Source organism: Serratia sp. CY44782 (genome assembly GCF_052168715.1).
GTDB classification, from domain to species: domain Bacteria; phylum Pseudomonadota; class Gammaproteobacteria; order Enterobacterales; family Enterobacteriaceae; genus Serratia; species Serratia nevei.
In genome coordinates this window covers 1-57,060 of record NZ_JBJNME010000013.1, presented here as the reverse complement: position 1 = coordinate 57,060, position 57,060 = coordinate 1, and the positions used below count along the sequence as shown (strand labels likewise).

The window sequence follows — 57,060 nt, the reverse complement described above, 5'->3', positions numbered from 1 at the left end:
CCGTGGGTCTTGGCTTCCTTGCGGTTAAAGCAGTAAGGCACGTCGCGCTCATGGTGTTCCGCCAACGCCACCGCCGTAGTGGTGGCAATAGGAATACCTTTATAGGCCGGGCCAAACAGCAGGTCGAAATCGATGCCGGAGTCCATCAGGGCTTCGGCGTAGAAGCGCCCCAACAGCGCAAGATCGCGCCCGGTATTAAACAGGCCGGCATTGAAGAAATACGGGCTGGTGCGGCCGGACTTCAGGGTGAACTCGCCGAATTTCAATACCTGCTTGTTAAGCGCGAACTCGATAAACTGGCGCTGATAGGCTTTCATTACTGCTTCTCCTCGTCTGAATCTGCTTGGGTCTTGTCATTACTGCCGCCCGATCGTCGGGCATAAAAAAGGCGACTTCTCAGTCGCCTTAAAAAATCAGTCCGCCAGCGCCGCTTTCTGCGCCTGGAAGATGGTTTCGATGCCCCCTCGGGCCAGCGCCAATAGCGCCAACAGCTCATCGTGGCTGAACGGCTCGCCTTCGGCGGTACCCTGCACTTCAATCATGCGGCCATCTTCCATCATCACTACGTTCATGTCGGTTTCCGCCGCGGAATCCTCCACATACTCCAGATCGCACAGCGCTTCGCCATTGACGATGCCGACGGAAACCGCCGCCACCATGCCCTTCATCGGGTTGGCTTTCAGCTTGCCGTTGGCCACCAGCGTGTTCAGCGCATCGGCCAGCGCCACGCAGGCGCCGGAGATGGAGGCGGTGCGGGTACCGCCGTCGGCCTGCAGTACGTCGCAGTCGAGGGTGATGGTGAATTCACCGAGCTTTTTCAGATCCACCGCGGCGCGCAGCGAGCGCGCGATCAGGCGCTGGATCTCCAGCGTGCGGCCACCCTGCTTGCCTTTGGCGGCTTCACGGGCATTGCGGCTGTGGGTGGAGCGCGGCAGCATACCGTACTCGGCGGTGATCCAACCTTGCCCCTGGCCTTTCAGGAAGCGCGGAACGCCCTCTTCTACCGTGGCGGTGCACAAGACTTTGGTATCGCCAAACTCAACCAGCACTGAACCTTCAGCGTGTTTGGTATAGTGACGGGTCAGTGTCAGGGGGCGAACTTGCTGTGGTGCTCTGCCTGCAGGACGCATGGGCTCTCTCCGGCTTCAAATCAACTATTGGCTGCGCATTATACGGGCTTCGTGACGTAATGCCTATCCTGCCCGCAGCCGCGACGCTATAATCGCCCCATCTTTTCCTATTACGGGTACGCATCAATGATCCGCAGCATGACCGCCTACGCCCGGCGTGAAATCAAGGGTGAATGGGGCAGCGCAGCCTGGGAGCTGCGTTCCGTTAACCAGCGCTACTTAGAAACCTACATCCGCCTGCCGGAACAATTCCGCAGCCTGGAGCCGGTGATCCGTGAACGTATCCGTGGCCGCCTGACCCGCGGCAAAGTCGAATGCAACCTGCGTTTCGAACTGGATCCAAGCGCGCAAAGCTCGCTGATCCTGAACGAAAAACTGGCCAAACAGCTGGTTGAAGCCGCCAACTGGGTGAAAATGCAGAGCGACGAAGGGGAAATCAACCCGATCGACGTGCTGCGCTGGCCGGGCGTGATGTCCGCACAGGAGCAGGATCTGGACGCCATCAGCGCCGAGCTGATGCAGGCGCTGGACGGCGCGCTGGATGACTTCATCGTCGCACGCGAAAGCGAAGGCGCCGCGCTGAAAACGCTGATCGAACAACGCCTCGACGGCGTCAGCGCCGAAGTGGTCAAAGTGCGCGCCCAGATGCCGAACATCCTGCAATGGCAGCGCGAACGCCTGGTCAGCAAGCTGGAAGAGGCACAGGTACAGCTGGAAAACACCCGCCTGGAGCAGGAGCTGGTGCTGATGGCGCAGCGCATCGACGTCGCCGAAGAGCTGGACCGTCTGGAAGCGCACGTGAAAGAGACGCACAACATCCTGAAGAAGAAAGAAGCCGTCGGCCGCCGCCTCGACTTCATGATGCAGGAGTTCAACCGCGAATCGAACACCCTGGCCTCCAAGTCGATCAATGCCGACGTCACCGCTTCCGCCATCGAGCTGAAAGTGCTGATCGAGCAAATGCGCGAGCAGATCCAAAATATCGAGTAAATTCTTTCAAAGTCTACTCACATCCATAAGCCCATGTTAAATGGGCTTTTTTATTTAAATGATAGTCTATTAAAGACCACTAAAATCCATTAAAAACCACCACCAGGTGGGGAGTAAATGGGGGAGTGTTTTTGCTTTACTAGTCTCTTCTGGCAGTTTATAACCATATACCCCCCACAACGATTTTCATCAGGATAGGTATATGACCTCACTCACGGTCAGGACGGTTCAGGCTCTCATCAAAGCAGGAGAACCGGGGAAGTTTGGAGATGGGCGAGGCTTGTACCTGAAAGTCCCACAAAAAGGTGAGGCGTATTGGATGCTTCGATACACAATCGGCTCTAAGAGACGAGAACTCACACTTGGCAAGGTATCCCATCTATCTCTGTCTGAGGTACGTAGCCTCGCTGAGGATACTCGAAGAAAAGTTGCCACCGGAGATGATCCTATTGCTGAACGGAAACTCAATCGCCCTAAGCAACTCACGACTGTAGATGGATTGTTTGAAGACTGGCACAAAGACCTGGTTAAGCGGTTGAAGCATCCACAAATCCCAGAAAGGGTATACAGGAAAGATATCGCCCCTACTATTGGTCAACTTTCATTGACGAAGATAACCCCCATTGATGTCAGGTCAATTCTGCAAAAAATTACAGATAGCGGAAGACCAACTATTTCAAATGATGCCCTACTCTACATGAAGCAACTCTTCGACCATGCAATCAAGCTTGGATTATTGTTAAACAATCCAGCTTCTGCGTTTAAGGTCAATGATGCAGGTGGAATCGAAAAAAGCAGAGAAAGAGCATTGAGTCTGGAAGAAATTGGTCAGGTGTTTAAAGTTTTCAGAGAACACTCTGACAGCTTCTCTCGTGATAACTACCTTGCATGTGCCCTACTTCTACTGCTGGCAGTTCGAAAAAGTGAACTTACGGAAGCGCCTTGGTCAGAATTTGATCTTGATGAGAAAAAGTGGTCTTTACCAAAAGAAAGGAGTAAGTCAGGAGTGGGCATTGTGATTCCGCTACCACCACTGGCAATTGAAATGTTAAAAGAGCTAAAGGTCAGAGCTTTTGGTTCTGATTATGTCTTTCCTAACCGCAGATCCAGTAAGAATCTACATATGGGAAAAGACACGCTCAACAGAGCCATAGCGAAGCTATTCGGGGTAGAAACAGGTAAGAAGAAACAACCACCTAATGTAATGGGAAATATTGAATACTTCACTGTCCATGACTTACGAAGGACTTGCAGAAGTTTACTTGCATCACTGTCTGTCCCCCCACATGTCGCAGAAAGATGTCTGAACCACAAGTTGAAGGGTGTAGAAGGTATTTATGACAGATATGATTATTTTGATGAAAGAAAAGAAGCCTTGCAAAGACTTTCAGAAAGTTTATCAAAAAACCATTTGAACACTTCATTATTCCAACTTTAGAAGTGATTTTTTAATACTCTGATTCATTTGTTCTATCGATTTTTTAATATCACCTTTGAGACTAAACTTACAATGGTAAAATTTAATACCACTATTTATTGTACCAATAAATTCGAGGTCAGTATTTTCATCCATTGAAGGAGATATCCATAATGCCACGGATGTTTTGAGTGCTGTCGCATGACTAATTAATTGATAACGGTCAGACTCATCAATTTTAGGCTTATATTTTACCTCACCAAGCATGATAGGAACCTTCTCTTTTTTAAAAATCAAATCAGGTTTAACTGGAAACCTTTTATTATCAGAAAAGAGAATGCCTTGATGTTTTTTTTGGTTTCCATCAAAAACACGAACTCCAAACTTCATAAAATAACTCGAAATGCAATTCCTTATAAAGTTTTCAAAAACAACATCCATATTAAAGAGAAAAGAAGGCATTCTAGTTCCGTCTGGATTGAAAGAGAAACCTATTTTTTTATAACCTAAAAGAATTGCATAAGTAGTAAGAAGACCATCATAATGTTTTTTATTAACAGAGTCAGCCTGATTCAGCAACGTATGATAGTCTGGATTCATTTGACGCGGCTCAAGCACTTCCAATATACTCAGCGCTTCTAGAAGAATATTTTTCTCCTCTTCAACGTTATTAAGCAATCGTGATTTTTGAAGAAACGCCAAACAACTTTTCTTAATTGTTTGGTTTAAAACAATATCTCTTGAGAAAATGAATACATCTGAGGCTACAGTATAATGATTGCCTTTTAAAATATGTTTTTTTAAAGTTCGCCCGAAGTTTAAACTAGGCCTATAAACACCATCTTCTTCTTCTAATTTATATTTTCTTGTAAAAGAGCTATCTAAGATAGGTCTTAAGAAAAAACAAAAACTCTTTAAAAGCACTTTTAAAGGAACATCACTATCATTAACTTCATAGCTTCGCAGAAATGGTAATAATGAATCGCAAGATACATCTGAAATTCTGACCATTTCCCAAAGATTGACAATAGGGAACTTTGGTTTGATATTTATGATTATTTCGCTTGTTAAAGGCAATAGCCCTACAATGCCAAGAACCCGTAATTCAATGCCATTAATTGTATCTCTTAAATCTATTACGGATAACTTCCTGGCACTTTCAAAAATAAGTGAATTACCGAATTGATCGTAAAGCATTTCTTTAGGGAAACGTCTAGTCTCCCTTTCAAACAAATCTATTACCAATGTTTTAGAGTAATTCATATTATATCTCTAATTATTTTCACTCGAAATTGTCATCAGTTAATAGTTCAATTATTTTCTGTTTAGTCTCTTCATACTTGCTTCGATCATGCAATAATGCTCTTTTTAAGGGAAGAGATATTTTAGCTTTCCATATAGACATTAAATCTTCTTGAGACTTAACTTTCATAAATCCAGCATGACCAAAACCATTTGGGAAAGCATTATTTATCAAATTAAATACAAAAATAATTTTTCTTATTAACGAATCTTCTATCCCTTCATCTTGTAATTTTTTTTCAAGAGTGAGTTGATCCGGTTCAAAATTTATAACCCAAAACCGTCTCAAAAGAGCATCATCAAGCTCAGTAATGGAACGGTCATAGGGATTAGCTGTAGCTAATATAATTATATTTTCAGGTATAAAAACTTCTTTGCCAGAGAATGGCAAGGTGAAAATTTTATTCCTATAATCTCTTTCTATATACGTTAAAGCCTCACCAAATATTCTTTGGACATCACCTCGATTTAATTCATCTATAACGATGACATGAGGTTTATCATCACTCAACTTAGCCTTCTCACAAAACTCTAAAAAAAGTCTTGGTGCCAGTTCATAGGTAATATTCTGATTCACTTCAGAATATTTTGGTCTAAACCCTTCAACGAAGTCGTCATAACTTATAGCTGGGTGAAATTGAAGATATATTACATTTTCCTCACTGGCGATTTTATTGGCTATTTTTCGAGCATAGTGAGTTTTGCCAGTACCAGGGGGCCCTACAAATAAAAAATTCAAACTCTCCTGATTACGGATGGATGCCATAATTTCAGAGTATATACTGTCATCATCACCTATCTCAGGTTCTACTATTTCATCTTCAGCGATAGAATCACTTACTAAAGTCTCTTTGAATTTCGGAGCTAAATTTTCTAATAATATATTCGATGATTGTTTTTCATTATCTAATTCAGGCCAAGGTATATCACCAAAAACTCTAAATCTTTCATGGAAAGCCGGAGGAAAATTATCTATACCAAGCTCTTGATTTAAAAGAAGATTGAATAACAACTCCCACGAATCTATATTGTCTGGGAATCCTTTAAATGCAAATAACCATATGAGGAAATATTCAAACCTGAAACTATCTGGGACTTCATTCTCAAACCTTGGTTGGAACTGATCCGTTAGTTTAACAAGAGATTTTTCTCCTTCAATTAACCCCTGCAATCTCATCTCTCTATATCCACGAGATGAAAAAAGATTACCCCACATCTTAGTATCTTGCCGAATAACAAAATCCCCACTATAGGGGCCAGTTTTCCAACCAACAACGTCTTTAAAACGGGGGCGAAGGAGATTATTACCTCTTTTAGTTGGCGGAATATCCAATAAATTACCATTAAAATACCTGTCCAAAAAGTGATCCGTACCTAACTTCTTAGACATATCAACAACTTCTGTTGTATTCACTTCATTAGAAGCAAATACGAAAGCAGGCAAAAGCCAATTTCCATTGAACTGTTGGAGATGCTCTATCGCCTCGATAATTGATGAAATTTTGAAGTATTTCATGGTAATCCCTTATTTTTTATTTCCAGGCTTTCTAAAATTGGCTTTATTACCAGTCCAAGAATTCCATAAAGGTGATGGCTGTGAGACTCTTTGAATAATTTTATTAAACTCAATCCTTTGATGACCATCTGCCTCAAGGGATGTGTCAATAAAATCAATGTAGTCGGGACTCATATCGATACCAACAACATTGCGATCATTAGCTAAAGAAGTAAAAATGGTAGTACCACTACCTACGAATGGATCTAGCACATGCCCACCCACAGGACTACCGATCTCAATACATCTTCTTACTAATTCAGAGGGAAATGAGGCGTTGTGATTAGCTCGACGACTTCTTTCGATAGGGATATTCCATACATCTTCTTCAACAAGCATAGAACGATCGAAGCTATAAAAACGGCTTTTGGAAAACATGAAAACGAACTCATATTGTCTGTAAGGACGATCTCTTGCCGTAGGCTCGACAAATGCATTACAACGGTTCCAAATGATAGAACTTCGCAAAGTCCATCCACGGTTCTGCATAGCAAACGCAACTTTCCACGGGATACCGATTAAACTTTTTTTAGGTATATCCCAACCACTTTGGTCTACAGGTCTAACCTTCTGCCGTAAAAAATCTCTGGAGGCACACTTAGGATCGCGACCATGCGGCTGCCCATTGCCAGAATAATATGTATCACCAATATTAAGGAAAAATACGCCTTCTGGATGTAAAGTTCGCTTTACTTCATCGAATACCGTCATCAATTGTTCAATGTAAGCTTCAACGGATGCTTCGTGCCCTAATTGTCCTTCATAACCATAATCTCTTACCCAGAAATAAGGTGGAGAAGTAACGGCAACGTTGAATACGTTGTCTGGAAGTTTTTTCAGGCAAGAAGCGGAGTCGCCCTTTAGCAAGCCCGCCATGTGCATAGCGCCAGACTTAAAGCACATTTTATCTTCAGTCTGCTTATTGACAGCTTGGAAACTTGTGGCAAGATCCAGTTCTAAGTTTTTCTTCATGATATTCCTAAATTATATCTTCTAAAGATGCACCCTTTATAATACCACAAAAACAACCGAATTGGAACTTGTTATTTTATAACAGTTTCTTTGCTAATGCGTATTGAACTGGCTCAGGAGTCGATAAAACCATCTCTATTTTGTCTACTTGTTGTAAAGTAGTATCTACAACGTAAATATATCTCTTTTGCAATCCAAAAGAGTTCCAAGGAGCATTAGGGCTATTATTTAAAGAAGGTATTGGCTCTAATACAAAAAACATGTCGGATTTTCGGCTAGGACCATTTTTAGTAGTTTTGTAAGATTGAAATAGTGAACAACATACAAGTAGCACATAAGATATGTAGTCAAATTGCATTCCCTTATACGACCAAATATCTAATTGGTTAGCATTCTTTAAACAATTTTGCATATCATACCAATTAAAATTGAGTTGGGGAAATTCTTTTCTAATCTTAAAATAAATATTCCATAAGTTTTCTTTAGTCCAGTTCTTTGCGGCAACCCTCAAGGATGGATCTTTTGGAATATTTATCAAATTTGAGAATGGAATATTATTTTTATTTATCGATGGACAACTAGAACCAGGCTTATGGGCAAAATGCGCCCTTTTCTGAGCAGCTTTAGATTTCGTAGTTAAACGCTGATCGCAAATAATACAACATGGTATACTAAGATTGTGATCAAGCAGCCAAACCTCTATAGGAATCAGATTTTTTTGACTATCTCCTGATTTGTATGCTTTATTTGTCATAGTCCCTCCTTTGTAAGTTAAAAGAGTATGGACTATTGTTCAGGATATTTCAATACGTTCAAATAAGTAGTAGAGAATTTGATATATACAATTGAAAAGCACCACGGTTATTGTATTTTTCCCATATTAATGAAATGACTTTCATTGATGCATCATATTCAAGACCCAATATATACTGATGGAAGCTTTCCTCTCCATACGTAACTATAAACTCAGATATTTTATCAACATTCTTTTCAAAATAATCATCTAAGTTATCAATATTAAATTTCATATCATATATAGCTGATATAACTTGCCACTTTAATTGCTCTTTTTCTATCATAAGGATCATCTCATATTAAATTTAATCATTTAATACTTGTAATATCTATTTATGTCAAGTCTCCCACAGTTTAATCCATAAGCAAGGGCTAACTCATCGAAGCTACGCTTCTTTGAGTTCCCTTGTTTTTCGCCCTACGGTTGAAAAAGAAGATCCGGGTCAAATTCAAAATATTGACATATCACATTTTTGAAATATAAATGTACAGAGTGCCGCAACGGAATTGCTCACAATAAAAGTAATACAAAACCTAATATACGAAAAGGAGCTTCTATGAAAGAAACTATAGCATTACCATTCTGTAAGAAGAACAACAAAGTCCCAGCAAAATCATTGCGAATCCATTGTGTCAGCGCCCGATTCAACCATGAAGAACTACAGCTTCTCAACACGAAACGTGGTGATAAAAGCAAGGGTGAATGGCTCAGATTAGCTTCTCTTGATAAGCTTCCCGTAATGGTTCCACCAATAAATATAGAAGCCTGGAAATCATTAGCCGAAATATCTCAGAAGCTGAATAACCTAATATGCCATCTTGATACTAAAAGTAGCGGAGGTGAGCTTACCAAAACAGAAATCTTCGCTATAAAGCGTCAGATATCAGAGCTTCGCTCATGCCTCACAGCTTCTGATTTGCCAGGTGGTAAATAGTTTTCATGAAGGGAATGCAAAAAATCAAAAGAGGAAAAACCTTTAATGGGCTAATTTCTTATTTATTAAAACCTGCTTCGCACCACAAATCAGATCCGAGTGTGGTTGGTGGCAATGTGATAGAAAGCTTCGCAGAATCACTAAGTGCAGAGTTCAACGCTACGAAGCTCCTGCGCTCCGATGTCAGTAAACCTGTATGGCACAATTCTCTGCGTCTGCCTGCTTGTGAGAGTCTACCAATACAACGATGGAAGCTGTTAGCCGACGACTATATGAAGCGTATGGGCTTCTCTGAAACGCATCTACGAGCTTATGTCCTGCATGATGATAAAGATGGCCAACATATCCATATAGTTGCAAGTCGCATAGATGCAACATCTGGGAAGCTATACCTTGGTAAAAATGAGAACCTTATCAGCACCAGTATCATACAGCAGCTTGAACTCGACTATTCACTGACCAGAACAAAAGGGCCTGAGGCTAAAGCATGTCCATCTTCCGCTAAATCGAAACGTAAAAAATCACGTAATGAGACCATGCTGGAAGACAGAACAGGCGAGAAATGCCCAAAGACGATCATACAAGAAGCTATAGATACGCTCATTACTAACCAGATTTACGAAGAGGATTTTGTGCAGCAGCTTGCAGCTCAGAAGATAAAAGCAATCCCCCACAGGGCTTCAACCGGGAAAATGAACGGTTTCTCGTTTGAATACGCCAACATTTCATTCAAGGCTTCGCAGCTTGGAAAAAAGTATTCATGGAAAAACTTAGAGCCGTTCATCATCATTGATCCCCTTGCCGTAGATGACAGAAAAGCTTCCATTGCCTTCAATGCAACCAACCCAGAAGAAATTATCAGGATAGTGAAAGCTGATTCCGTAAGTTTTTTTGGTGGTATAGATGCAGAAAACACCCTGCTTCCTTTATCTGTCTTGCCTGTAGTAGATGATATCTACCAAGAGAAAGTTAAAACCACAGGTAAAAGCTATGTGGACGTAGCGATGCGATGGATAGAAACCATTCCTTTTATAGACACAATAGTCATCACCCTCAAAAAACTACGTAATCCATTGTTAAGGGCGTTTAAACAGCCTCCGAAGATTTTTTCTGCTTCACTACTTCATATAGAGCTGCCATGCCTTCCATCTGTTGAAAAATCCGTGAAAACGAACATTTTTAGACTGAAAATTTAGCATAAATCAACTTAAAAACCCCTATGCTGCTGATTTCATGACAAAATAATTGATCGTTAAAATCGATCGATAAATCTATCATGATAGTCATAGGCTATCAAAATGCAAAATATCGATCGGTACAAATGATTTGATAACTTTACAGCTTTGTACAAAATGTACGTTGAAGGAACTATCAGCTAATAGACTGATTTTACTAGCCTATTTTTATTATCGTTCTATCATACAGGAAAAACCGTATGAAATTCTTCATGATGAAGCGTGTAATGCTGGCGATTGCACTCCCTGTTATTGTTGCTTTTTTTGGGGGCGCTAAGGTCATGTCAGTTTATTGGGTTCCCCTGTTTTTTATCAGTGCGATGCTATGTGCAACAGCTTATGGCAAATATGTCGTCAGGAAAAACAATGATGCTACATTCAATTATCTGAATGAAAATAACGATGGGATCTATATTCATAAATTCAATGACAGCGAGATTAGGTTAGACAAAAATAAACAAGAAGTATTTCTTAAAAATAGCGCAGGAGCAAAAACCTATTCTTTTAATGATATCAAAGAATGGCGCTACAACATTACATACGGTGGTGAAGTTGCAGGTGCTGGTTTAAGTAGTATCAGAGAGAACGGTAAAACATTAGGTCAAAACATCGCTGATACAGGCCTCTTTATCCGTGTAAAAGACGCGCGTAAACCAGAATGGCATATCCGGTTCTATCCTCGTAATGATGCTTTCAATTCGAGTAATGGGTTAAATGATTTGAAGACGCAGCTCAACCAATGGATGGAGATCTTTGATCAGAATTTAAATGCTGCATAGAACACTTTTAATAAATGACTAAGCCTGTAAGCTGAATACAGGCTTTTCTCATTTTATAGTAATTAAATTTGACAACAGAAAAATGGTACGTCATAAGTTGAATAATATGGCTACCAGTGCTAGCTGGTAGCCATATACCAGCAACCCCTTAGTAAACCGGTTGGCTATACAAAAGGATGCTGATAAAAATCGCTATCCTTAGCAGGTTTGTGAGATTATTATTCATAATCCACCTCCTTCTTTATAATTGTTATTTTAAGGACCTGTGGTCCAAGTGTATAGTAGCAGCAAAAGCACCCTCATGGGTGCTTTTTTTGTTCATCTTAGGGTATGTAATTGAGAAGTGTGAAGAAATCCTGCTTTGCAGAGAACTTCTTGTTCATCTATCGATGATAGTCAAGCCACGTTTTTCGGTGGGGGATATACGACATAGCTTTCAGGTTGAAAATTCAAAAGTTAAAGATACTATTTATGCCCATGACTTTTATTATACTCAATGTCCCTTTTCCTCAAACTCATAGCCAACAGAGATCTATCATATTTTCTTTTTTCTGTGATAAAAACAGTTTCTGAATTAATTTTGTTCTTCATGATGAAGTGAATGAGTAATCCACACATTCTTCTTATTTTATCCGCATCGATTACTCTTTTTTCAACATTATTAATAAAGCAGTAATAAGAGGTAAGCATAAAAGATAAAACAACATCTCTATTAGCCAATTCTATATTATCAATGTCATTTTTAAACTTGATATAGAAACCTACACAGAAAAGGTAAGATTTGTCTATTATGTCTGATTCTGACAGTCCAGACTCTTCGAGCTTTTTAATGAAGCGTTCAAAGAGTATTAGAAAACGCTCCATGCTATTTAATTTCTCCATAATATGCATCCTTGCAATTTATTTGTGGTCATCCTGACAATTAAAGAAATATCATAATTATTAATCATGTCAATAGTTAAAACCTATCAGATTATATTTAAATATCTTTTACAGGTAAGGGTCTATTAAGCTCTTCAACCGTTATTTGCTTCAAATGAGAATTATAAAGCCATATCTTGAACTGCTCTAAATATCTGTTATTTAATGCTATCAAAGCTTCGTTTTCAGTTTCGAGTCTTTTTATTCTCTGACAAGCGATTTCTAAATTAGCAGGCTTAATAGAGCATTTTTCTTTAATACCAAACTTGAGAGTCTTCTTTTTTGAATTAAAACAATCCGAAATCTTGACATGACTACTTAAAGATTGTCTTGAAGGTCTCTTACCAATGATCTTTACTAACTTGTCGCATAAAGCATCCCAGGTTAGCTTCTCATCTTTATTCCAGTTATTTATAACATTTGTTATGTTTTTTTCATCATAACCAGTAATATGTTTAGCCATTTATTCTCCTTTTATAATTTTAGTTTGAAACTCATACCATTTTTCAGCATTGACATTCCCATCATTTTTATCATGATATGTTTTTTCAATAATTTTATTATGAATTACCAATAGTCGGTCATCATCCTTTCCAGAGTCTTGTATTGGATAATAACCACATAGGTCAAAAGCATATGAGTGCTTGCAGTAACCATGCTTAGTAACGAGCACAGCTCCATCATTCAAAGAATCGAAATCAGTTATGTCCATTATAGCTATTTCTTTTTTCCTATGGCTGTTACTTGCCTCGATTGTCTTTTTTTCTCTTATGAGCTTAGTCATTTGTAAGTGCGATCGGTGATCATAAGAAACATTTTGAGAAATAAGCTTACGCCCGGACCATCGAGCGATGCTAAACTCATCCATGCCATTAATTTGAGAAAAAGTATTCAACAGATGCCTTAATTGATGAGTTTTAATAGAATAGGGAATACCATCCTCATTGACATAGCCGTGTCTTTTGAACAGGTTTGTTGTGCCTTTAATACTTGCAATAGCATTAATATCCATTCTCAAAAACCCAGGCGTGGGTCTGAAAAAAGATGTAAAATCTTTTCTTGTCTTCTGACACAGTTGCCTGTCAAATAAAAGACATAAAGCATTTGAATATTTAATTCTTTTTTCCTCATCATACCAAGGAAAATTCTGAGGCTTTGTGGTAACGAGTGCATATTTGGATGACTCAGTGCCTTGGCCTTCCATTTTTCTTGAGGCAGACCTTGCATGGTTGGACAGTTTTTTTAATCGGGCTATCGCCTTTTGAGCTATAGGGATCATTACTGTAGGAATCCATTTGATATCCCCAGCATAACCCTTTGCTGAAAAAAATCTTAAACCATATCGTTCAATGCCTTTGTCATCTTTTTCAGTAATCTCACAATCCGCTGGAAGACTTAAAATTTCTGAAATTCTTCCTGGAGCACACATGAGTAGTGCAAGAACAGAAGTAGTGAAAATGTCCCTTGTAGACAATTGGCTTTCATCTTTTGAGAAAATCTCAGCAATAGCTATTACGGATTTTATGTCTGGTAGTTTTGAGTGTCCTTCGAGTGAAGGTTCATAACCTTTCCAGCTCTGAGTTATTTTATGTCTTAACGGATTTACCCAGAAAAAGTATGATGAGGTCGTCATTCTGTTTCCTGTTAAGAATGAACATAGTTTCTCAAGTTCTTTACCAATTCCAACTGCTTGTATTTTTGAATATTTGGCAGATGCTAACCTTGCACATTCATCAAATATGATATTATTGCACTTAATAATATTAGCTTCTCCGTATAATTTCAATAAAACAAACTCAATGATTTTCAACATTGACAAAGTATTATGGTTTGACTTTGACCTGTTAAACGAGTGAATATGAAACATATAAGCTTTAGCGAAATCAATGAAACTACCATCTAATCTATCTTTGCTATTTCGATTATTGTTCATGTCAAATTTATTGAATCTATAATATCTCTTCCATACATTGCTTTTCCATGAAATCGCTAACTTCGAGTTGAAAATATTACTCTTACAAAATTCAATAAACTCATCAACATTTGAACTAGGATTATTAGCATTGGCTGGCTCGAATAGTATGATATTGGTCATTGGGAACTCCAGGCTCTAAAGTTTTTACAAGTGAAACATTCAATTTGGTCATTTTTATCATTAAAAAATCCGAACGAATTTAAAATATATTCAGTAAAGAGCTTCTTGTTTTTTGACTGTTCTTCTCCAAGAAATATCTTTGATAGCGGTTCAAAAAAAGGATTAAGCATCTTGTCTATATCATGAACATTGTCTGGACAATTTTTTACGTATATCCCTGATGAGTTTATAGATTTATGGTCTAATGCTTTAGCTATTACTTCAACTGATGCACCTTCCTTTGCTAAACGAGTTCCCAGGGTATACCTAAATCGTCTTGCATTAATCCGTATAGGGCCGTTATTACTTGATGACCCCATGTTGAATTTAGTAGTCAAATTATTTAGTTTGTTTGAGATAGAAGAATTCTTCATATGTAAAAAATCAGTTGTCATGATGGTATCTAAACTTTGTCCAGTATCAATTAATACATATTGTTTAATGTCCATGAGTATAGGTAATTCATTTTTTAAATGACTAATATTCCTCTTGACCCTATCTTCGATATGTTTCTGGTTCAGATCAATCAAGGTTATAAGTTCCTCATACAGGCTATCGTCGATTCTCATTATGCTGAACTCACTTCTGAAGTTCTTCCTTTGTTTTACTTTCGGTATATTTAGAAAACAACCCTCTTCCGTTCTGATGAGATCTTTCGCTTTCAACGAAGTTAGCTGTGATGGCCTCCTTCCCGTTGTTGCTAATAGAATAACGTAGCAATACATAAACAGAGGGATTTTATCTTCTTTCAACAATTTTCTGATACTTTCAAGTATGATTTTCAGCTCTTCTTCCGTTAGTGGTCCACTATTCGGATCTCTTCGTTTAACGGCTTCCCCTGTTAAATTAGGTTTAATGGTTATTTTTTCCAGCATTCTCAGAGCTGAGTTATCTACTCCTTCATAACCGAGTTTTTTCCATTTATTAAGAAAGTTCTTTATTGAATTTAGCTTATAGTTTTTCTCAGGGCCTAAGCTAACATTAAATTGATAAACCGCTTTGGAATTAATCATTTCAAGATCCATTAATCTTAGCCATTGGCTAAAGATGTGATTTATATTCTTTATGTAGCCTGCACTATATTCAGACGAAAAATATGCCAAGGTATTAAGATAACCAACACGCATCGACTCTGGCATTTTATCGGCAACCTTATGTGGGCAAACACAATTATTTATATCTAATTGCCATTTATTATCTGAAATCCTGAACCTATACCCCTTCATCATTGCAAAAACTACATTCTCTTTTTTTAAAGTGCTTGTTTTCATTTCATTCCCCTTTAGTTATTTTCCTCAAAGAGTCATAAACTCTTCCAATAACTTCCTTTTCTTTCATTGATATGTGTTTGAAGTTATAATTTTCAGACATCTTTGAATCTTTTGACCACCCCATGAGATAGCACCTCAAGCCTGATTTTCGGCTGATATCTAAATTCGAATCATCAATTTCACTTGAATAGAAATAGTTCCAGGAGTGTCTCAATTTATGACCTGATAAATTCTTTAATTCCGGGCTTGATTTTTTAATAGTCGAAATTATCTTTTCATATGCTGAAACAGATAAAGGTTCTCCAACTGTTTTACATGAACTGTGTGTAACAAACAGGAAGTCATGCTTCTTCTTTTTGGTGTATTTATTTCTATAGTTATTTATGTAATCCAAAATCTCCAATGCTAACTCGTCCGACAATGGAATTTCCCTTTCACCAGTTTTGACTAAAGGTTGATTCAGCCTTCGATCTTCAATGCAATCATGTCTTCTGAAAATACTTAGTGTGTAATCCCTAGGATTTAAATCATTAACTTTTAGATTTAATAGCTCTCCTGCTCTTAAACCACAATTCAATAGTAAGGTAAAAATGAGTCTGTTTCTCATTTGAACATCCTTCTGAAAAGGATTTTGGCTTCCTTCAATTTCTAATAACTCAAACAGTTTTTTTATCTCTTCTTTGCTCAGTGATTTATCTTTTCTGTCATTCATGCTAAGAGATTTATTTAGCGGGAGATGTGCTCTAATACTTTCTATGAAACTCTCGACTTCATATCTAGCATGAATTCCCTTAATAGAATGAAGTAAACCGCACAGCCAATTAAGATAGCTCGAAAAAACATGAATTCTATAACCGAAAGTTCTTCTTGCAATCTGATACCCTTTTATTAATCTTACATTTGTAATCTTTTGCTTATCAAATCTCTGCCTTGCATAACGGATCAGGTCATCCACTTCTGCTACACTTAGGAACTCCTTAATTTCAATCCTATCAATTATATTTATTTTCCTGCTTTTGAGGAAATTGCTTAGTATTAGTAAGTTTGTTGCAACTATCTCCATCGTTGATGCGGTCGCACTTCTATTCCTGACATTGGTTGTAAGATAGAGATTTTGATAATAAACAGGCAACTGTGTTTCTTTATCGAGAACCAAACATCCTCGTTCGCCATTGCTCATCACAAATTTTTTTATTTGATATGACATTATAATAACCCTCCAAAAACTTTACATTTAGTAATCACTACGGCTTATCTTTATTTTATCAATTTAAATTTTGCAAATTTTTTTGTTATATATGGCTTTATTTATAATGAATTTAAATATTTAAAAAAATTTCTTTCACGTGAAAGAAACAGGTACGGCTAGTAGATAGTATCCATACCCAATATTAAGAAACCACCTTTAAATACCTATGACACAAGCCTCGCCTAAAAAAACGTAAAGAATTACGTTAAATATAGTTTTTTTTAAGATTTAAACTTTACAAGTCTGAGAATTAATCCTCATAAATAAGAAGGCTGTAATTTTATTTCAGGCAACATGCTTTCTTGAATTTTCGATAGTTAATTGAATCCATTCGTCTACTTCACTTTCAATGAAAGCAACTGCACGAGATCCAATTTTGACTGGTGATGGGAAACATCCTTTGCTGATTAGATGATAGATCCAGGCTTTACCATAGCCGGTTCGATTTAGAACCTCTGGTAAACGAATAAGGCGTGTATTGTGCTGATTCATAGTCGTTTCCTCTTCTTTCGTTTTGATGGAAACGACTATACGAATGAATATGGAAAAAAAGCAGTGAGGTTCAGAACATCAGGGCTATGGAAGCTAGGTTCAGTCAGAATCAGAGATTTTCATCACCTCTGAAACTCTGATCTTTTTCAAATGGCTGTTCTTGTTGATAAACAGATGAAACTGTCGGATGAACGGTATACTCGCAGCTTTCAAAGCAAGTGGTCTGTCCGTGTCCCTGATTTGGTGGTTCATCCGGGTATCACTTTCGTCATCATCATCGGTATACAGCAGACGCGAGAGGCGGTTTTCTGATATACGTACCTTATGCAGGTTTGACCATACTAGGATATCAATTAGTGGTATCAGTCTGTAGTTGATGATTTTCTTAATCGTTCCATAACCGAAGCGGATCGAGTCAGTAGTGTCAGCCTCGATACCTCTGACCTTACGCCACTGAGGTAGTGCGGCTTTCAGGGATTCAGCTATTTCCTCGTCAGTTCCATTCGCCAAGTCGATTTCGACCATGACAGTATCTCTGAACAGGCGAGGTAGGGACTCTGATACAGGGCTTTCGAGGAATTCACGGTTAACCGAGTACTCATCACCGCCATCCCAAAAGAAAAGTGAATTTCGCAGCCCCACAATACTGAGTTGCGCCAATCTTTCAGTTGTTGTCAGAAAGAAGTGTGGTGGCTGGTAAAGGGTATCCTCTCTTGTGAGATAGCCGAGATGCTTTTCTGTGATGAGAAAGGGGTTGCCACTGAAGATCCTGTCGATGTAGAGTCTTACGGCTTCTGCTTCAAATTCTTCATGATATGGTTTGAAGAACAATGTCCTTGCAAGCAGTTCATGATAAAGCTGTATGAGAGTCAGATCTTCAAATCTGCGATAAGTATCGATATCTAACCACTTCTTGATTTCCTTGGTATGCGCGGCTGACCAATTTTGCATATATCACCTAATTTATGTTTTTGGTAGCTAGAAAAAACTATACTATAACCTCATGGTAGATAACTGTATAACTAATTATCAATGCACCCCTTGCTTAATTAGTAAAATAAAAGGAGTTTAAAATGAAAAAATATATTTATATTGACACTAATATTATAAGTGATTTCAAATCCTTCACACCTGACAAATGGCAATCATTCAATAAAGTACAGAAGAAATATCACTTCCCTTTTTCACACGCTCATTTATTCGACCTAAAAAATAGCCCAGAAAAATACTTAGTTGAAGACTTGGATCTACTTGAACGCATATCTGATAGGTATGGAATAAATGAAATAGACGAAAACGGTAAATTTGTAATTAAAAAACTAAACTCAAAACTATATCCATTTTTTAATTCTGTTATAGAAACTGAAATAAAAGATGAAGAATTAGCTAAAAAGAACAGGATTTTTTTCTTACCTGGTTATGATAAGCATAAAATCGAATTATCGAAAATGCACAAGGATTCATTCCTAACCCAAATGATTGATAAAAATAACGGGATTTTAGATGGAAACTTTCCCAACTTACTAATGACTTATTTAACTGAAAATATGGATTCTCCAAATATTTATAAAAGCTTAAGAAAACAAGTCCAAGACTTGATTTCTCATGCAAAAAAATACAATACATTTAAAAATCTTCCGAAAGAATTCGTCGGATTTCTTGAGATATTTTCAGGTTCAATTAAAGAAGACCAGATTTTTGAAAAGTTAGTTGACTATAGAAAATGGGCATTGAAATTTACAGGTAAAGATTTCAGTAAACTTTCACAACCAGAACAGATAGTTGATATATATATGTCTTTAGATATAGTGAAGGGTTTTAGTGAAGATATATCTAAAAAAAACCGTTGGGTAAATATGTATAGAGATGCACAACATTGCGGCAATGCAAGTCAATCAAAATATTATATTACCAAAGAGCAAAATAATAAAAATAAATTTAACTTCATAATGAGAGAGTTTAATTTAAAATGCAGAGAAATTACTCTTGAAAATCTCTTGAACCGAATCTCGTAGAGATTTTACATAAACTCTCAAAACTTGAGCGGGGGTTACAACGGGGGTTGAACACATAAAACCCGTATAATTATAGTTTTAATTTATTGAAAAACATCAATTTTAATAATCCAATCAATATTCAGATCCGAACATCGAGTGATCCTGCCCCGCACGCCATCAAGCCCGCGCCAAGCGGGCTTTTTTATGGCTGCAGCTCAGCGATAAGCGGCCACCTGTTCTTCGCCCATCAGCCCCATTTTCTGCAGCTGCACCGCAATGCTCCAGGTTGAGCGTTCAAACTCATCGCTCAGCGCTTCCAGCGTCGCCCCGGCCGCATGGCTCTCGCGCAACCTCAGCTTTTCCTCTTCCGGCCAAGGGAAGTAGGCATTGGCCGGCCGCCCCTCGGCCAGATTCTTCTGCCGCTTCTCCTCCGGCGTCAGCCGGGCTTTTTTCTGCAGTTCGGCTTCACCGTCGAACTCGTTGGCCAACGCGAACAGCAGGCGGATAGCCTCCGGCGCGCAGGCCGCCGAAGCCGGTCTCAACAGCTCACCGGTGTCGGGATTAACCCCGTTGGCCAGCGCCCTGAGCAACGTGCCGGTATTCATTGTTCGCCGCCTTATCCGAGAAGATGCGCCGGTCGTGGCGCCTTGTTCAGGCATTTTTCTTTGCCTCCCTCGAGAAAACCACGCTTTACGCCATGAAAAAGCACCAGTTGCGAGCCAGATTCCAGGCGTTTGCACGCGAGTGACAGTGATTGCATCAGGTTGCGAGCCGGCAGGCCCCTGGGGAACCGGCTCACCGGGAAGCTTATGAAAAACTGCCGGACAGCACGTGTGGATGACATTTGGCAAGATATCCCGCATGCCATAAGTATTTTGTTCTAATTATCACGCAAGGTAATGAAAGGACGTCGATGCTGTGGCTAAATGTGTTTTTTCTCTGCCCGTGAACCGTACGGACCGTTTATGCCACAAATTCTGCAATTTATTATGGCTCTGGTGGTGATCATCGCCCTGGCGCTGCTGGTCAGCAATAATCGCAAGAAAATCCGCCTGCGCTATATCATCCAGCTGCTGGTGATCGAAGGCGCGCTGGCCTATTTCTTCCTGCACTCCGCCAGCGGGCTCAGCGTGATCAAACACGTCGCCGGCTTCTTCGACACCCTGCTCGCCTACGCCGCCCAAGGATCGGAGTTCGTGTTCGGCGGCATGAGCAAGGATGGCCTGGCGTTCATCTTCCTCGGCGTTTTGTGCCCTATCATCTTTATTTCCGCCCTGATCGGCATTTTGCAGCATTTCCGCATCCTGCCGCTGATCATCCGCCTGGTCGGCACCCTGCTATCCAAGGTCAACGGCATGGGCAAGCTGGAGTCGTTCAACGCCGTCAGCACGCTGGTGCTGGGGCAGTCGGAGAACTTCATCGCCTATAAAGGCATCATCGGCGATATCTCGCCGCGCCGCATGTACACCATGGCCGCGACCGCCATGTCGACGGTATCGCTCTCCATCGTCGGCGCCTACATGTCGATGATCGACGCGCAGTACGTGGTGGCGGCATTGATCCTTAATATGTTCAGCACCTTCATCATTCTGTCGATCATCAACCCGTATCAGGTCGAAGACGAGCCGGAGCTGAAGCTGAACAAACTGCATGAAGATCAGAGCTTCTTCGAAATGTTGGGCGAGTACATTCTGGCCGGCTTCAAGATTGCGATGATCATCGCGGCGATGCTGATCGGCTTTATCGCGCTGATCTCCGCCGTCAATGCGCTGTTCTCCGCGGTGCTCGGCATCAGCTTCCAGCAGATCCTCGGCTATGTGTTCTATCCGCTGGCCTGGCTGATCGGCATCCCGGCGGAGGAGGCCCTGAAGGCGGGCAGCATCATGGCGACCAAGCTGGTGGCCAACGAATTCGTGGCGATGATTGAGCTGAAGAAAATCGCGGCGGAGCTGTCGCCGCGCGGGCTGGGTATTCTGTCGGTGTTCCTGGTGTCGTTCGCCAACTTCGCCTCCATCGGCATCGTCGCCGGCGCCATCAAGGGGCTGAACGAGCAGCAAGGCAACGTAGTTTCCCGTTTTGGCCTGAAGCTGGTTTATGGCTCGACGCTGGTGAGCCTGCTGTCAGCGGCCATCGCCGGCCTGGTGCTGTAATCCCCACTCCCGGCCGCATGGCCGGGAGTTCGCTTTAAAACGCCACGCACACCGGCGCATCCACCCGCATCACCGAATCCTGCGCAAACTGCTGCTTATAGCCGCTGCGCAGCGCCTCGATATTCGCCTCGCTCTCTTTGCCCGGCGCATGGATCAACAGCAGCGCCTTGCTGTTCTCGCGCGCCAGCTTGCCGTCGTGGCCCAGCCACTGCCCTTTGGCATCAAAGACCGTCAACCCGTCTTTAAAACGCGGCGTCACCTGGCTGTCGACGAAGGTTTGCCACTCGGCGGCGGTGATCGCCGGCCCCGCCGGGCGATTCAGGCCGAAGTAGAGCGTTGTTTGCATCATCGGATCGCCGGTGTGGCAAGCCGGAGCGGGTGACACAGCCTGATGGCCTGGTGTCACGCAGCCGCTCAGCAGCAGGGCGGCCACCACGGCGCCGGCGGCCAGTTTCGGGGAGTTTTTCATCTGCAGTCTCGGTTTCTCGGTTGAAGGATTAGCTGCAAAAAGCATAGTCAGCGATGGAAACCAGCGCGAAATTTCTAATGCTTTCATCAACAGCCAGATGTTAAAAAAGGCTGGTTATCGGCAATAAAAACGGAGTTTGGATTAGCTAAATTAATCCGAAACACCATCGGTGAAAAAAACTCAGTGGCGCGCGCCATCGGCGGCGATTACCCTGCCGGCCATCATTCTGACGCAAGTACGCTGTGAATCCCTTATGTTACTGAGCATCCTTTATATCATCGGCATCACCGCCGAAGCCATGACCGGCGCGCTGGCGGCCGGCCGCCGCCAAATGGACATGTTCGGCGTGATCATCATCGCTTCGGTCACGGCGATCGGCGGCGGGTCGGTGCGCGATATGCTGCTCGGGCATTTTCCATTGGGCTGGGTCAAACACCCGGAATACATCGTCATCGTCGCGATAGCGGCGATCGTCACCACCTGGGTGGCCCCCCTGATGCGCCATCTGCGCCGCCTGTTCCTGGTGCTCGACGCCGTCGGCCTGATCGTCTTCTCCATCATCGGCGCGCAGGTGGCGCTGGACATGGGGCACAGCGCGATTATCGCCGCCATCGCCGCGGTGATCACCGGCGTCTTCGGCGGGGTGCTGCGCGATATGTTCTGCAACCGTATCCCGCTGGTTTTCCAGAAAGAGATCTACGCCGGCATCTCCTTCAGCGCCGCCTGGCTGTATATCGGCCTGCAGCACCTCAGCCTGCCGCACAATCTGGTGGTGATCCTCACGCTGGTCGCCGGCCTGAGCGCGCGCCTGATCGCCCTGCGCTTCCGCCTCGGCCTGCCGGTGTTCAACTACCAGCATCCGGATCACTGATCGTCCGGCAGCATGTACCGCGCCAGATAATCCACGAACACCCGGACTTTCGGCAACATGTGCCGGTTAGAGGGCCACACGGCAGAAAACGCGCCGCGCTCGGGCGTGCTGTCTTGCAGCACCGCCGTCAGCTGCCCGCTGCGCAGGGCCTGGCTCAAAGTGAAATCCGGCAGGTAGGCGATGCCCAATCCCTGCTGCGCCGCATGGATTAGCGCCTCAACGCTGCTGAAACTCATCGTCACCGGCAACCTTAACGACAACGCCTCATCGTCGGCGCTCAGCCGCCACGCCTGCAACTGCTGCCCGCCCGGGAAGCGATAACGCAAACAAGCATGCTCGAGCAGATCCGCCGGTTTCAACGGCGTTCCGCGCCGGCGGAAGTAGTCCGGCGCGCCGACCAAAACCTGGCGAAACGGTCCAAGACGCCGCGCCATCAGGCGGGAATCAGCCAGCTCTCCGCCTCGAACCGCCACATCAACGCCCTCGGCGATCAGATCCGCGATGCGATCGTTGAAGTCCACATCCAACTCAATCTCAGGATAACGCGCGGTAAAATCAGCCAACAGCGGCACCAGCATGCGGTAACCGATGGCGGGCATGCTGACGCGCAGCTTGCCGCGCGGCGCCTCTGAAATACGTGCCATCTCGGCTTCAGCGTTCTCGATGTCACTAACAATACGCCGGCAGCGTTCGTAAAATAGCGCCCCTTCCTCCGTCAAATTGATGCGCCGGGTGCTGCGGTTGAACAGCCTAACGCCCAACGACGCCTCCAGCCGCGCCACGCTTTTACCCACCGCCGAGGCCGATACCCCCAATCGCTCCCCAGCAGCGACAAAGCTGCACGATTCGGCAGCGCGAACAAACGCCAGCAGCCCGCTCAAACTTTCCATATGGCCCCCATTAGAGCGTTTTTGTCCTGAAAGTGTGGAATTCAGCCTTATTTTTAACCTATTCAGTCTTATTTATCATCCATACCCATCGAAACCACCGCATCAGGAATCGCCCATGAACGCTCATCCATCCCGGAATGCGCCCCCGCAGCGCTGGCTCATACTCTTTTCCGTGTGTCTCGCAGGCCTGATCATGCCGCTGAGCTTTACCGGCCCCGCAGTCGCGCTCACCGCAATCGCTAAAGATTTGGGCGGCGGACTGGTCGCGCTCAGTTGGGTCACCAACGCGTTTATGCTGACCTTCGGCTGCAGCCTGATGCTCGCCGGAGCGCTCGCCGATCGTTTTGGCCGCAAGCGCGTGTTTATCTGTGGATTGGCGGCGCTCGCGCTCAGCGCTCTGCTCATGAGCGCGGCGCAAGACATTATGTCCTTCGACGCGATACGCGCGCTGCAAGGCATCTCCGCCGCGGCCGCACTGGCCGGCGGAACCGCAAGCCTGGCCCAGGTATTTAACGGGCCGGAGAGAAGCAAGGCCTTCAGCCTGCTGGGCACCACGTTCGGCATCGGGCTGGCATTCGGTCCGCTGCTGGCCGGCGCGCTGCTGTTTATGCTGGCTTTTATCCTGATTGAACGCCGCACCACTCGGCCGATGCTCGATCTGTCGCTGTTTCGCTACCCGCGCTTTGTCGGCGTACAGCTGTTGGCGGCAGCGCCGGCCTATTCGTACGTGGTGTTGCTGGTGCTGCTTCCCCTCCGATTTATCGGCATCGAGGGTTACAGCACCGTGGAAACCGGCATGATGATGCTGACGTTGTCCGCACCAATGCTGGCGCTGCCGCTGCTGACCGGGGCATTCGCTCACCGCTTTTCCGCCGGCGCCGTTTCCAGCCTAGGCTTGTTGATTTGCGCCGCCGGGCTGGCATGGCTGGCGCACTATGCGCCGGGGCAATCGCTCGCGCGGCTACTGCTACCGATGCTGACCATCGGTTGCGGTATCAGCTTGCCCTGGGGATTGATGGACGGTTTAGCCGTCAGCGTCGTGCCGCGAGAGCGAGCGGGCATGGCGACCGGCATTTTCAGCACCGTTCGCGTCGCGGGGGAAGGCATTGCATTGGCGATCGTCGGTGCCCTGTTGGCCTTGTTGGTTGGGCGCCATCTCGCTCCCCCAACCGCAAACGCCGCCGGCGCGCACGCCCTGGCCATGGGGGATATGCCGCGGGCGACCGCCCTGCTCAATGCGGACGCCGCACGGCTGAAGCACGCCTACGAACTGGCTTTCCAGAATCTGCTGTACTTACTCGCCCTGACGACGCTGGCGTCCGCCGTCATTATCTTTCTCTTTCTCCGCCCCCCCGCACGGGAAACCCCTTCGTCCGCCCCACGCATTACCGACGCGCCGTAATCTGACATGGCCTCGCCGCCGAGGCCAAAACTGCAGAAATGTTGCCCTTCGACGCGCAAATTCGCTCATTCGCCGCTTTTTCCGCGCAAAGCGGCGGGCAAAATGCGAGCTAACGCTGCACCCGGCGCGTTAGCCGTGTATACTGTGCGGAGAAAATACACATCCGCTGTTATTGGCATATCAACCGTTATCAACGAACATCATCATGGCTCAAGGCACGCTTTATATTGTCTCTGCTCCCAGTGGCGCAGGTAAATCAAGTCTGATTCAGGCTTTGTTAAAGACGCAACCGCTGTACGACACGCAGGTTTCGGTTTCGCACACCACGCGCGACAGCCGCCCGGGTGAAAATCACGGCGAACACTATTTCTTCGTCTCGAAAGACGAATTCCGCCGGATGATCGAGCAGGACGCGTTTCTTGAGCACGCCGAAGTGTTCGGCAACTATTACGGCACCTCGCGCGCCGCCATCGAACAAGTGTTGGCGACCGGCGTAGACGTGTTTCTGGATATCGACTGGCAGGGCGCGCAGCAAATCCGCGCCAAAATGCCGCAGGCGCGCAGCATCTTCATTCTGCCGCCGTCGAAGGAAGAACTGGGCCGCCGCCTGCGCGGGCGCGGGCAGGATTCCGAAGAGGTGATCGCCAAGCGCATGGCTCAGGCCGTGGCGGAAATGACGCATTATGCGGAGTACGATTACCTGATTGTGAACGATGATTTCGATCTGGCGCTGTCCGATCTGAAGACCATCATTCGCGCCGAACGCCTGCGTTTGGGCCGCCAGTTGCTGCGGCATGACGCTTTAATCAGCAAACTATTGGCAGACTGAAGGCAGTTTCAGTATCATGCCCAGTCTTTTCGTCACCTGTGGAGTAGCACAAATATGGCACGCGTAACTGTTCAAGACGCTGTAGAGAAAATTGGTAACCGTTTTGACCTGGTGTTGGTCGCTGCTCGTCGGGCGCGTCAGATCCAGACCGGCGGCAAAGATGCACTGGTTCCGGAAGAGAACGACAAGTACACCGTTATCGCCCTGCGCGAAATCGAAGAAGGCCTGATCACCAGCCAGATCCTCGACGTGCGTGAGCGCCAGGAACAGCAAGAGCAGGAAGCCGCAGAGATTCAAGCGGTTACCGCGATTGCTGAAGGTCGTCGTTAATTAGACTGCGAGTCCGCCTTGTACCTGTTTGAAAGCCTGAATCTGCTGATTCAACGTTACCTGCCCGAGGAGCAGATTAAGCGCCTCAAACAGGCATACCTCGTCGCGCGCGACGCGCACGAGGGCCAGACACGCTCCAGCGGTGAGCCTTACATTACTCACCCGGTCGCCGTGGCCTGCATCCTGGCGGAAATGCGTCTCGATCACGAGACGCTGATGGCGGCATTGCTGCACGACGTCATCGAAGACACCCCAGCCACCTATCAAGATATGGAACAGCTGTTCGGCAAGAGCGTCGCCGAACTGGTTGAGGGCGTCTCCAAGCTCGACAAGCTGAAGTTCCAGGACAAGAAAGAAGCGCAGGCGGAAAACTTCCGCAAGATGATCATGGCGATGGTGCAGGATATCCGCGTCGTGCTGATCAAGCTGGCCGACCGTACGCACAACATGCGCACCCTCGGTTCGCTGCGCCCCGACAAACGCCGACGCATCGCGCGTGAAACCCTGGAAATCTACAGCCCGCTCGCCCACCGTCTGGGTATTCATCACCTGAAGACCGAGCTGGAAGAGCTGGGCTTCGAGGCGCTGTACCCGAACCGTTATCGCGTGATCAAGGAAGTGGTGAAAGCCGCGCGCGGCAACCGCAAAGAGATGATTCAAAAAATCCTCTCCGAGATCGAAGGGCGACTGACCGAAGCCGGCATCGCCTGCCGCGTCAGCGGGCGGGAAAAACACCTCTACTCCATCTACCTCAAGATGCACCTCAAAGAACAGCGTTTCCATTCCATCATGGATATCTACGCGTTCCGGGTGATCGTGAAAGAGGTCGATACCTGCTACCGCGTGCTCGGCCAGGTGCACAGCCTGTACAAACCACGCCCGGGGCGAGTGAAAGATTACATCGCCATTCCCAAGGCCAACGGCTATCAATCGCTGCATACCTCGCTGATCGGCCCGCACGGCGTGCCGGTCGAAGTGCAGATCCGCACCGAAGACATGGATCAGATGGCTGAGATGGGGGTGGCCGCGCACTGGGCTTACAAGGAAAGAGAACAGGGCGAAACCGGCACCACGGCGCAGATCCGCGCCCAGCGCTGGATGCAAAGCCTGCTGGAGCTGCAGCAAAGCGCCGGCAGTTCGTTTGAATTTATCGAGAGCGTCAAATCCGATCTGTTCCCGGATGAGATTTACGTTTTCACCCCGGAAGGCCGCATCGTCGAGCTGCCCGCCGGCGCCACGCCGGTCGATTTCGCCTATGCGGTGCATACCGATATCGGCCATGCCTGCGTCGGCGCGCGCGTCGATCGTCAGCCATACCCGCTGTCGCAGTCGCTGACCAGCGGCCAGACCGTCGAGATCATCACCGCACCGGGCGCACGGCCCAACGCCGCCTGGCTGAACTTCGTAGTCAGCTCGAAAGCGCGCGCCAAAATTCGCCAGATGCTGAAGAATCTCAAGCGCGACGACTCCGTCGGCCTCGGCCGCCGTCTGCTCAACCACGCGTTGGGCGGCAGCCGCAAGCTGGCCGAAATCCCGCAGGAAAACATTCAGCACGAGCTGGACCGCATGAAGCTGGCGACGCTGGACGATCTGCTGGCGGAAATCGGCCTCGGCAACGCCATGAGCGTGGTGGTGGCGAAGAACCTGCAGGGCGATCAGTCCAGCCTGGGCGCTTCCTCCGGCGTGCGTAACCTGGCCATCAAGGGCGCCGACGGGGTGTTGATCACCTTCGCCAAGTGCTGCCGTCCGATTCCGGGCGACCCGATTATCGCTCACGTCAGCCCGGGCAAAGGGCTGGTGATCCACCATGAATCCTGCCGCAATATTCGCGGCTATCAGAAAGAGCCTGAGAAGTTCATGGCGGTCGAGTGGGATAAAGAGACCGAGCAGGAGTTCATCGCCGAGATCAAGGTGGACATGTTCAACCACCAGGGCGCGCTGGCCAACCTGACGGCGGCGATCAACGCAGCCGAGTCCAATATTCAGAGCCTGAACACCGAAGAGAAAGACGGTCGGGTTTATAGCGCCTTTATCCGCTTGACCACCCGCGATCGCATCCATTTGGCAAACATTATGCGTAAAATCCGTATCATGCCGGATGTGATCAAAGTTAACCGCAACCGAAACTAGCGCTTATGAGTCCTGAACGCTATGCGCGGATTTGTGAAATGCTCGCGACCCGGCAGCCGGATTTGACGGTCTGCCTGGAGCAAGTGCACAAACCGCATAACGTCTCCGCCATTATCCGCACCGCCGACGCCGTCGGCGTGCATCAGGTCCACGCCGTGTGGCCCACCACCCGCATGCGCACCCTGGTTTCCTCCGCCGCCGGCAGCAACAGCTGGGTCAGCGTCAAAACCCATCGCTCCATCGGCAACGCGGTCGGTCACCTGAAAGCGCAAGGCATGCAAATTCTGGCCACCAATCTGTCTGCGCGCGCGGTCGATTTCCGCGAGGTGGATTACACCCGGCCCACCTGCGTGCTGCTCGGCCAGGAAAAAACCGGCATCACCGAAGAAGCGCTGGCGCTGGCCGATCAGGACATCGTCATTCCGATGATCGGCATGGTGCAATCGCTCAACGTCTCCGTGGCCTCAGCACTGATCCTGTATGAAGCGCAGCGCCAGCGGCAGAACGCCGGCCTGTATCGCCGCGACAACAGTATGCTGGATGAAGAAGAGCAGCAGCGTCTGCTGTTCGAAGGCGGCTACCCGGTGCTGGCCAACGTGGCCAAGCGCAAAGGGCTGCCACGCCCGCAGATTGACGAGCAGGGCCAGGTGATCGCCAGCGCCGAATGGTGGGCGGCCATGCAGGCGACGGTGCGCAAATGAAAGGCCGCCTGCTGGATGCTGTCCCACTCACCACGCTTTCCGGGGTTGGCGCCAGCCAGGCGGGCAAACTGGCCAAGCTTGGCCTCGAGACCATTCAGGATCTGCTGCTGCACCTGCCGCTGCGCTACGAAGACCGCACTCGCCTCTACCCGATCAACGATCTGCTGCCGGGCATCTACGCCACGGTAGAAGGGGAAGTGCTGCGCAGCGACATCAGCTTCGGCCGCCGCCGCATGCTGACCTGCCAGATCAGCGACGGTACCGGCATCCTCACCATGCGGTTCTTCAACTTCAACGCCGCGATGAAGAACAGCCTGGCCACCGGCCGCCGCGTGACCGCCTACGGCGAGATCAAACGCGGCAACCACGGCGCGGAGATCATCCATCCGGAATACCGCATTCAGGGCGAAGCCAGCGAAGTCGAGCTGCAGGAGTCGCTGACGCCGGTCTACCCCACCACCGAAGGGGTGCGGCAAGCCACGCTGCGCAAGCTGACCGATCAGGCGCTGGAGCTGCTGGATACCTGCGCCATCGCCGAACTGCTGCCGCCGGAGTTGAGCGGCGGCCTGATGAGCCTGCCGCAGGCGCTGCACACCCTGCATCGCCCGCCGCCGGACATCCAGCTGGCGGATCTGGAGCTGGGCAAACACCCGGCGCAAAAACGCCTGATCCTCGAAGAGCTGCTGGCGCATAACCTCAGCATGCTGGCGGTACGCGCCGGCGCCCAGAGTTACCAGGCGCAGCCGCTGCTGCCGGACGATCGGCTGAAAAACCGTTTTCTCGCCCAGTTGCCGTTCTCGCCGACCGGCGCGCAAACGCGCGTGGTGGCCGACATCGAAGCCGATATGCAAAAAGACTTCCCGATGATGCGACTGGTGCAGGGCGACGTCGGCTCCGGCAAAACGCTGGTGGCGGCGCTGGCGGCGCTGCGCGCTATCGCGCACGGCAAGCAGGTGGCGCTGATGGCGCCGACCGAGCTGCTGGCCGAGCAGCACGCCAACAATTTCCGCCAGTGGTTCGAACCGCTGGGGCTGGAGGTCGGCTGGCTGGCCGGCAAACAGAAAGGCAAGGCGCGCATCGCGCAGCAGGAGGCCATCGCCAGCGGCCAGGTTTCGATGGTGGTTGGCACCCACGCCATCTTCCAGGAGCAGGTGCAATTTAACGGCCTGGCGCTGGTGATCATCGATGAGCAGCACCGCTTCGGGGTGCATCAGCGGCTGGCGCTGTGGGAGAAAGGCGAAGAACAGGGCTTCCACGCCCATCAGCTGATCATGACCGCCACGCCGATCCCACGCACGCTGGCAATGACCGCCTATGCCGATCTCGATACCTCGGTCATCGACGAGCTACCGCCGGGCCGCACGCCGGTGACCACCGTCGCCATTCCCGATACCCGCCGCGCCGACATCATTCAACGGGTGAAGAGCGCCTGTCTGGAAGAGGGGCGGCAGGCTTACTGGGTGTGCACGCTGATCGAAGAGTCCGAACTGCTGGAAGCGCAGGCGGCGGAAGCCACCTGGGAAGAATTGAAAACCGCGCTGCCGGAGCTGAAGGTGGCGCTGGTGCACGGCCGCATGAAAGCGCAGGAAAAGCAGGCGGTGATGCAGGCGTTTAAACAGGGCGAGCTGCAGCTGTTGGTCGCCACTACGGTGATCGAAGTCGGCGTCGACGTGCCGAACGCCAGCCTGATGATCATCGAAAACCCGGAGCGGCTGGGCCTGGCGCAGCTGCACCAGCTGCGCGGCCGCGTAGGACGCGGCGCCGTGGCCTCACACTGCGTGCTGCTGTACAAAACGCCGCTGAGCAAGACTGCGCAAACGCGCCTGCAGGTGCTGCGCGACAGCAACGACGGCTTCGTCATCGCGCAGCGCGATCTGGAGATCCGCGGCCCGGGCGAGCTGCTGGGCACCCGCCAGACCGGTAGCGCCGAATTCAAGGTGGCGGACCTGCTGCGCGACCAGGCGATGATACCCGAAGTGCAGCGCGTCGCTCGCCATCTCCATCAGCACTATCCGGAGCACGCCCAGGCGCTGATCGAACGCTGGCTGCCGGAGAAGGCACGCTACTCCAACGCATAAAAAAGGGCGCCGCAGGCGCCCTTTTCATTATGACTCGCGATATCACCCCACCGCCGGGAACACCGGCAGCAGCAGATACAGCTTGATGACGATGGCGTTGGCGATATCGATAAAGAACGCCCCCACCATCGGCACCACCAAAAACGCCACGTGCGACGGGCCGAAGCGATCGGTGATCGCCTGCATGTTGGCGATCGCCGTCGGCGTGGCGCCCATGCCGAAGCCGCAGTGGCCGGCAGCCAGCACCGCCGCGTCGTAGTTTTTACCCATCACCCGGTAGGTAACGAAGATCGCGTACAGCGCCATGACCAGCGTCTGCACCGCCAGGATCGCCAGCATCGGCAGCGCCAGCGAGGCCAGCTCCCACAGGCGCAGGCTCATCAGTGCCATTGCCAGGAACAGCGACAGGCTGACGTTGCCCAGCACCGATACCGCCCGCTCGAACACGGTATAGAAACCGGTGAAGGCCAACGTGTTGCTGAGGATCACCCCGACGAACAGCACGCAAACGAAGTTCGGCAGTTCAAACACCGTGCCGCTCAGCAGGCCGGCAATCAGCTGCCCCAGGCTCAGACAGATGGCGATCATGGCGATGGTTTCGATCATCACCAGCGAAGTGATCAGGCGGCCGCTTTCCGGCTTCTCGAAGCCGCTCGGCTGCACGCTGTCTTCCGGGGTGCCTTCCGGCGTGGAAGAGTGCTTGACCAGATAGCGCGCCACCGGGCCGCCGATCAGGCCGCCCAGCACCAGCCCGAAGGTGGCGCAGGCCATGGCGACTTCCGTCGCGTTTTCAAAACCGTAGCGCTCGATGAACAGCTTGCTCCAGGCCGCCCCGGTACCATGCCCGCCCGACAGGGTGATCGACCCGGCGATCAGGCCCATCAGCGGATCCAGCCCCAGCATTTTCGCCATGCCGATACCGATGGCGTTCTGCACGATAAGCAACCCCAGCACCACGAACAGGAACACCACCAGCACCTTGCCGCCGGCGCGCAAACGCGCCAGGTTGGCGTTCAGGCCGATGGTGGCGAAGAAGGCCAGCATCAGCGGGTCCTTCAGCGACATGTCAAAACTGATTTCCCAGTTGACGAGCTTTTTCAGGGCTAAAAGCAGGAGGGCCACCAGCAAACCGCCGGCAACGGGAGCAGGAATGGTATATTTTCGCAGCAGAGGAATGGTTCTGACGCACTTGCCCCCGAGGAGCAAAACCAGCGTCGCCGCGACTAACGTGCCATAAGTATCAAGATGAAACATCCAGGTACTCCATGTAAGGGAAAAGATCCAAATAAAAATAATAAGTTATAGAAAACCACTTAGTTTTTAAACTTGATGAGTGCGGGATTAAAAGTAAAAAACGCTGAGATGACAAGAAAAAATGAATGAAAATGCGACATAAACGAGAAAGTCGGCAACATAATATTTACGCGCAACCGTTTGCTTTTGCGGGGCGGAGCATTAAAATGCCTGCTTTGCCGTATCTGGAAACGCCACACCATGAGCATGTCATCCTCCGAGCTTGATGCCGCGCGCCAAGCCGCCTCAGAACCCCGCGCCAGTGAACTGATTTATCGCCTGGAAGATCGCCCGCCGCTGCCGCAGACGCTGTTTGCCGCCGGCCAGCATCTGCTGGCGATGTTCGTCGCGGTGATCACTCCGGCCCTGCTGATCTGCCAGGCGCTGGGCCTGCCGGCACAGGATACCCAGCACATCATCAGCATGTCGCTGTTCGCCTCCGGTCTGGCTTCCATTCTGCAAATCAAAACCTGGGGGCCGGTGGGTTCCGGGCTGCTGTCGATTCAGGGCACCAGCTTCAACTTCGTTTCGCCGCTGATCATGGGCGGTCTGGCGCTGAAAAACGGCGGCGCCGACGTGCCGACCATGATGGCCGCGCTGTTCGGCACCTTGATGGTCGCTTCCTGCACCGAAATTTTGCTGTCGCGCGTGCTGCATCTGGCGCGCCGCATCATCACCCCGCTGGTTTCCGGCATCGTGGTGATGATCATCGGCCTGTCGCTGATTCAGGTCGGCCTGACCTCGATCGGCGGCGGCTACGCCGCGATGAACGATCACAGCTTCGGATCGCCGAAAAACCTGCTGCTGGCCGGCGCGGTGCTGGCGGTGATCATCCTGCTGAATCGCCAGCGCAACCCTTATCTGCGCGTGGCTTCGCTGGTGATCGCCATGGCGGTCGGCTATCTGTTGGCCTGGGCGATGGACATGCTGCCCGCCGACGCACCGGCGGCCCCCACGGCGGCGATCACCATCCCCACGCCGCTCTATTACGGCCTGGGCTTCGACTGGAACCTGCTGCTGCCGCTGATGCTGATCTTTATGGTCACCTCGCTGGAAACCATCGGTGACATCACCGCCACCTCCGACGTCTCCGAACAGCCGGTCAGCGGGCCGCTGTACATGAAGCGCCTGAAGGGCGGCGTGCTGGCCAACGGCCTGAACTCGATGCTGTCGGCGGTGTTCAACACCTTCCCCAACTCCTGCTTCGGCCAGAACAACGGCGTGATCCAGCTGACCGGCGTTGCCAGCCGCTACGTCGGCTTCGTGGTGGCGCTGATGCTGATCGCGCTGGGGCTGTTCCCGGCGGTGGCCGGCTTCGTACAGCACATTCCCGAGCCGGTCCTGGGCGGCGCGACCATCGTGATGTTCGGCACCATCGCCGCCTCTGGCGTGCGCATCGTGTCGCGCGAGCGTCTGAACCGCCGCGCCATCATGATCATGGCGCTGTCGCTGGCCGTCGGCATGGGCGTCTCCCAGCAGCCGCTGATCCTGCAGTTCGCGCCGGACTGGCTGAAAACCCTGCTCTCTTCCGGCATCGCCGCCGGCGGTATTACCGCCATCGTGCTGAACCTGGTGTTCCCGCAGGAACACGAGAAAAAGTAACCCGTCCATTGATGTTCAAACGGCCGCTTGCGGCCGTTTTTTATTGTCTATCAGACCATTGCCCTTGAGATGCCCGGCCAATTGCGGCATAAACAGGGTATCTTTTTTGACCGATGCGGATGTAGACGATGAAATTTATCGGAAAGCTGTTGCTGACGTTGCTGCTGCTGATCGTGTTGGCGGTGGTGGTACTGTACCTGGTCGGGCAAACTCGCTGGGCAGCAGGCCGCCTGAGCGCCTGGATCAGCGACAACAGCGAATACCGCCTGTCGATAGGAAAAATCACCCATTCGTGGAGCCAGCCGGACCAGATCGCTCTGGAAGACGTGCAGCTGGCGCGCAACGGCCAGCCGCAGGCGCTGGTCGCCAAACGCGTCGATCTCGGCCTCAGCCTGCGCCAAATCACCGAACCGCGCTATTTCCACAGCGTTACGCTGCGCGACGGCACGCTGAACGTGCAGCCGCAGGCGGCGGCGCTGCCTGTACAGGCCGACGTGCTGCAGCTGAGCAACATGGCGTTGCAGTCCAACGATAGCGAGTGGCAGCTCAACGCGCAGCAGGTCACTGCCGGCATCACGCCGTGGCGCCCGCTGGCCGGCCATCTGCTGGGGGACAACAACCAGTTCCAGTTCAGCGCCGGTTCGATGACGCTGAACGGCATTCCCGCCTCGAAGGTGTTGGTGCAGGGGGAGCAAAAACAGGGCCAGCTGCTGTTGAACAACTTCGGTGCCAATCTGGCGCAGGGCGATCTGACCGGCGTGGCCAGCCGCGCGGCCGACGGCAGTTGGCAGGTGGATCGCCTGCGGCTGAGCGGCGTGCGCATGCAGACCCCGCTGACGCTGGCGGAATTCATGCAGCGCTTTACCACGCTGCCGCCGGTCACCCTCAAGCGTTTCGATCTGATCGACGCGCGCCTGGAAGGCAAGGCATGGGCGTTTAACGATCTCGATCTGTCGCTGCAAAACGTCAGCATCGAAAAAGGCGACTGGCGCAGCGAAGACGGCTCGCTCAACGTCAACGCCGGCGACGTGATCAACGGCAGTTTCCACCTGATCGACCCGATCGCCACCCTGCGGCTCTCTTCCGCCGGCATCGCCATTCAGCAATTCACCACCCGCTGGGAAGGCGGGCTGCTGCGCACCTCCGGCAACTGGCTGCGCGCCGGCAAACGCCTGCAGCTGGATGAAGTGGCCATGGCGGCGCTGGAGTACACCCTGCCGATCGACTGGCGCGAGCTGTGGCTGAAACCGCTGCCGGACTGGCTGGCGGAGGTGTACGTCACCAAACTGACCACCAACCGCAATCTGATCATCGATATCAACCCGGCATTCCCGTTCCAGATCACCGCGCTGGACGGCTACGGCAGCAACCTGCTGCTGGCGCGCGATCGCCAATGGGGCATCTGGTCCGGCTCGCTGAACCTGAACGGCAGCGAAGCGACCTTCAACAAGATAGACGTGCGGCGCCCTTCGCTGGCGCTGAATGCCGACGCCAATCAGATCGCCGTCACCGAGCTCAGCGCCTTTATGCCTAATGGGTTGCTTGAGGCCAAAGCGACCGTCGATCAGCTGCCGGGCAAGCCGTTCCAGCTGACGCTGCACGGCCGATCGGTACCGATCAACACTTTGCAGCAATGGGGATGGCAGCCGGTTCCGCTGACGGGCGACGGCAACCTTGAGCTGCAGTTGAAAGGGCTGCTGAACAGCGACGGGCCGTTCAAAGCCTCGTTAAAGGGCAATCTGCAGGCCACCACCGGCGACGGCCAAGCGGTGAACCAACAACTGCCGTAATGCACTGCGCGGCCCGCCTTCAGGGCAGGGCCGCCGCCTTACTCTTCCAGCGCTTCAGAACCGCCCTGATCCAACGGCACATCCGGCTCGGCCGGCAACACCATGTAGGTGCCTTCGAACACCGCGCCTTTATCCTCGTCGCCGAACAGATGTACTTCGGCGTGTACGCGCGCGCGGCGGCCGCGCGCCAGACGCGCCAAATCGCCGCTCAGCGAGCCGAGATCCGCCACCGCCCGCGGCCTGCCGGTGATCGGTTTGCTGTAGCGAATGTGCGCGTCCGCCAGAATGATGGTGCCGCCGAGATGGCGCTCGCGCAGCAGCAGCCAAATCAGCCCCCAGGCGGTCAGCGTCGCCAGCGAGAACAGGCTGCCGGCGAACAGCGTATGGTGTGGATTCTGGTTGCCGATCTCCGGCATGGTGGTGACGAAGCGCTGGCCGGTGTATTGGCTGATGCGCACGCCCATCTTTTCGCTCAGCGGGATATGTTCATACCAGGCCTGCTGCAGTTGGCCGCACCAGTCGGGGCGATGCAGGATATCGTCCAGCGTCGCTACCGGTTTGATCATCAAAAAGTGGCGGATCGGGGTGGTCTGCGGCGCAGTGATCTCCCCCTGATTGACGAACCCCAGCTTGGCGAAGAAGTCCACCGCGTCCTCACGAGCGCTACACACCACCCGCTTCACGCCCTCCTGCCGCGCAACGGACTCCAGCGTCATCGCCACCAGCGTCCCCAGCCCTTTATCCTGCAGCGTCGGGTCTACCGCCAGAAAACGGATCGCCGCCTCGTTGTCGGCATTGATGTACAGCCGCCCGATGGCGACGATTTTACCGGCCTCGTCCACCACCATTTGGTGATGGGCCATGGCGTCATAGGCATCCTTTTCCGAACCCACCGGCTGGTGCAGCGGCTTGCGCAGCATTTCCCAGCGAAACTGGTAATACTCCTTCAGTTCTTGCTCTGTTACGGGTACTCGTAGGTGATACATAGACGCCTGTTCTCCGAATGCTTAGACCTGTAGCCAGAATGTCACCGGACCATCGTTGACCAGCGCCACCTGCATGTCGGCGGCGAACTCGCCGGTCTGGGTCTCTACGCCGCGTTCGCGGCACTGGCCAACAAAATATTGATACAACCGATCGGCTTCCTGCGGCGCAGCACCGCGCGAGAAGCTGGGCCGCATGCCCTTTTGGGTGTCCGCCGCCAGGGTGAACTGCGAAACGACCAGCACGCTGCCCCCGGCCTGCTGGACGTTGAGATTCATCTTGTCGTTCTCGTCGCCGAAAATGCGGTATCCCAACACGCGTTCGCACAGGCGCTGCGCTTTTTGCTCGTTATCGCCCTGCTCCACGCCCAATAACACTAACAAACCGGGGCCAATCTTGCCTACCGTCTCGCCACCCACCGTGACGCTGGCGTTTAACACCCGTTGAATCAACGCAATCATTCCTGCTGCCCTTCTGGTTTCTGTTCCTGTTGCTCCGCCTTCTGCCGGCGGTAGTCGCGGTATTCGCCGATGGTCACGGTGATTTCCGCGCCGAGTAACACGATACACCAGCTCCAGTAGACCCACAGGAATAAAATCGGGATCACCGCCAGCACGCCGTAAATCAGCTGATAGGAGGGGAACATGGTGACGTACAGCGCGAATCCCTTCTTGCCCAGCTCGAACAGCAATCCGGCCACCACCGCGCCAATCAGCGCGTCTTTGGGCGGCACCCGCACCGTCGGCACGATGCAATACAGCAGCCAGAAGGAGATGCACGACAAAATCAGCGGGAAGATGCGCAGCACCTGATCCACCAAACCGTTGACGCCGGTCTGTGCCAGCCAGTTGAGCGACAGCAGGTAGGAGCTGATGGCCATGCTGGCACCCACCAGCAGCGGCCCCAGCGTCAGCACCATCCAGTACACGGCGAAGGAGAAGACGATCGGCCGCTTGTTCTTGCTGCGCCAGATGGTGTTCAGCACGCTGTCCACCGAGGAGATCAGCAGTAGCGCGGTGACGATCAGCCCGCAGGTGCCGACGGCGGTCATCTTGTTGGAGTTGGCGACGAACTGTTCCAGGTAGTTCTGTATGACGTTGCCGGCGGCCGGCACGAAATTGGAAAAGATGAAGCTCTTCAGCTGTTCGCTGATGTCGGAAAACATCGGGAAAGCGGCGAACAGCGCGAACACCACGGTGACCAGCGGCACCAGCGACAGCAGGGAAACATAGGCGAGATGGCCCGCCAACATCGTCAGGCCATCGTGATCGATACGCTGGTACAGCAACCGTCCGAAGGTGACGCCGGGCTTAATCGCAGAGGGCAGCTTCTTGCGGCGGAAAAACGACATGGTCACTCCTTGATGTCAGTTGATACGCCTTAAGCTTAACGCGCCCTGCGCTCATTGGGCAAAATAGGCCGGCACCACGTCGCGATCGGTGACGTGCACCGTCTTGATCCCCAGCGCCTGCGCGGCGAGGACGTTCGCCGGGTGATCGTCGAAGAACACCGCGTCGGCGGCGGCGGTGTTTTCCGCAGCCAGCACATGTTGATAGATATCGGCCTCCGGCTTGCGCATGCCGAGATCTTGCGACAGATAAAGATGATCGGCGGCGGCGGCCACTTCAGGATAGTGCTGCGGCCAGTAGTTGCAGTGCAGACGGTTGGTGTTCGACAGCACCACCACCCGGTGACCCTCGTTGCGCAGGCGCTGCATGATGTCGATCACTTCCGGGCGCAGCGCGACAAATACCGCCTGCCAGCCGGTGGCGAATTGCTCGAAGCTGAGCGCGATGCCCATTTCATCGCACAGCTTGCCGGCGAAGTCTTCGTCGCTGATTTCACCGCGTTCATGTTGCTGGAATACCTCACCCATGGTGAAACGATCGGACAGCACCGCCAACGGCGTGCCGCTCAAATTGCTCCACACGCCCAGCACACGCTTGAAATCGATATCGACGATCACATTACCTAAATCAAAGATATACAGCATAGTCCTCTCCTGATGGGCCGGTGAGATTTCACTGTAGCGGGAAAAGGAACAGCTGAACAGGGAGCGAACGGAAAAGCGCATAGCGCGCCGCACAAACGAGGAACAACAGAGGAAAAAACTCAGGGCGCGAGAACCGCGCCCTAAGCATGAGACACTCAATCAGCGATTAAGCGTCTTTAGGACCGCGGCTGGCACGCTTACGATCGTTTTCCGTCAGGTGACGCTTACGGATACGGATCGAGGTTGGCGTCACTTCTACCAGTTCGTCGTCATCGATGAACTCCAGAGCTTGCTCCAGGGTCATTTTGATGGCCGGAACCAGGGTAGTCGCTTCGTCAGTACCGGAAGCACGCATGTTGGTCAGCTTCTTACCGGTCAGGCAGTTTACGGTCAGGTCGTTAGAGCGTGAGTGAATACCGATGATCTGGCCTTCATACACTTCTGCACCGTGGCCCAGGAACAGCTTGCCGCGATCCTGCAGGCCGAACAGCGCGAACGCTACCGCTTTGCCCTGGCCGTTGGAGATCAGCACGCCGTTCTGACGCTGGCCCACTTCGCCCGGACGCACGTCGTCGTAGTGGCTGAAGGTGGAGTACAGCAGGCCGGTACCCGAAGTCATGGTCATGAATTCGTTACGGAAGCCGATCAGACCGCGGCTTGGGATCACGTAGTCGAGACGCACGCGGCCCTTACCGTCCGGATCCATGTTTTTCAGGTCGGCTTTACGCTCACCCATCGCCTGCATCACGGAACCCTGATGCTGCTCTTCGATATCCAGCGTTACGTTCTCGAATGGCTCCTGCTTGCGGCCATCGATTTCACGGAAGATAACTTTCGGACGGGAAACCGCCAGCTCGAAACCTTCGCGACGCATGTTTTCGATCAGCACCGACAGGTGCAGTTCGCCACGGCCGGATACGCGGAAGGCGTCCGCATCGTCGGTTTCTTCAACGCGCAGCGCTACGTTGTGTACCAGCTCTTTATTCAGACGGTCAAGGATCTGACGCGACGTTACGTACTTACCTTCTTTACCGCAGAACGGCGAGGTGTTGACGTTGAAGAACATGGTTACGGTCGGCTCGTCGACGGACAGCGCCGGCAGCGCTTCTACGGCGTTGGTGTCGCAGATGGTGTCGGAGATGTTCAGCTCGCCCAGGCCGGTGATGGCGATGATGTCGCCCGCTTCCGCCAGGGTGCTGTCGATACGCTCCAGACCCAGGTGGCCCAGCACTTTGCCCACTTTACCGTTGCGAGTTTTACCTTCGCTGTCGATGATGGTGACCTGCTGGTTCGGCTTCACTTTACCGCGCTTGATGCGGCCGATGCCGATAACGCCCAGGTAGTTGTTGTAGTCCAACTGGGAGATCTGCATCTGGAATGGCGCTTCCAGCTCAACCTGCGGCGCAGACACGTGGTCGACGATCGCCTGATACAGCGGGGTCATGTCTTCCGCCATGTCGGTGTGGTCGACGCCAGCGATGCCGTTCAGCGCAGAAGCGTAGATGATCGGGAAGTCGAGCTGCTCGTCGGTCGCGTCGAGGTTCACGAACAGGTCGAACACCTGATCCACAACCCAGTCAGGGCGCGCGCCAGGACGGTCAACCTTGTTGATGACCACGATCGGCTTCAGACCATTGGCGAAGGCCTTCTTGGTCACGAAGCGGGTTTGCGGCATAGGGCCATCCATTGCATCCACAACCAGCAGCACCGAGTCAACCATCGACATCACGCGCTCTACCTCGCCGCCGAAGTCGGCGTGTCCTGGGGTATCCACGATGTTGATACGGTAACCGTTCCAATTAATGGCGGTGTTTTTTGCGAGGATGGTAATCCCACGCTCTTTCTCCAAATCGTTGGAGTCCATTACGCGTTCGGTCGCTTCCGCACGCTCTCCGAAAGTACCGGATTGTTGCAGCAGCTTATCAACCAGGGTGGTTTTACCATGGTCAACGTGGGCAATAATGGCGATGTTACGCAAATTTTCGATCACAGCTTTGCCTCGGGCATTAGAAATAGCGCGCTATTGTACACGTATTAAGCGAGGGACTAAACAAGATCACAACCATCTCTTATAAACAACCGCGTACCGGTCAGTTTGTGATCCCTTTCACGGTGCAAAAAGCCGCAATCGTTGCACTTTTGCACCATTTCGGTGCCCACGCTCACCCTTATTGCACCATAACGGTGCAATTTATCGTTGATGGTGCATACTGTGGCTGGGTAAAACCCACGCAGAGAGGCGATAAAAGCCTTTTCTAAAAGTTGGCACGCTTTTCGCTTTAGTCTTTTCAAGGCGAAAAAAAGCCAGTTCCACAGATTCGTTCCACGACGACGACAATGATAAACCGGGAGAGTTAAGTATGTCCGCTGAACACGTTTTGACGATGCTGAATGAGCATGAAGTGAAATTCGTAGACCTGCGTTTCACTGACACCAAGGGTAAGGAACAGCACGTGACTATCCCGGCTCACCAGGTAAACGCCGACTTCTTCGAAGAAGGTAAAATGTTTGACGGCTCCTCTATCGGTGGTTGGAAGGGCATCAACGAATCTGACATGGTGCTGATGCCGGACGCCAGCACGGCGGTTCTGGATCCGTTCTTCGAAGAACCTACGCTGATCATTCGCTGCGACATTCTCGAGCCGGGCACCATGCAAGGCTACGATCGCGACCCGCGCTCCATCTCCAAACGCGCCGAAGACTTCCTGCGCTCCTCCGGCATCGCGGATACCGTGCTGTTCGGGCCAGAGCCTGAGTTCTTCCTGTTCGACGACATCCGCTTCGGCAGCAGCATCCGCGGTTCCCACGTGGCCATCGACGACATCGAAGGCGCCTGGAACTCCGGTACAAAATACGACGGCGGCAACAAAGGCCACCGTCCGGCGGTGAAAGGCGGTTACTTCCCGGTTCCACCGGTCGACTCTTCGCAGGATCTGCGTTCCACCATGTGTCTGACCATGGAAGAGATGGGCCTGGTGGTTGAAGCGCACCACCACGAAGTGGCAACCGCCGGTCAGAACGAAGTGGCAACCCGCTTCAACACCATGACCAAAAAAGCCGACGAAATTCAGATCTACAAATACGTGGTGCACAACGTGGCGCACGCCTTCGGCAAAACCGCGACCTTCATGCCGAAGCCTATGTTCGGCGACAACGGTTCCGGCATGCACTGCCACATGTCGCTGTCCAAGAACGGCACCAACCTGTTCGCCGGCGACAAATACGGCGGCCTGTCTGAAACCGCGCTGTTCTACATCGGCGGCATCATCAAGCACGCCAAAGCGATCAACGCCCTGGCCAACCCGACCACCAACTCGTACAAGCGTCTGGTGCCAGGCTACGAAGCGCCGGTGATGCTGGCTTACTCCGCCCGTAACCGCTCCGCGTCCATCCGCATCCCGGTGGTCTCCAGCCCGAAAGCGCGCCGCATCGAAGCCCGCTTCCCGGATCCGGCGGCTAACCCATACCTGTGCTTCGCCGCGCTGCTGATGGCCGGCCTGGACGGCATCATCAACAAGATCCACCCTGGCGACGCCATGGATAAAAACCTGTACGACCTGCCGCCGGAAGAAGAAGCCGAGATCCCAAAAGTGGCCGGCTCGCTGGACGAAGCAATGGCCGCACTGAACGAAGACCGCGAGTTCCTGACCCGCGGCGGCGTGTTCACCGACGATGCGATCGATGCCTACATCGAACTGCGCAAAGAAGAGATGGACCGCGTTCGCATGACGCCACACCCGGTTGAGTTCGAACTGTACTACAGCGTCTAAGCCCTACCCGCGCCGTCTGCACAGGCGGGCGGCGCCCACATTTTTGTTATCGCTTTTTTGTTGCCGTGGAAACTTTCAGCCCATCTTCGGATGGGTTTTTTTCTCCACCGTATTTTCTGCAAAACTATTCCATACCGCGCCGATCCCGGATGGAGTAGGATAGATGCACTAAAAAGGTGCAGGAGTCTGCTGTATGGCAACTGGCAAGCTGCCCGATGCTGGGCAGATCCTCAATTCACTCATCAACAGCATCCTGCTGTTGGATGACTCACTGGCGGTTCACTACGCCAACCCGGCGGCACAGCAGCTGCTGGCGCAAAGCTCCCGCAAGCTGTTCGGCACGCCGCTGCCCGATTTGCTCGGTTATTTTTCGCTGAACGTCTCTTTGATGCGCGAAAGCCTGCGCGCCGGTCAGGGCTTCACCGACAACGAAGTGACCCTGGTGGTCGACGGCCGCGCGCATATCCTTTCCCTGACCGCTCAGGCGCTGCCGGAAGGCTATATCCTGGTCGAGCTGGCGCCGATGGACAATCAGCGCCGCCTGAGCCAGGAACAGCTGCAGCATGCCCAACAGGTGGCGGCTCGCGATCTGGTGCGCGGTTTGGCGCACGAGATTAAGAATCCGCTGGGCGGCCTGCGCGGCGCGGCGCAGCTGCTGGCCAAGGCGCTGCCCGATCCGGCGCTGACCGAATACACCAAGGTGATCATTGAGCAGGCCGATCGGCTGCGCAATCTGGTGGATCGCCTGCTCGGCCCACAGCGGCCCGGCCAGCACATTACCCAGAGCATTCATCAGGTCGCGGAGCGCGTCTGCCAGCTGGTGTCGCTGGAAATGCCGGATAACGTCACGCTGGTGCGCGACTACGATCCGAGCCTGCCGGAAATGGCCCACGACCCGGATCAGATTGAACAGGTGCTGCTGAACATCACCCGCAACGCGCTGCAGGCGCTGGGCGAGGCGGGCGGCACCATCACGCTGCGCACCCGCACCGCGTTTCAGATTACGTTGCACGGCACCCGCTACCGCCTGGCGGCGCGCATCGACGTCGAAGACGACGGCCCCGGCGTACCGGCGCAGCTGCAGGACACGCTGTTCTACCCGATGGTCAGCGGCCGTGAAGGCGGTACCGGCCTGGGATTATCCATCGCCCGCAATCTTATCGATCAGCATTGCGGAAAAATTGAATTCAACAGTTGGCCAGGTCATACCGAATTCTCGGTCTACCTGCCCATTCGTCAGTGAGGTTTGCTATGCAACGAGGGATAGTCTGGATCGTCGATGACGATAGCTCCATCCGCTGGGTGCTTGAGCGCGCGCTCACCGGCGCGGGCCTGAGCTGCGCCACCTTCGAAGGCGGCAATGACGTGCTGGAAGCCTTGGCCACGCAAACCCCCGACGTGCTGCTGTCCGATATCCGCATGCCGGGTATAGACGGCCTGGCGCTGCTCAAGCAGATCAAACAGCGCCATCCGATGCTGCCGGTGATCATCATGACCGCGCATTCGGATTTGGACGCCGCCGTCAGCGCCTATCAGCAAGGGGCCTTCGACTACCTGCCGAAGCCGTTCGACATCGACGAAGCGGTGGCGCTGGTCGAGCGCGCCATCAGCCATTATCAGGAGCAGCAGCAGCCGGTGCGCAGCCAGCCGGCCAGCGATCCGGCGGCGGACATCATCGGCGAAGCGCCGGCGATGCAGGACGTGTTTCGCATCATCGGCCGGCTGTCGCGTTCGTCGATCAGCGTGTTGATCAACGGCGAATCCGGCACCGGCAAGGAACTGGTGGCGCATGCGCTGCACCGCCACAGCCCGCGCGCCAAGTCGCCGTTCATCGCCCTGAACATGGCCGCCATCCCCAAGGATCTGATCGAGTCCGAGCTGTTCGGCCACGAGAAAGGCGCCTTCACCGGCGCGAACCAAATCCGTCAGGGCCGCTTTGAACAGGCCGACGGCGGCACGCTGTTCCTCGACGAGATCGGCGATATGCCGCTCGACGTGCAAACGCGCCTGCTGCGGGTGCTGGCGGACGGCCAGTTCTACCGGGTCGGCGGCTATGCGCCGGTGAAGGTCGACGTGCGCATCATCGCCGCCACGCACCAGAACCTGGAGCTGCGGGTGCAGGAAGGCAAGTTCCGCGAGGATCTGTTCCACCGCCTGAACGTGATCCGCGTACACCTGCCGCCGCTGCGCGAGCGCCGTGAAGACATCCCGCGGCTGGCACGCCACTTTCTGCAGATCGCCGCCAAAGAGTTAGGCGTCGAGGCCAAGAACCTGCACCCGGAAACCGAAACCGCGCTGACACGCCTGCCCTGGCCGGGCAACGTGCGCCAGCTGGAGAACACCTGCCGTTGGCTGACGGTGATGGCCGCCGGGCAGGAAGTGCTGATCCAGGATCTGCCGGGTGAGCTGTTCGAAACCGCCGCGCCGGAGAGCCCCAGCCACAGTCTGCCGGACAGCTGGGCCACGCTGCTGGCGCAGTGGGCCGATCGCGCGCTGCGTTCCGGTCATCAAAACCTGCTATCGGAAGCGCAGCCGGAAATGGAGCGCACGCTGCTCACCACCGCCCTGCGCCACACCCAGGGGCACAAACAGGAAGCCGCGCGCCTGCTGGGCTGGGGGCGCAATACCCTGACCCGCAAGCTCAAAGAGCTGGGCATGGAATAGGAGCGGGATGGATGATGAAAAACGTAGTCCGGCGCACAAAAAAACGCCAATCGCAGGCTTTACAGCCGGTGCGGGCGCAGTATGATCGTGTCGCACACTCTGGAGGTTGACGATGCTGGACTCATTCATCGTATTCATTTCTCAGGGCGCGGAGCTGGGCTCCGCCGCCAGCCACACCCCGCAGGCGGCGGTTGCCGCGGTGTTGTGCGCCGCGCTGATTAACTTCTTCAGTTAAAAAAACAGCCGCATCAGCGGCTGTTTTTTCATCCTCAGATCACCCGTGAGAATTGCTGGCTGCGCGCCTGTTGCCGCAGATAGCGGTCAAAACACATGCAGATATTGCGGATCAGCAAGCGTCCGCGCGGCGTGACGCGGATGCCCTGCTCGTCCCGCTCCACCAGCCCATCGCGTTCAAACGGCGCCAGCAGCTGCAGGTCTTCGGCGAAGTAAGCGGTAAAGTCGATGCCGTATTGCCGTTCGAGCGGCTGATACGCCAACCGGAAATTGCAGATCAGGGTTTTGATCAGATCGCGCCGCAGGCAATCGTCGTCCGTCAACGCCAGCCCGCGCCACAGCGCATTACCCTGCGCCTGTACGCTATCATAGTAATGCTTCAGCTCTTTCTGGTTCTGCGCATAGCTGTCGCCTAGCATGCTGATGGCCGACACGCCCAGCCCCAGCAGATCGCTGTCGCCCTGGGTGGTGTAGCCCTGGAAATTGCGGTGCAGCTTGCCTTCGCGTTGAGCGATTGCCAGCTCGTCGTCCGGGCGCGCAAAGTGATCCATGCCGATGAACTGATAGCCGGCGCCGGTCAAGAAAGCGATGCTCTGCTGCAGGATATCCAGCTTCTGCTGCGCGCCCGGCAGATCGGCGTCTTTGATTTTGCGCTGGGCGGCGAACAAGTTCGGCATATGCGCATAGTTGAACACGCTGAGGCGATCGGGATTCAGCTCAGCCACCCGCTGCAGCGTGAAAGCGAAGCTTTCCGGCGTCTGTTTCGGCAGGCCGTAGATCAGATCGATATTGGTCGAGCGGAAGCCCAGCGCTTTGGCCCGCTCAATCAGGGCGAAGATAAAGGCCTCGTCCTGCTCGCGGTTGACCAACTGCTGCACCTGCTTGTCGAAATCCTGCACCCCCATGCTCAGACGGTTAAAGCCTTCTGCGCGTAAATGATCGAGCACATCCAGCTCTATCTCGCGCGGATCGACCTCGATCGACATCTCCGCATCGGGCAGGAAATCAAAGTGTTCGCGCAGCAACGCCACCAGCCGGCTGATTTGCGCTTTATCCAGGTAGGTCGGCGTACCGCCGCCCCAGTGCATCTGGCCGACCTTACGGCCGGCGAACAGCGGCGCACGGCTGGCGATCTCTTGCGCCAAAACGTTCAGGTATTCGTCGGCCTTGTGCGTCTGGCGCGTCACCAGCTTGTTGCAGCCGCAGAAGTAGCACAGCTTATGGCAGAAAGGGATATGCACGTACAGCGACAGCGGCCGCTCAGGGTAGCGCGCAGCGGCGCGTTGAAACGCCGCTTCGTCGTAGCGCTGGTTAAACTCCAGCGCCGTGGGGTATGAGGTATAACGCGGCCCTGAGTAGTTATATTTTTGGATCAGGGCCAAATCCCAGACAATCGTCTGCTCTGACATGCTCACTCCTTCCGATATCTTTTTCTACCGGGCCGGGAGAGGGGCGGTTGTCTGCGCTGTCTGGCCACGGAAGCGCTGCGAAAACGCGCTTTGCGCTTAGACAGCCGCCATAGTTTACCGAATAACCACAGCAGATAACACATCAAGAGTAGGGCTATTGTCGGGATTAGCCACATAGTGCGTTAAAAAGCGTCTTTCGGATTGCCGCCTTTCAGCAGCTTCAGAATATCTTCCTGCTTCTCTTCTTCTTCGTCGTCGTCTTCGCCCAGTTCGATGCCCAGCACCTCCATCAGCACATCGATGCGATCCAGCGTCTTGTCGACATACGCTTGCTCTTCCGCGTTCAGCGTTTCGCCGTCGTCGATGCGATCCAGCAGCGCGTTCAGGCGCTCGTCATTTTCCAGCTTCGCCAGCTCTTCTTCCGGCGACAGGCGCGGTTTCGCTTCGGCCTTTGGTTTCGGCTGCGGTTTGGCCTTCACTTTGGTCTCGTCGACCACCAGCGCAACCGGCACTTTACTGCCGATACGCGGATCTTTGGCTGCCGCCGCCGATTTGTTTTTCTGGCTGCCGGACTCGACCTGGGTGCGCGAACCGGAAGCGAGGCCACGGCGCTTTTTCAGGCGTTTGCGCTCGCGCGCTTCCTGATCGAGCTCCATACGGCTTTTCTTTTTCGTTTTTGACTTCGCCGCGCTGCCGCGAGGTGCTTTTGATGGCTGGTTCATAGCGTGTGCTCTTAGGTATGTAGATTCAGTATAGAATTGCGGCGGAATCTAGCAGAAAGCGGACAAAGAAAAAAGGCGGCAGGTTAAACCTGCCGCCTATTTCGCACCTTCTCGCGAAGGGTATTCCTGTTACGCGCTCCTTGCGTACATGCAACATCCCGGTTTTTCCCTCTGCTATAACCGCATTCCCTGCCACTACGTCCTTCATCCTGAAAGAAAAATCGTCCATGGCGCAATCCATTCGCATCCGCTCTTCCCGAGCGCGCTTCCTGCGGGCATCCAAATTGCCGATACTTCACCATCCGATGTGCCTGCCGCCTATTCCGGTGCGAAAGGGTCACTTCCTTTTGCGTTCATCCTGGCACTCATTGCACGCCCTGTGCATTCCCTGAGATTTGTCATCCTTCCCGGATGTTCCCTAATCCTGCGCAACCCTGCGTTAACGACTACTTTACGTTATTGTTGCGAAGGCTCAAGGCACCTGACGCCGATTTGGATGACATTTCCCTACAACGAAAAAACAACATGTTGTTTTTAAAATAAAAACAGAAATATCACTTTCGAATAAAGCGACATTACCCGCGATTCGAATGGCAAATGTCTCACAACCTACGCGCGGCATAACTGTCGTTTTATCGCGTCCCGCCGCTTAAAAACCGAGAAACACGCCATTTTTACCGCTGATGCAGTTATAATCGCCAACCAGTTAGCCATCCTCACGGAGACGAAAAATTTTGACCAGCAAGAACTACAACTATCATGTGACCCATTTCGTCACCAGCGCACCCGATATTCGCCATCTGCCGGGGGATGCAGGAATTGAAGTCGCCTTTGCCGGCCGTTCCAACGCCGGGAAATCCAGCGCGCTGAATACCCTGACCAACCAAAAAAGCCTGGCGCGCACCAGTAAGACGCCGGGGCGCACCCAGCTTATCAACCTGTTCGAAGTGGAAGACGGCATCCGCCTGGTCGACCTGCCGGGTTACGGCTACGCCGAAGTGCCGGAAGAGATGAAGCGCAAATGGCAGCGCGCGCTGGGCGAATACCTGCAGATGCGCAACAGCCTGAAGGGCCTGGTGGTGCTGATGGATATCCGCCATCCGCTGAAAGATCTCGACCAGCAGATGATCCAGTGGGCGGTCGACGTCGGCACTCCGGTGCTGGTTCTGCTGACCAAGGCCGACAAACTGGCCTCCGGCGCACGCAAGGCGCAGCTCAATATGGTGCGTGAAGCGGTGCTGCCGTTTATGGGGGATATCCAGGTTGAAGCCTTCTCGTCGCTGAAGAAGATCGGCGTCGACAAGCTGCGCCAGAAGCTGGATACCTGGTTTAACGAGATCCCGCCGGAAGTGCTGCCGGAAGACGAAGCCGGCGAATAAGCCCAGGCTGAACGCCAGAGCCGATGCCTCACCGCATCGGCTTTTTTATGCTCGCAGTTCAGCCACTAGCGGGATTTTTGTTATCTAATTACAGTTTTGAAATAAAGTTATCATAAAAACTTATCGCCAGGGCGGGCTGATCTCGCCGGATTACGGCGTTGAGGGAGCGGAAGCGGGAACGGAAAGCGATGCGGAAAGATAGGAAAAATGTATGGTTTGCTGCTGTTTTTACAATAAAAAACGCCCCAGTCAATACTGACTGGGGCGGCTAAATATTCAGCCAAATCCGATTACGTGAAGTAAAAGGTCTGAAAGATAGAACATCTTACCTCTGTACCCTACGCCTGTAACTCTACATCATTTTTTCGCAGGGCAAAAGAATTTTTTGTAGTTTACTTACACAATTTGCGGCGCAAGAACGGCGAAGTTGGGGAAACTATCGCCGCATCTTGTAGCTTAATTACGAAAAATGCTTAGGTTCTCGCCAGTTAGCACATCCGGCGATAAACCGGCGATCAGTGCGCCTCATCCCAGTTCATGCCGACGCCCACGTCGACCTTCAACGGCACCGCTAGCGTCATGCTGCCCTCCATCAATTGGCGGATACGTTGGCTGGCTTCTTCGATCACCGACTCGTGCACCTCAAACACTAATTCATCGTGCACCTGCATGATCGCCCGCACCAGCGGCTTCTCCTGCCCTTGCAGCCAGGCGTCGACCTCGATCATCGCACGTTTGATAATGTCGGCCGCCGTGCCCTGCATCGGGGCGTTGATGGCGGCACGCTCGGCCGCCTTGCGGCGCATGGCGTTGCTGGAGCGGACGTCCGGCAGATACAGGCGGCGCCCATCCAGCGTGCTGACATAGCCCTGTTCGGAAGCCTGCTGGCGGGTACGCTCCATGTAGTCCAGCACGCCCGGGTAACGCTCGAAGTACAGATCCATATAGCGCTGGGCTTCCCCACGCGGGATCCCCAGCTGACGCGCCAGGCCGAAGGCGCTCATGCCGTAAATCAGACCGAAGTTAATCGCCTTGGCGCTGCGGCGCTGTTCGCCGGTCACTTTATCCAACGGCACGCCGAAGACTTCCGACGCCGTGGCGCGGTGAATGTCTTTCCCTTCGGCGAAGGCCTTCAGCAGCCCTTCATCCTGTGACAGATGCGCCATGATGCGCAGCTCGATCTGTGAGTAGTCGGCCGCGACGATGCGGTAACCTTCCGGCGCGATAAAGGCCTGGCGAATGCGTCGCCCTTCATCGTTGCGCACCGGGATGTTCTGCAGGTTCGGATCGCTCGAGGAGAGACGCCCGGTCGCGGTCACCGCCTGATGGTACGAAGTATGCACCCGGCCGCTGACCGGATTGATCATCAGCGGCAGCTTGTCGGTATAGGTGGTCTTCAGCTTCGCCAGGCCGCGGTATTCCAGGATCACCTTCGGCAGCGGGTAGTCCAGCGCCAGCTCGGCCAGCACTTCTTCGTTAGTGGAGGGCGCCCCGCCCGGGGTTTTCTTCAGCACCGGCAGTTTTTGTTTTTCGTACAAGATCGCCTGCAGCTGCTTGGTCGACGCCAGGTTGAACGGCTCTTCCGCCAGCTCATGAGCCTGCGCCTCCAGTTCCGCCAGACGCTTGGCTAGCTCCTGGGAGTGGGCCGACAAAATTGCCGGATCGATCAGCACCCCGGTGCGTTCAATATGCGAGAGCACCGGCAGCAGCGGCATTTCAATCTCGTTGAACACCGTCAGCAGCTCTGCGCTCTGCTGCAGCTGCGGCCACATCGCCAGGTGCAACTGCAGCGTGACATCGGCGTCTTCGGCGGCGTAAGGCGCCGCCTGCTCCAGGGCGATCTGGTTGAACGTCAGCTGGTTTTTACCCTTGCCGGCGATCTCTTCGAAGGTGATGGTCTTGTGGCCCAGATAACGATCGGCCAGGCTGTCCATATCATGACGGCCGCCGACGCTGTCCAGCACATAGGACTCCAACATGGTGTCGTAGGCGATGCCGCGCATCTCAATGCCGTAGCGCGCCAGCAGGCTCATGTCGAACTTCAGGTTTTGCCCGACCTTCAGCGCTTTATCGTCCTCCAGCAGCGGCTTTAGCGCTTCCAGCACGTAGGCGCGGTCCAGCTGTGGCGGGGCATCCAGATAATCGTGCGCCACCGGCAAATAAGCCGCTTCGCCCGGTGCGATCGCGAAGGACAGGCCGATCAGGTTGGCGGTCAGGGTATCCAGGCCGTCAGTTTCGGTATCAAAGGCAAACACGTCGGCCTTTTTCAGCCGCGCCAGCCAGTCGGTAAAGGTCGCTTCATCCAGGATAGTGACATACCCATCCTGGGACAGCTTGGCCTCCGCCAGCGCTTTCGGCGCTTCCGCGGCGACGGCCGGTTTGGCGCCGCCGGCAGCTTTCGCACCCGCGCCTTTCTTGTTCTCCAGCCATACGCCGGCCTCTACGTCCGCCAGCCAGCGTTTGAACTCGTACTGTTTGAACAGCTGTTGCAACGTATCGACATCCGGCTCGGACACCGTCAGCTCAGCGCACGTCAGATCCAGCTCGACGTCGGTTTTGATCGTCGCCAGCTTATAGGAGAGATACGCAACCTCTTTATTCTGCTCCAGCTTGGCCGCCATCGTTTTGGCACCGCGGAAGCTCAGCGTGGCGATGCTATCCAGATTGCCGTACAAGGCATCCAGCCCGCCGATGCCCTGCAGCAACGCCTGGGCGGTTTTCTCGCCCACACCCGGCACGCCGGGAATGTTGTCCGATGAATCGCCCATCAGCGCCAGGAAGTCGATGATCAGCTCCGGCGGAATACCGTACTTGTCGCACACTTCCTGCGGGCCAAGGATCGTGTTGTTCATGGTGTTGATCAGAGTAACGTTCGGCGTCACCAGCTGCGCCATGTCTTTGTCGCCGGTGCTGATCAGCACCGCATGGCCTGCCTTTTCGGCCTCCAGCGCCAGCGTACCGATAACGTCGTCCGCTTCAACGCCGGGCGTCACCAGCAGCGGCAGGCCCATCGCCTTGACCATGCTGTGCAACGGCTCGATCTGCGCTCGCAGATCGTCCGGCATCGGCGGCCGGTGCGACTTGTATTCGGCGAACAGCTCATCGCGGAAAGTCTTCCCTTTGGCATCAAACACCACGGCAACGTGGCTCGGTTGATACTGCAGCAACAGGCTGCGCAGCATATTCAGCACGCCGTACATCGCACCGGTCGGCTCGCCCGCCGAGTTGGTCAGCGGCGGGAAGGCGTGATAAGCGCGGTAGAGGTAGGAGGAACCGTCAACCAGGATTAGTGGGTTTTCTGCAATCTGGGCCATAGCGTTTCTTTATCGTGATCGGACATAGGGGTAAGCATGCCATAGCTGGCCGCCGGAGACGAACCTTAGCGTGCATTACGGACGAAAATGATGTGATGGTGCGTGAGGATCCGCAAGATCTTTCCTGTGGATAACTTTGTGCATAGAAAAGAGACCGAATTATAACGCTGCGATTATCGTTATAACGGCGAATAAAATTCCTATTTAAATCACCGCGTTAAAAGAACGAATTCCGGCGACGCTTTATTACTGGCTTTTATTGAATTTGTGGATATAACTTTCGCCGGATTTTAATCGCACTATTAATCAAATTCGGCGCCTCAATTACCCTAGCACAAACTGGAAAAGTTGCACGAAAACTCAGCAAATGGTTATCCCATGAGACGAAAAACAGTGATTTTTAGCGGCGCTTTACCCCGGTGATTTCTGTTAAAATATGTTTTTGTTCATGCGCTTCGGCATGCAACGATGTTCTCAACAACCGTCAGCCCATAACCATGCCAAGATTGTTAACGCCTGTTATCTTTATCATTTCCGTCATACTCACGATTCTGGTGACGGTGTTGTGTTCTATCCCCATCACGCTGGCTGGCATCGTGAAACTCCTGGTGCCTATTCCCGCCGTTTGGCGATATATCTCGGCTTTCGCCGATTTCATGATGTGGTGTTGGTGTCAGGGGTTGGCGCTGTTATTGCGCATTAACGGGCAATTGCGTTGGGATATTGAAGGGCTGGAAGGACTGGATCGTAAAAACTGGTATCTGCTGATCAGCAACCACGAAAGTTGGTCAGACATTGTCGTATTGTGCGTGCTGTTCAGAAATCATATCCCAATGAACAAGTACTTCCTCAAGCAACAGTTAGCCTGGGTGCCTTGTGTCGGTCTGGCCTGCTGGGCGCTGGACATGCCATTCATGAAGCGCTACTCCCGCGCCTATTTGCTTAAGCATCCGGAAAAGCGCGGCAAGGATATCGAAACGACGCGCCGTTCCTGCGAAAAATTCCGCCAGCGTCCAACCACTATCGTCAATTTCGTCGAGGGTTCGCGCTTCACTGAAGCCAAGAAAATTAAAAGCAATTCGCCGTATCGCAATTTGCTGGCGCCCAAAGCCGCCGGCATTGCGTTTACGCTCAGCGCGCTGGGCAATCAGTTCGACAAAGTGTTGAACGTTACCCTGCTCTATCCGGAAAATAACCAACGGCCCTTTATGGATATGCTGTGTGGGCGGCTGACGCGTATCGTGGTAAGAATAGAAACGCTGCCGATCGATGAAACCCTGCACGGGGACTACTTCAACGACAAACAGTTCAAGCGGCGCTTCCAGCTGTGGCTGAATACGCTGTGGCAGGAAAAAGATCGGTTGCTGGATAAATTGAAGCGGCAATACGGGTAAAAAAACGCCGGCAATGCCGGCGTTTTTCATGCTGAATCAGGCTTATTTCTGCTGGCTAAGGAATTTAACCACGTCGGCGAACTGCTTCACGTACGCGTCCATCGAGCTGGTGTCCAGGCCATCGTTTTTAACCATGTATTTGCCGTTCACGAATACCGCCGGCACACCGCGCAGCTGCAGATCTTCCGCGGCTTTCTCCTGTTGAACCACCAGAGATTTCACCACGAAGCTGTTCCAGGCCGCATCATAATCAGCGGCGGTCACGCCCGCTTTCACGAAGACGTTACGGATATCGTCCGGCGTTTGCACGGTCTGGGTTTTCTGCACCGCTTCAAACATCAGCGGGCTTACTTTGTCTTCCACACCCAGCGCCATCGCGACCGCCCATGCCTGAGTCAGCTGTTTGCCCAACGGCCCCAGGAACTCCACGTGGTACTTGGTCATTTTGGTGCCGGCAGGCAGCGCCTTCTTCACGTTTTCGGACACGTGATAGACCTGCTCGAACTGATAGCAGTGCGGGCAGTAGAAGGAGAAGAACTCCAGCACCTGCGGCTCGCCGGTCACCGGCTTGTCCAGGGTCACGTACTGAGCGCCATCGCTAAACTGTGCCGCCGAGGCACTGAATGCCATCACCATGCCAACGAGCGCCAACCATATTTTTTTCATAAGACTAAACTCTCCATTGTGTTAAAGCTTCAATACATTGGCGTCAGCTGCAGAGGAGGCTCCTGCAACAGCTTAACCTGTTCGGTGAAGGCCGCAGTCTGAGACAACCAGAAATCAGACTCCGCCATCCACGGAAAACTCTTAGGAAAGGCCGGATCCTGCCAACGGCGGGCGACCCAGGCCAGGTAATACACCATGCGCATCGCCCGCAGCGGCTCGATCAACGCCAACTCGCGCTGATCGAACTCGGCAAATTCACCGTACGCCTCCAGCAAGACGTCCAGCTGCATCAGTTGATCGCGGCGTTCGCCGTGCAGCAGCATCCACAAGTCCTGCACCGCCGGGCCATTACGTGCGTCATCAAGATCGACGAACAGCGGGCCGTCGCGCCACAGAATATTGCCCGGATGGCAATCACCGTGCAAACGGCGCGGCTGCCAGTTCAGATGCCAGTGCAGCTTGATCGCCGCGATCAGGTTATCCGTCGCCTGCAGGAACCCCTCACGCTGCGCTGCCGGCAACAGCTCGCAACCGGCCAGCACCTGACGCGGGGCGGTGAGATACTCTTCAACCCCCATCGTCGGCCGCTCGGCGAACAAACGCTCACCGCCGACCTGATGGATACGCCCCAAGAAACGACCCACCCATTCCAACTGATCCAGGTTGTCTATCTCGTACTGCCGCCCGCCCACGCTGGGGAACAGGGTAAAGAAGAACCCAGCGTGCGTATGCAGCGTAGCGCCTTGCAACGCCAACGGCGCTACCGCCGGGATCTCCGCCTTCGCCAGATCCAGAGCGAACTGGTGCTCCTCACCGATCTGCGCAGCGCTCCAGCGCTCCGGGCGGTAAAACTTCACCACGTAGCGCCGGCGATCTTCGTCCATAAACTGATAGACGCGGTTCTCGTAGCTGTTCAGCGCCGTCAGACCGGAGTCGACGCGCAGGCCAACCCCTTCTAGCGCGTCCATAATCAAGTCGGGCGACAGAGTGTCGAAATTAAAAGCAGAGTTATTCATAACGTTCGTTTGATCGCTGACAGCACGGTGCCGGGAATGAGAAATAGTAGCATTAATGGCGCGTTTCACGAGCTATGCTTTCTCGCACCGCACGAAGGTCAGTCCTTAATAACCCCGCGAGCGCGCAACAGCGCCGTTTTAAAATCTTCTTCGTAATCTTTCTTCAGGCCCGGGATCTGATCCGTGCCGGCGCTGCCGCGCATTTTCAGGTGGTAAATAAGAATATCATCGCTCAGCTCGGACAACTCGCCCTGGAAGCCCGCTTCCTTCGCCAGTTTTTGCAAAAACTGCATCAAATTGAGATCGGGATCTTCCTGCCAGGCCGGGTGCAACAGCTCGATCAACTCGTTTACGCGATGCGTTTTCATCTCAATATCGTCCAATAGCATGAATAAACTCACAAAGTAACAGGCTTACCCACGCAGTGAAAGAACCGGCTTGTCAATAAAGGTAAATCCTGATGTCACGCCGGCTTTAGCGCTACAATCAGCGCATCGACAAGGCGGGATAAACGAGATGCATAAAGAAATCAGCGGCGTAATTTTGGCCGGCGGGCGAGCCACGCGCATGGGCGGTGAGGATAAAGGCCTGGTGTCGATTGGCGGTATCGCACTCTATCAGTATGTTCTGGCCCGGTTACGGCCGCAGGTGGCTTCCGTCGCCATCAGCGCCAACCGCAATCAGGCACGCTACCAGGCGAGCGGTTTGCCGGTGATTGGCGATCTGACGCCCGATTTCGCCGGGCCGTTGGCCGGGATGCTCGCCGGCCTCAAGCAATCTCCCAACGAGTGGGTGGCCTTCGTCCCTTGTGACGTCCCCGACTTTCCCGCCGACTTAATCGCTCAGCTATGGCAGCAAAAAGGCGCAGCGCCAGCGGCCTTTGCCAGCGATGGTGAACGAGATCACCCTACGCTGGCGTTATTGCATACCCAAATAGCACCACAGCTGGCCAACTATCTGGCGCAGGGTGAACGTAAGCTGATGCTGTTCTTGCATCAGATTAACGCACAACGCGTGGTGTTCAGTGGGCAACAAGCGGCATTTCATAATCTGAATACGCCGGAAGACTGCCGGAATTGGCAGCAAGCACGAGAGCTAAAGAAATGAATCGTTCATTGCCCCCCTTGCTGGCCATCGGTGCCTATAGTGGAACGGGAAAAACCACCCTGCTCAAACAGTTGATCCCGATGCTGAAACAGCGCCAGGTAAGGGTTGGGTTGATAAAGCATACGCATCATGACATGGATGTGGATACGCCGGGCAAAGACAGCTATGAGCTACGCAAAGCGGGTGCCGACCAAACGCTGGTCGCCAGCGATCGCCGCTGGGCATTAATGACCGAAACGCCGGAACAACAACCTTTGGACCTGCGCTACCTGGCAGAACGTTTTGATGCCGATAAGGTCGATTTGATTCTGGTGGAAGGGTTCAAACATGAGCCGGTCAGCAAGATCCTGCTTTATCGGGCCGCGATCGGCAGACCGTTGGAAGACATGCTGGATCAGTTTGTCGTGGCAGTAGCCAGCGATCGGCCGCTATCCATCGCGGCTAAGCAATTGGATCTCAATCAACCGGAAAGCATTGCCGATTTTATTGTCGAGTGGTTGAACGGCGCAGCGTAGCTGCGCTTTTTTGCGTTTTACGCATAGCAAAAAGCCCTGAACGTCAGTTCAGGGCTTTCGGCTTTATTTGATGCCTGGCAGTGTCCTACTCTCGCATGGGGAGACCCCACACTACCATCGGCGCTACGGCGTTTCACTTCTGAGTTCGGCATGGGGTCAGGTGGGACCACCGCGCTATTGCCGC

The 57,060-nt window shown here is 52.2% G+C and carries 54 protein-coding genes and 1 rRNA gene (1 of these 55 only partly in view); 24 read left to right on the top strand and 31 right to left on the bottom strand.

The features are described 5' to 3' along the window. Both pyrE and rph read right to left on the bottom strand, forming a co-directional pair. A protein-coding gene (pyrE, locus tag ACJ8HT_RS22335; protein ID WP_004931204.1) for an orotate phosphoribosyltransferase crosses the window boundary here: on the bottom strand, positions 1 to 317 show its 5' portion. The gene continues 325 nt to the left of window position 1, outside the view; 317 of the gene's 642 nt are visible here — the first part of the coding sequence; it begins with the start codon at positions 315 to 317; the stop codon falls past the left edge of the window. A 96-nt stretch (positions 318 to 413) separates the two neighbouring features. Next, on the bottom strand, positions 414 to 1,130 hold the full coding sequence (rph, locus tag ACJ8HT_RS22330) for a ribonuclease PH (RefSeq protein WP_025160305.1): 717 nt from the start codon (positions 1,128 to 1,130) through the stop codon (positions 414 to 416). A 126-nt stretch (positions 1,131 to 1,256) separates the two neighbouring features. Between rph and ACJ8HT_RS22325 the strand changes: the two genes are divergently transcribed. Both ACJ8HT_RS22325 and ACJ8HT_RS22320 read left to right on the top strand, forming a co-directional pair. Beyond that, positions 1,257 to 2,120 carry a YicC/YloC family endoribonuclease gene (locus ACJ8HT_RS22325; protein ID WP_015379441.1) on the top strand — a complete coding sequence of 288 codons (864 nt, stop codon included), beginning with the start codon at positions 1,257 to 1,259 and terminating at the stop codon, positions 2,118 to 2,120. A gap of 202 nt (positions 2,121 to 2,322) precedes the next feature. Further along, a complete protein-coding gene (locus tag ACJ8HT_RS22320) occupies positions 2,323 to 3,558 on the top strand; it encodes a tyrosine-type recombinase/integrase (RefSeq protein ID WP_063925769.1) in 1,236 nt (411 codons plus the stop codon). Here ACJ8HT_RS22320 and ACJ8HT_RS22315 read toward each other — a convergent pair. The 5 genes from ACJ8HT_RS22315 to ACJ8HT_RS22295 form a co-directional block, all read right to left on the bottom strand. Next, positions 3,544 to 4,800, bottom strand: a complete 1,257-nt coding sequence (locus tag ACJ8HT_RS22315) for a 5-methylcytosine restriction system specificity protein McrC (RefSeq protein ID WP_080472784.1) — start codon at positions 4,798 to 4,800, stop codon at positions 3,544 to 3,546. The genes ACJ8HT_RS22320 and ACJ8HT_RS22315 overlap by 15 nt on opposite strands. Before the next feature lie 19 nt (positions 4,801 to 4,819). Then, a complete protein-coding gene (locus ACJ8HT_RS22310; RefSeq protein ID WP_063925771.1) occupies positions 4,820 to 6,355 on the bottom strand; it encodes an McrB family protein in 1,536 nt (511 codons plus the stop codon). Between the two features lie 9 nt (positions 6,356 to 6,364). After that, positions 6,365 to 7,366 carry a DNA-methyltransferase gene (locus ACJ8HT_RS22305; RefSeq protein WP_063925772.1) on the bottom strand — a complete coding sequence of 334 codons (1,002 nt, stop codon included), beginning with the start codon at positions 7,364 to 7,366 and terminating at the stop codon, positions 6,365 to 6,367. A 76-nt stretch (positions 7,367 to 7,442) separates the two neighbouring features. Then, positions 7,443 to 8,120 (bottom strand): hypothetical protein, encoded by a 678-nt coding sequence (locus ACJ8HT_RS22300; RefSeq protein WP_154820340.1) that lies wholly within the window; start codon positions 8,118 to 8,120, stop codon positions 7,443 to 7,445. Between the two features lie 58 nt (positions 8,121 to 8,178). Beyond that, the gene (locus tag ACJ8HT_RS22295; protein ID WP_063925773.1) at positions 8,179 to 8,445 is read right to left on the bottom strand and encodes a hypothetical protein; all 267 of its coding nucleotides are present in this window, start codon (positions 8,443 to 8,445) and stop codon (positions 8,179 to 8,181) included. 273 nt (positions 8,446 to 8,718) lie between these two features. Here ACJ8HT_RS22295 and ACJ8HT_RS22290 point away from each other — a divergent pair, with 273 nt between their 5' ends. From ACJ8HT_RS22290 to ACJ8HT_RS22280, 3 genes are all read left to right on the top strand, one after another. Then, the gene (locus tag ACJ8HT_RS22290) at positions 8,719 to 9,096 is read left to right on the top strand and encodes a hypothetical protein (protein ID WP_063925774.1); all 378 of its coding nucleotides are present in this window, start codon (positions 8,719 to 8,721) and stop codon (positions 9,094 to 9,096) included. Between the two features lie 5 nt (positions 9,097 to 9,101). Continuing rightward, positions 9,102 to 10,292, top strand: coding sequence for a relaxase/mobilization nuclease domain-containing protein (locus tag ACJ8HT_RS22285; protein ID WP_063925775.1), 1,191 nt, complete (start codon positions 9,102 to 9,104; stop codon positions 10,290 to 10,292). 239 nt (positions 10,293 to 10,531) lie between these two features. Next, positions 10,532 to 11,110, top strand: coding sequence for a DUF4755 domain-containing protein (locus tag ACJ8HT_RS22280; RefSeq protein WP_063925776.1), 579 nt, complete (start codon positions 10,532 to 10,534; stop codon positions 11,108 to 11,110). A 465-nt stretch (positions 11,111 to 11,575) separates the two neighbouring features. Here ACJ8HT_RS22280 and ACJ8HT_RS22275 read toward each other — a convergent pair whose 3' ends face one another. The 7 genes from ACJ8HT_RS22275 to ACJ8HT_RS22245 form a co-directional block, all read right to left on the bottom strand. Then, positions 11,576 to 11,992: a hypothetical protein gene (locus ACJ8HT_RS22275; protein WP_063925777.1), complete on the bottom strand. Its 417-nt coding sequence runs from the start codon at positions 11,990 to 11,992 to the stop codon at positions 11,576 to 11,578. A gap of 97 nt (positions 11,993 to 12,089) precedes the next feature. Next, on the bottom strand, positions 12,090 to 12,494 hold the full coding sequence (locus ACJ8HT_RS22270; protein WP_028014140.1) for a hypothetical protein: 405 nt from the start codon (positions 12,492 to 12,494) through the stop codon (positions 12,090 to 12,092). Then, the gene (locus tag ACJ8HT_RS22265) at positions 12,495 to 14,126 is read right to left on the bottom strand and encodes a hypothetical protein (RefSeq protein WP_063925778.1); all 1,632 of its coding nucleotides are present in this window, start codon (positions 14,124 to 14,126) and stop codon (positions 12,495 to 12,497) included. After that, entirely contained in the window at positions 14,123 to 15,436 is a 1,314-nt protein-coding gene (locus tag ACJ8HT_RS22260; RefSeq protein ID WP_063925779.1) for a site-specific integrase, read from the bottom strand. Before ACJ8HT_RS22260 ends, ACJ8HT_RS22265 begins: the two co-directional genes overlap by 4 nt. A 1-nt stretch (position 15,437) precedes the next feature. Next, on the bottom strand, positions 15,438 to 16,643 hold the full coding sequence (locus ACJ8HT_RS22255; protein ID WP_063925780.1) for a tyrosine-type recombinase/integrase: 1,206 nt from the start codon (positions 16,641 to 16,643) through the stop codon (positions 15,438 to 15,440). Positions 16,644 to 16,970: 327 nt separating this feature from the next. After that, complete coding sequence (locus ACJ8HT_RS22250; protein ID WP_001071601.1) at positions 16,971 to 17,177, bottom strand: helix-turn-helix transcriptional regulator; 207 nt, start codon at positions 17,175 to 17,177, stop codon at positions 16,971 to 16,973. Between the two features lie 99 nt (positions 17,178 to 17,276). After that, positions 17,277 to 18,128 (bottom strand): DUF6387 family protein, encoded by an 852-nt coding sequence (locus ACJ8HT_RS22245; protein WP_021552945.1) that lies wholly within the window; start codon positions 18,126 to 18,128, stop codon positions 17,277 to 17,279. 122 nt (positions 18,129 to 18,250) lie between these two features. On the opposite strand from ACJ8HT_RS22245, the gene ACJ8HT_RS22240 reads away from it, so the two are divergent. Next, on the top strand, positions 18,251 to 19,192 hold the full coding sequence (locus ACJ8HT_RS22240) for a hypothetical protein (RefSeq protein ID WP_063925781.1): 942 nt from the start codon (positions 18,251 to 18,253) through the stop codon (positions 19,190 to 19,192). Between the two features lie 197 nt (positions 19,193 to 19,389). Here ACJ8HT_RS22240 and ACJ8HT_RS22235 read toward each other — a convergent pair whose 3' ends face one another. After that, the gene (locus tag ACJ8HT_RS22235) at positions 19,390 to 19,779 is read right to left on the bottom strand and encodes a hypothetical protein (RefSeq protein ID WP_060425004.1); all 390 of its coding nucleotides are present in this window, start codon (positions 19,777 to 19,779) and stop codon (positions 19,390 to 19,392) included. Positions 19,780 to 20,139: 360 nt separating this feature from the next. On the opposite strand from ACJ8HT_RS22235, the gene ACJ8HT_RS22230 reads away from it, so the two are divergent. Further along, positions 20,140 to 21,324 (top strand): NupC/NupG family nucleoside CNT transporter, encoded by a 1,185-nt coding sequence (locus tag ACJ8HT_RS22230; protein ID WP_004931212.1) that lies wholly within the window; start codon positions 20,140 to 20,142, stop codon positions 21,322 to 21,324. Between the two features lie 34 nt (positions 21,325 to 21,358). Here the strand turns inward: ACJ8HT_RS22230 and ACJ8HT_RS22225 are convergent, their stop codons facing one another. Further along, positions 21,359 to 21,793, bottom strand: coding sequence for a DUF3574 domain-containing protein (locus ACJ8HT_RS22225; protein ID WP_197653436.1), 435 nt, complete (start codon positions 21,791 to 21,793; stop codon positions 21,359 to 21,361). Positions 21,794 to 22,046: 253 nt separating this feature from the next. On the opposite strand from ACJ8HT_RS22225, the gene ACJ8HT_RS22220 reads away from it, so the two are divergent. Beyond that, a complete protein-coding gene (locus ACJ8HT_RS22220) occupies positions 22,047 to 22,664 on the top strand; it encodes a trimeric intracellular cation channel family protein (RefSeq protein WP_025304704.1) in 618 nt (205 codons plus the stop codon). On the opposite strand, the gene ACJ8HT_RS22215 is transcribed toward ACJ8HT_RS22220, so the two are convergent. Further along, positions 22,658 to 23,554: a LysR family transcriptional regulator gene (locus tag ACJ8HT_RS22215; protein WP_060441444.1), complete on the bottom strand. Its 897-nt coding sequence runs from the start codon at positions 23,552 to 23,554 to the stop codon at positions 22,658 to 22,660. The genes ACJ8HT_RS22220 and ACJ8HT_RS22215 overlap by 7 nt on opposite strands. Positions 23,555 to 23,669: 115 nt before the next feature. Here ACJ8HT_RS22215 and ACJ8HT_RS22210 point away from each other — a divergent pair, with 115 nt between their 5' ends. From ACJ8HT_RS22210 to recG, 6 genes are all read left to right on the top strand, one after another. Further along, positions 23,670 to 24,956, top strand: coding sequence for an MFS transporter (locus tag ACJ8HT_RS22210; RefSeq protein WP_197653435.1), 1,287 nt, complete (start codon positions 23,670 to 23,672; stop codon positions 24,954 to 24,956). A 205-nt stretch (positions 24,957 to 25,161) separates the two neighbouring features. Next, positions 25,162 to 25,785, top strand: coding sequence for a guanylate kinase (gene gmk / locus ACJ8HT_RS22205; RefSeq protein ID WP_004931218.1), 624 nt, complete (start codon positions 25,162 to 25,164; stop codon positions 25,783 to 25,785). 54 nt (positions 25,786 to 25,839) lie between these two features. Continuing rightward, positions 25,840 to 26,115 (top strand): DNA-directed RNA polymerase subunit omega, encoded by a 276-nt coding sequence (rpoZ, locus tag ACJ8HT_RS22200; protein ID WP_004931221.1) that lies wholly within the window; start codon positions 25,840 to 25,842, stop codon positions 26,113 to 26,115. Between the two features lie 18 nt (positions 26,116 to 26,133). Next, a complete protein-coding gene (spoT, locus tag ACJ8HT_RS22195) occupies positions 26,134 to 28,245 on the top strand; it encodes a bifunctional GTP diphosphokinase/guanosine-3',5'-bis pyrophosphate 3'-pyrophosphohydrolase (protein WP_019452189.1) in 2,112 nt (703 codons plus the stop codon). A 5-nt stretch (positions 28,246 to 28,250) separates the two neighbouring features. After that, positions 28,251 to 28,946 carry a tRNA (guanosine(18)-2'-O)-methyltransferase TrmH gene (gene trmH, locus ACJ8HT_RS22190; RefSeq protein ID WP_197653434.1) on the top strand — a complete coding sequence of 232 codons (696 nt, stop codon included), beginning with the start codon at positions 28,251 to 28,253 and terminating at the stop codon, positions 28,944 to 28,946. Then, positions 28,943 to 31,024 (top strand): ATP-dependent DNA helicase RecG, encoded by a 2,082-nt coding sequence (recG, locus tag ACJ8HT_RS22185; RefSeq protein ID WP_033636486.1) that lies wholly within the window; start codon positions 28,943 to 28,945, stop codon positions 31,022 to 31,024. Before trmH ends, recG begins: the two co-directional genes overlap by 4 nt. Positions 31,025 to 31,066: 42 nt before the next feature. On the opposite strand, the gene gltS is transcribed toward recG, so the two are convergent. Then, a complete protein-coding gene (gltS, locus tag ACJ8HT_RS22180) occupies positions 31,067 to 32,278 on the bottom strand; it encodes a sodium/glutamate symporter (RefSeq protein ID WP_038872558.1) in 1,212 nt (403 codons plus the stop codon). Between the two features lie 240 nt (positions 32,279 to 32,518). On the opposite strand from gltS, the gene ACJ8HT_RS22175 reads away from it, so the two are divergent. Together ACJ8HT_RS22175 and ACJ8HT_RS22170 are read left to right on the top strand one after the other, a co-directional pair. Then, positions 32,519 to 33,919: a nucleobase:cation symporter-2 family protein gene (locus ACJ8HT_RS22175; protein ID WP_019452186.1), complete on the top strand. Its 1,401-nt coding sequence runs from the start codon at positions 32,519 to 32,521 to the stop codon at positions 33,917 to 33,919. Positions 33,920 to 34,047: 128 nt separating this feature from the next. Continuing rightward, positions 34,048 to 35,709 (top strand): AsmA family protein, encoded by a 1,662-nt coding sequence (locus ACJ8HT_RS22170; protein WP_087762532.1) that lies wholly within the window; start codon positions 34,048 to 34,050, stop codon positions 35,707 to 35,709. Positions 35,710 to 35,747: 38 nt separating this feature from the next. Here the strand turns inward: ACJ8HT_RS22170 and fabY are convergent, their stop codons facing one another. The 5 genes from fabY to typA all read right to left on the bottom strand — a co-directional run bounded on the left by fabY (position 35,748) and on the right by typA (position 40,676). Beyond that, complete coding sequence (fabY, locus tag ACJ8HT_RS22165) at positions 35,748 to 36,695, bottom strand: fatty acid biosynthesis protein FabY (RefSeq protein WP_004931235.1); 948 nt, start codon at positions 36,693 to 36,695, stop codon at positions 35,748 to 35,750. Between the two features lie 21 nt (positions 36,696 to 36,716). Further along, positions 36,717 to 37,154, bottom strand: a complete 438-nt coding sequence (dtd, locus tag ACJ8HT_RS22160; protein ID WP_025304712.1) for a D-aminoacyl-tRNA deacylase — start codon at positions 37,152 to 37,154, stop codon at positions 36,717 to 36,719. Continuing rightward, positions 37,151 to 38,044, bottom strand: coding sequence for a virulence factor BrkB family protein (locus ACJ8HT_RS22155; protein WP_049201866.1), 894 nt, complete (start codon positions 38,042 to 38,044; stop codon positions 37,151 to 37,153). The genes dtd and ACJ8HT_RS22155 overlap by 4 nt, the downstream gene beginning before the upstream one ends. 51 nt (positions 38,045 to 38,095) lie before the next feature. Further along, the gene (gene yihX, locus ACJ8HT_RS22150; protein WP_060425015.1) at positions 38,096 to 38,686 is read right to left on the bottom strand and encodes a glucose-1-phosphatase; all 591 of its coding nucleotides are present in this window, start codon (positions 38,684 to 38,686) and stop codon (positions 38,096 to 38,098) included. A 166-nt stretch (positions 38,687 to 38,852) separates the two neighbouring features. Beyond that, complete coding sequence (typA, locus tag ACJ8HT_RS22145) at positions 38,853 to 40,676, bottom strand: ribosome-dependent GTPase TypA (protein ID WP_004931243.1); 1,824 nt, start codon at positions 40,674 to 40,676, stop codon at positions 38,853 to 38,855. A gap of 370 nt (positions 40,677 to 41,046) precedes the next feature. Between typA and glnA the strand changes: the two genes are divergently transcribed. The 4 genes from glnA (at position 41,047) to ACJ8HT_RS22125 (ending at position 45,355) form a co-directional block, all read left to right on the top strand. After that, on the top strand, positions 41,047 to 42,456 hold the full coding sequence (gene glnA, locus ACJ8HT_RS22140; protein ID WP_019452181.1) for a glutamate--ammonia ligase: 1,410 nt from the start codon (positions 41,047 to 41,049) through the stop codon (positions 42,454 to 42,456). A 193-nt stretch (positions 42,457 to 42,649) separates the two neighbouring features. Continuing rightward, on the top strand, positions 42,650 to 43,699 hold the full coding sequence (gene glnL, locus ACJ8HT_RS22135) for a nitrogen regulation protein NR(II) (protein WP_004931246.1): 1,050 nt from the start codon (positions 42,650 to 42,652) through the stop codon (positions 43,697 to 43,699). Positions 43,700 to 43,707: 8 nt separating this feature from the next. Beyond that, positions 43,708 to 45,120 (top strand): nitrogen regulation protein NR(I), encoded by a 1,413-nt coding sequence (gene glnG, locus ACJ8HT_RS22130; protein WP_015379452.1) that lies wholly within the window; start codon positions 43,708 to 43,710, stop codon positions 45,118 to 45,120. 112 nt (positions 45,121 to 45,232) lie between these two features. Beyond that, positions 45,233 to 45,355, top strand: a complete 123-nt coding sequence (locus ACJ8HT_RS22125) for a YshB family small membrane protein (RefSeq protein ID WP_015379453.1) — start codon at positions 45,233 to 45,235, stop codon at positions 45,353 to 45,355. Between the two features lie 34 nt (positions 45,356 to 45,389). Here the strand turns inward: ACJ8HT_RS22125 and hemN are convergent, their stop codons facing one another. Beyond that, positions 45,390 to 46,763 (bottom strand): oxygen-independent coproporphyrinogen III oxidase, encoded by a 1,374-nt coding sequence (gene hemN, locus ACJ8HT_RS22120; protein ID WP_149571876.1) that lies wholly within the window; start codon positions 46,761 to 46,763, stop codon positions 45,390 to 45,392. A 182-nt stretch (positions 46,764 to 46,945) separates the two neighbouring features. Further along, positions 46,946 to 47,485 (bottom strand): Der GTPase-activating protein YihI, encoded by a 540-nt coding sequence (gene yihI, locus ACJ8HT_RS22115; RefSeq protein ID WP_197653433.1) that lies wholly within the window; start codon positions 47,483 to 47,485, stop codon positions 46,946 to 46,948. Between the two features lie 734 nt (positions 47,486 to 48,219). Here yihI and yihA point away from each other — a divergent pair. After that, a complete protein-coding gene (gene yihA, locus ACJ8HT_RS22110; RefSeq protein WP_019452177.1) occupies positions 48,220 to 48,864 on the top strand; it encodes a ribosome biogenesis GTP-binding protein YihA/YsxC in 645 nt (214 codons plus the stop codon). Between the two features lie 276 nt (positions 48,865 to 49,140). On the opposite strand, the gene ACJ8HT_RS22105 is transcribed toward yihA, so the two are convergent. Beyond that, on the bottom strand, positions 49,141 to 49,188 hold the full coding sequence (locus tag ACJ8HT_RS22105) for a spot 42 RNA, inhibition of DNA synthesis (RefSeq protein WP_071892919.1): 48 nt from the start codon (positions 49,186 to 49,188) through the stop codon (positions 49,141 to 49,143). A gap of 191 nt (positions 49,189 to 49,379) precedes the next feature. Then, the gene (gene polA / locus ACJ8HT_RS22100) at positions 49,380 to 52,178 is read right to left on the bottom strand and encodes a DNA polymerase I (protein ID WP_197653432.1); all 2,799 of its coding nucleotides are present in this window, start codon (positions 52,176 to 52,178) and stop codon (positions 49,380 to 49,382) included. A gap of 497 nt (positions 52,179 to 52,675) precedes the next feature. Here polA and ACJ8HT_RS22095 point away from each other — a divergent pair, with 497 nt between their 5' ends. After that, the gene (locus ACJ8HT_RS22095) at positions 52,676 to 53,572 is read left to right on the top strand and encodes an acyltransferase (RefSeq protein WP_197653431.1); all 897 of its coding nucleotides are present in this window, start codon (positions 52,676 to 52,678) and stop codon (positions 53,570 to 53,572) included. Between the two features lie 42 nt (positions 53,573 to 53,614). Here ACJ8HT_RS22095 and dsbA read toward each other — a convergent pair whose 3' ends face one another. The 3 genes from dsbA to ACJ8HT_RS22080 all read right to left on the bottom strand — a co-directional run bounded on the left by dsbA (position 53,615) and on the right by ACJ8HT_RS22080 (position 55,622). After that, positions 53,615 to 54,238, bottom strand: a complete 624-nt coding sequence (gene dsbA, locus ACJ8HT_RS22090) for a thiol:disulfide interchange protein DsbA (protein ID WP_004931264.1) — start codon at positions 54,236 to 54,238, stop codon at positions 53,615 to 53,617. Positions 54,239 to 54,267: 29 nt separating this feature from the next. Continuing rightward, positions 54,268 to 55,254, bottom strand: a complete 987-nt coding sequence (locus ACJ8HT_RS22085; RefSeq protein ID WP_197653430.1) for a serine/threonine protein kinase — start codon at positions 55,252 to 55,254, stop codon at positions 54,268 to 54,270. Positions 55,255 to 55,352: 98 nt separating this feature from the next. Next, positions 55,353 to 55,622 carry a YihD family protein gene (locus tag ACJ8HT_RS22080; protein WP_004931268.1) on the bottom strand — a complete coding sequence of 90 codons (270 nt, stop codon included), beginning with the start codon at positions 55,620 to 55,622 and terminating at the stop codon, positions 55,353 to 55,355. A 148-nt stretch (positions 55,623 to 55,770) separates the two neighbouring features. On the opposite strand from ACJ8HT_RS22080, the gene mobA reads away from it, so the two are divergent. Beyond that, positions 55,771 to 56,361 (top strand): molybdenum cofactor guanylyltransferase MobA, encoded by a 591-nt coding sequence (mobA, locus tag ACJ8HT_RS22075; protein ID WP_194572386.1) that lies wholly within the window; start codon positions 55,771 to 55,773, stop codon positions 56,359 to 56,361. Beyond that, positions 56,358 to 56,876 (top strand): molybdopterin-guanine dinucleotide biosynthesis protein MobB, encoded by a 519-nt coding sequence (gene mobB / locus ACJ8HT_RS22070; RefSeq protein ID WP_194572387.1) that lies wholly within the window; start codon positions 56,358 to 56,360, stop codon positions 56,874 to 56,876. The genes mobA and mobB overlap by 4 nt, the downstream gene beginning before the upstream one ends. Positions 56,877 to 56,948: 72 nt before the next feature. On the opposite strand, the gene rrf is transcribed toward mobB, so the two are convergent. Further along, positions 56,949 to 57,060 (bottom strand): 5S ribosomal RNA (gene rrf, locus ACJ8HT_RS22065); the annotation flags it as partial.

Coding starts and splice junctions, on each gene's coding strand:
- rph (WP_025160305.1), bottom strand. CDS start 1,130: ATGCGTCCTGCAGGCAGAGCACCACAGCAAGTTCGCCCCCTGACACTG.
- ACJ8HT_RS22325 (WP_015379441.1), top strand. CDS start 1,257: ATGATCCGCAGCATGACCGCCTACGCCCGGCGTGAAATCAAGGGTGAA.
- ACJ8HT_RS22320 (WP_063925769.1), top strand. CDS start 2,323: ATGACCTCACTCACGGTCAGGACGGTTCAGGCTCTCATCAAAGCAGGA.
- ACJ8HT_RS22315 (WP_080472784.1), bottom strand. CDS start 4,800: ATGAATTACTCTAAAACATTGGTAATAGATTTGTTTGAAAGGGAGACT.
- ACJ8HT_RS22310 (WP_063925771.1), bottom strand. CDS start 6,355: ATGAAATACTTCAAAATTTCATCAATTATCGAGGCGATAGAGCATCTC.
- ACJ8HT_RS22305 (WP_063925772.1), bottom strand. CDS start 7,366: ATGAAGAAAAACTTAGAACTGGATCTTGCCACAAGTTTCCAAGCTGTC.
- ACJ8HT_RS22300 (WP_154820340.1), bottom strand. CDS start 8,120: ATGACAAATAAAGCATACAAATCAGGAGATAGTCAAAAAAATCTGATT.
- ACJ8HT_RS22295 (WP_063925773.1), bottom strand. CDS start 8,445: ATGATAGAAAAAGAGCAATTAAAGTGGCAAGTTATATCAGCTATATAT.
- ACJ8HT_RS22290 (WP_063925774.1), top strand. CDS start 8,719: ATGAAAGAAACTATAGCATTACCATTCTGTAAGAAGAACAACAAAGTC.
- ACJ8HT_RS22285 (WP_063925775.1), top strand. CDS start 9,102: ATGAAGGGAATGCAAAAAATCAAAAGAGGAAAAACCTTTAATGGGCTA.
- ACJ8HT_RS22280 (WP_063925776.1), top strand. CDS start 10,532: ATGAAATTCTTCATGATGAAGCGTGTAATGCTGGCGATTGCACTCCCT.
- ACJ8HT_RS22275 (WP_063925777.1), bottom strand. CDS start 11,992: ATGGAGAAATTAAATAGCATGGAGCGTTTTCTAATACTCTTTGAACGC.
- ACJ8HT_RS22270 (WP_028014140.1), bottom strand. CDS start 12,494: ATGGCTAAACATATTACTGGTTATGATGAAAAAAACATAACAAATGTT.
- ACJ8HT_RS22265 (WP_063925778.1), bottom strand. CDS start 14,126: ATGACCAATATCATACTATTCGAGCCAGCCAATGCTAATAATCCTAGT.
- ACJ8HT_RS22260 (WP_063925779.1), bottom strand. CDS start 15,436: ATGAAAACAAGCACTTTAAAAAAAGAGAATGTAGTTTTTGCAATGATG.
- ACJ8HT_RS22255 (WP_063925780.1), bottom strand. CDS start 16,643: ATGTCATATCAAATAAAAAAATTTGTGATGAGCAATGGCGAACGAGGA.
- ACJ8HT_RS22250 (WP_001071601.1), bottom strand. CDS start 17,177: ATGAATCAGCACAATACACGCCTTATTCGTTTACCAGAGGTTCTAAAT.
- ACJ8HT_RS22245 (WP_021552945.1), bottom strand. CDS start 18,128: ATGCAAAATTGGTCAGCCGCGCATACCAAGGAAATCAAGAAGTGGTTA.
- ACJ8HT_RS22240 (WP_063925781.1), top strand. CDS start 18,251: ATGAAAAAATATATTTATATTGACACTAATATTATAAGTGATTTCAAA.
- ACJ8HT_RS22235 (WP_060425004.1), bottom strand. CDS start 19,779: ATGAATACCGGCACGTTGCTCAGGGCGCTGGCCAACGGGGTTAATCCC.
- ACJ8HT_RS22230 (WP_004931212.1), top strand. CDS start 20,140: ATGCCACAAATTCTGCAATTTATTATGGCTCTGGTGGTGATCATCGCC.
- ACJ8HT_RS22225 (WP_197653436.1), bottom strand. CDS start 21,793: ATGAAAAACTCCCCGAAACTGGCCGCCGGCGCCGTGGTGGCCGCCCTG.
- ACJ8HT_RS22220 (WP_025304704.1), top strand. CDS start 22,047: ATGTTACTGAGCATCCTTTATATCATCGGCATCACCGCCGAAGCCATG.
- ACJ8HT_RS22215 (WP_060441444.1), bottom strand. CDS start 23,554: ATGGAAAGTTTGAGCGGGCTGCTGGCGTTTGTTCGCGCTGCCGAATCG.
- ACJ8HT_RS22210 (WP_197653435.1), top strand. CDS start 23,670: ATGAACGCTCATCCATCCCGGAATGCGCCCCCGCAGCGCTGGCTCATA.
- gmk (WP_004931218.1), top strand. CDS start 25,162: ATGGCTCAAGGCACGCTTTATATTGTCTCTGCTCCCAGTGGCGCAGGT.
- rpoZ (WP_004931221.1), top strand. CDS start 25,840: ATGGCACGCGTAACTGTTCAAGACGCTGTAGAGAAAATTGGTAACCGT.
- trmH (WP_197653434.1), top strand. CDS start 28,251: ATGAGTCCTGAACGCTATGCGCGGATTTGTGAAATGCTCGCGACCCGG.
- recG (WP_033636486.1), top strand. CDS start 28,943: ATGAAAGGCCGCCTGCTGGATGCTGTCCCACTCACCACGCTTTCCGGG.
- gltS (WP_038872558.1), bottom strand. CDS start 32,278: ATGTTTCATCTTGATACTTATGGCACGTTAGTCGCGGCGACGCTGGTT.
- ACJ8HT_RS22175 (WP_019452186.1), top strand. CDS start 32,519: ATGAGCATGTCATCCTCCGAGCTTGATGCCGCGCGCCAAGCCGCCTCA.
- ACJ8HT_RS22170 (WP_087762532.1), top strand. CDS start 34,048: ATGAAATTTATCGGAAAGCTGTTGCTGACGTTGCTGCTGCTGATCGTG.
- fabY (WP_004931235.1), bottom strand. CDS start 36,695: ATGTATCACCTACGAGTACCCGTAACAGAGCAAGAACTGAAGGAGTAT.
- dtd (WP_025304712.1), bottom strand. CDS start 37,154: ATGATTGCGTTGATTCAACGGGTGTTAAACGCCAGCGTCACGGTGGGT.
- ACJ8HT_RS22155 (WP_049201866.1), bottom strand. CDS start 38,044: ATGTCGTTTTTCCGCCGCAAGAAGCTGCCCTCTGCGATTAAGCCCGGC.
- yihX (WP_060425015.1), bottom strand. CDS start 38,686: ATGCTGTATATCTTTGATTTAGGTAATGTGATCGTCGATATCGATTTC.
- glnA (WP_019452181.1), top strand. CDS start 41,047: ATGTCCGCTGAACACGTTTTGACGATGCTGAATGAGCATGAAGTGAAA.
- glnL (WP_004931246.1), top strand. CDS start 42,650: ATGGCAACTGGCAAGCTGCCCGATGCTGGGCAGATCCTCAATTCACTC.
- glnG (WP_015379452.1), top strand. CDS start 43,708: ATGCAACGAGGGATAGTCTGGATCGTCGATGACGATAGCTCCATCCGC.
- ACJ8HT_RS22125 (WP_015379453.1), top strand. CDS start 45,233: ATGCTGGACTCATTCATCGTATTCATTTCTCAGGGCGCGGAGCTGGGC.
- hemN (WP_149571876.1), bottom strand. CDS start 46,763: ATGTCAGAGCAGACGATTGTCTGGGATTTGGCCCTGATCCAAAAATAT.
- yihI (WP_197653433.1), bottom strand. CDS start 47,485: ATGAACCAGCCATCAAAAGCACCTCGCGGCAGCGCGGCGAAGTCAAAA.
- polA (WP_197653432.1), bottom strand. CDS start 52,178: ATGGCCCAGATTGCAGAAAACCCACTAATCCTGGTTGACGGTTCCTCC.
- ACJ8HT_RS22095 (WP_197653431.1), top strand. CDS start 52,676: ATGCCAAGATTGTTAACGCCTGTTATCTTTATCATTTCCGTCATACTC.
- dsbA (WP_004931264.1), bottom strand. CDS start 54,238: ATGAAAAAAATATGGTTGGCGCTCGTTGGCATGGTGATGGCATTCAGT.
- ACJ8HT_RS22085 (WP_197653430.1), bottom strand. CDS start 55,254: ATGAATAACTCTGCTTTTAATTTCGACACTCTGTCGCCCGACTTGATT.
- ACJ8HT_RS22080 (WP_004931268.1), bottom strand. CDS start 55,622: ATGAAAACGCATCGCGTAAACGAGTTGATCGAGCTGTTGCACCCGGCC.
- mobA (WP_194572386.1), top strand. CDS start 55,771: ATGCATAAAGAAATCAGCGGCGTAATTTTGGCCGGCGGGCGAGCCACG.
- mobB (WP_194572387.1), top strand. CDS start 56,358: ATGAATCGTTCATTGCCCCCCTTGCTGGCCATCGGTGCCTATAGTGGA.